At 39.1% G+C, this 57671-nt stretch carries 54 protein-coding genes (1 of these 54 cut by a window edge); 19 read left to right on the top strand and 35 right to left on the bottom strand.

Features of this window, described 5'->3' with window-relative positions:
• Positions 1-105: 105 nt before the first annotated feature.
• The gene (locus AAKU52_RS04575) at positions 106-525 is read right to left on the bottom strand and encodes an IPExxxVDY family protein (protein WP_354330705.1); all 420 of its coding nucleotides are present in this window, start codon (positions 523-525) and stop codon (positions 106-108) included.
• Between the two features lie 157 nt (positions 526-682).
• On the opposite strand from AAKU52_RS04575, the gene AAKU52_RS04570 reads away from it, so the two are divergent.
• From AAKU52_RS04570 to rnc, 3 genes are read left to right on the top strand one after another with little or no spacing between them, the layout of a single operon-like run.
• On the top strand, positions 683-919 hold the full coding sequence (locus tag AAKU52_RS04570) for an acyl carrier protein (protein ID WP_031266521.1): 237 nt from the start codon (positions 683-685) through the stop codon (positions 917-919).
• Positions 920-947: 28 nt separating this feature from the next.
• Complete coding sequence (gene fabF, locus AAKU52_RS04565; protein ID WP_354330701.1) at positions 948-2201, top strand: beta-ketoacyl-ACP synthase II; 1254 nt, start codon at positions 948-950, stop codon at positions 2199-2201.
• A 27-nt stretch (positions 2202-2228) separates the two neighbouring features.
• On the top strand, positions 2229-2957 hold the full coding sequence (rnc, locus tag AAKU52_RS04560) for a ribonuclease III (RefSeq protein WP_354330698.1): 729 nt from the start codon (positions 2229-2231) through the stop codon (positions 2955-2957).
• A gap of 2 nt (positions 2958-2959) precedes the next feature.
• On the opposite strand, the gene AAKU52_RS04555 is transcribed toward rnc, so the two are convergent.
• The gene (locus AAKU52_RS04555; RefSeq protein WP_354330697.1) at positions 2960-3679 is read right to left on the bottom strand and encodes a hypothetical protein; all 720 of its coding nucleotides are present in this window, start codon (positions 3677-3679) and stop codon (positions 2960-2962) included.
• A 197-nt stretch (positions 3680-3876) separates the two neighbouring features.
• On the opposite strand from AAKU52_RS04555, the gene AAKU52_RS04550 reads away from it, so the two are divergent.
• The 3 genes from AAKU52_RS04550 to nadD are packed head-to-tail and all read left to right on the top strand — an operon-like array spanning position 3877 to position 5905.
• Positions 3877-4740 carry a YicC/YloC family endoribonuclease gene (locus tag AAKU52_RS04550; protein ID WP_354330739.1) on the top strand — a complete coding sequence of 288 codons (864 nt, stop codon included), beginning with the start codon at positions 3877-3879 and terminating at the stop codon, positions 4738-4740.
• 16 nt (positions 4741-4756) lie between these two features.
• A complete protein-coding gene (gene gmk, locus AAKU52_RS04545; RefSeq protein WP_354330737.1) occupies positions 4757-5326 on the top strand; it encodes a guanylate kinase in 570 nt (189 codons plus the stop codon).
• A 6-nt stretch (positions 5327-5332) separates the two neighbouring features.
• Positions 5333-5905, top strand: a complete 573-nt coding sequence (nadD, locus tag AAKU52_RS04540; protein WP_354330695.1) for a nicotinate (nicotinamide) nucleotide adenylyltransferase — start codon at positions 5333-5335, stop codon at positions 5903-5905.
• 11 nt (positions 5906-5916) lie between these two features.
• Here the strand turns inward: nadD and AAKU52_RS04535 are convergent, their stop codons facing one another.
• Entirely contained in the window at positions 5917-6633 is a 717-nt protein-coding gene (locus AAKU52_RS04535) for an SAM-dependent methyltransferase (RefSeq protein ID WP_354330693.1), read from the bottom strand.
• 305 nt (positions 6634-6938) lie between these two features.
• On the opposite strand from AAKU52_RS04535, the gene AAKU52_RS04530 reads away from it, so the two are divergent.
• Complete coding sequence (locus AAKU52_RS04530) at positions 6939-8423, top strand: DUF6600 domain-containing protein (RefSeq protein WP_354330690.1); 1485 nt, start codon at positions 6939-6941, stop codon at positions 8421-8423.
• Positions 8424-8528: 105 nt separating this feature from the next.
• Positions 8529-10109 (top strand): peptide chain release factor 3, encoded by a 1581-nt coding sequence (locus tag AAKU52_RS04525; protein WP_354330688.1) that lies wholly within the window; start codon positions 8529-8531, stop codon positions 10107-10109.
• A 316-nt stretch (positions 10110-10425) separates the two neighbouring features.
• Here AAKU52_RS04525 and AAKU52_RS04520 read toward each other — a convergent pair whose 3' ends face one another.
• The 10 genes from AAKU52_RS04520 to AAKU52_RS04475 all read right to left on the bottom strand — a co-directional run bounded on the left by AAKU52_RS04520 (position 10426) and on the right by AAKU52_RS04475 (position 20982).
• Positions 10426-11679 (bottom strand): pyridoxal phosphate-dependent aminotransferase, encoded by a 1254-nt coding sequence (locus AAKU52_RS04520; protein WP_354330686.1) that lies wholly within the window; start codon positions 11677-11679, stop codon positions 10426-10428.
• 25 nt (positions 11680-11704) lie between these two features.
• Positions 11705-13036, bottom strand: coding sequence for an argininosuccinate lyase (gene argH, locus AAKU52_RS04515; protein ID WP_354330684.1), 1332 nt, complete (start codon positions 13034-13036; stop codon positions 11705-11707).
• A gap of 171 nt (positions 13037-13207) precedes the next feature.
• Positions 13208-14275: a M20 family metallo-hydrolase gene (locus AAKU52_RS04510; protein WP_354330682.1), complete on the bottom strand. Its 1068-nt coding sequence runs from the start codon at positions 14273-14275 to the stop codon at positions 13208-13210.
• A 1-nt stretch (position 14276) separates the two neighbouring features.
• Positions 14277-15095, bottom strand: a complete 819-nt coding sequence (gene proC, locus AAKU52_RS04505) for a pyrroline-5-carboxylate reductase (protein WP_354330680.1) — start codon at positions 15093-15095, stop codon at positions 14277-14279.
• A gap of 2 nt (positions 15096-15097) precedes the next feature.
• The gene (gene argB, locus AAKU52_RS04500; RefSeq protein ID WP_354330677.1) at positions 15098-15886 is read right to left on the bottom strand and encodes an acetylglutamate kinase; all 789 of its coding nucleotides are present in this window, start codon (positions 15884-15886) and stop codon (positions 15098-15100) included.
• Between the two features lie 17 nt (positions 15887-15903).
• The gene (locus tag AAKU52_RS04495; RefSeq protein ID WP_354330675.1) at positions 15904-16869 is read right to left on the bottom strand and encodes a Rossmann-fold NAD(P)-binding domain-containing protein; all 966 of its coding nucleotides are present in this window, start codon (positions 16867-16869) and stop codon (positions 15904-15906) included.
• Positions 16866-17999, bottom strand: coding sequence for an aspartate aminotransferase family protein (locus tag AAKU52_RS04490; protein WP_354330673.1), 1134 nt, complete (start codon positions 17997-17999; stop codon positions 16866-16868). Before AAKU52_RS04490 ends, AAKU52_RS04495 begins: the two co-directional genes overlap by 4 nt.
• An 85-nt stretch (positions 18000-18084) precedes the next feature.
• Positions 18085-19056: an N-acetyl-gamma-glutamyl-phosphate reductase gene (gene argC / locus AAKU52_RS04485; protein ID WP_354330671.1), complete on the bottom strand. Its 972-nt coding sequence runs from the start codon at positions 19054-19056 to the stop codon at positions 18085-18087.
• Entirely contained in the window at positions 19046-20239 is a 1194-nt protein-coding gene (gene argG, locus AAKU52_RS04480; protein WP_354330669.1) for an argininosuccinate synthase, read from the bottom strand. Before argG ends, argC begins: the two co-directional genes overlap by 11 nt.
• A gap of 95 nt (positions 20240-20334) precedes the next feature.
• On the bottom strand, positions 20335-20982 hold the full coding sequence (locus tag AAKU52_RS04475) for a GNAT family N-acetyltransferase (protein WP_354330667.1): 648 nt from the start codon (positions 20980-20982) through the stop codon (positions 20335-20337).
• Positions 20983-21470: 488 nt separating this feature from the next.
• On the opposite strand from AAKU52_RS04475, the gene namA reads away from it, so the two are divergent.
• The 3 genes from namA to AAKU52_RS04460 all read left to right on the top strand — a co-directional run bounded on the left by namA (position 21471) and on the right by AAKU52_RS04460 (position 23650).
• Positions 21471-22547 carry an NADPH dehydrogenase NamA gene (namA, locus tag AAKU52_RS04470; RefSeq protein WP_354330665.1) on the top strand — a complete coding sequence of 359 codons (1077 nt, stop codon included), beginning with the start codon at positions 21471-21473 and terminating at the stop codon, positions 22545-22547.
• Positions 22548-22657: 110 nt separating this feature from the next.
• Complete coding sequence (locus tag AAKU52_RS04465; RefSeq protein WP_354330663.1) at positions 22658-22963, top strand: YbaB/EbfC family nucleoid-associated protein; 306 nt, start codon at positions 22658-22660, stop codon at positions 22961-22963.
• A 9-nt stretch (positions 22964-22972) separates the two neighbouring features.
• On the top strand, positions 22973-23650 hold the full coding sequence (locus AAKU52_RS04460; protein WP_354330662.1) for a metal-dependent hydrolase: 678 nt from the start codon (positions 22973-22975) through the stop codon (positions 23648-23650).
• An 84-nt stretch (positions 23651-23734) separates the two neighbouring features.
• On the opposite strand, the gene polA is transcribed toward AAKU52_RS04460, so the two are convergent.
• Complete coding sequence (gene polA, locus AAKU52_RS04455) at positions 23735-26545, bottom strand: DNA polymerase I (RefSeq protein ID WP_354330660.1); 2811 nt, start codon at positions 26543-26545, stop codon at positions 23735-23737.
• A 190-nt stretch (positions 26546-26735) separates the two neighbouring features.
• On the opposite strand from polA, the gene AAKU52_RS04450 reads away from it, so the two are divergent.
• Positions 26736-27416 carry a hypothetical protein gene (locus AAKU52_RS04450; protein WP_354330658.1) on the top strand — a complete coding sequence of 227 codons (681 nt, stop codon included), beginning with the start codon at positions 26736-26738 and terminating at the stop codon, positions 27414-27416.
• Positions 27417-27418: 2 nt separating this feature from the next.
• Here the strand turns inward: AAKU52_RS04450 and AAKU52_RS04445 are convergent, their stop codons facing one another.
• The 4 genes from AAKU52_RS04445 to trmB are packed head-to-tail and all read right to left on the bottom strand — an operon-like array spanning position 27419 to position 29358.
• Entirely contained in the window at positions 27419-27982 is a 564-nt protein-coding gene (locus AAKU52_RS04445) for a DNA-3-methyladenine glycosylase I (RefSeq protein WP_354330656.1), read from the bottom strand.
• Positions 27983-27986: 4 nt separating this feature from the next.
• Positions 27987-28328 (bottom strand): carboxymuconolactone decarboxylase family protein, encoded by a 342-nt coding sequence (locus tag AAKU52_RS04440; protein ID WP_354330654.1) that lies wholly within the window; start codon positions 28326-28328, stop codon positions 27987-27989.
• Between the two features lie 37 nt (positions 28329-28365).
• Positions 28366-28692, bottom strand: a complete 327-nt coding sequence (locus AAKU52_RS04435) for an MGMT family protein (protein ID WP_354330652.1) — start codon at positions 28690-28692, stop codon at positions 28366-28368.
• Positions 28693-28707: 15 nt separating this feature from the next.
• A complete protein-coding gene (gene trmB / locus AAKU52_RS04430) occupies positions 28708-29358 on the bottom strand; it encodes a tRNA (guanosine(46)-N7)-methyltransferase TrmB (RefSeq protein ID WP_354330650.1) in 651 nt (216 codons plus the stop codon).
• Positions 29359-29451: 93 nt separating this feature from the next.
• Here trmB and fcl point away from each other — a divergent pair, with 93 nt between their 5' ends.
• From fcl to AAKU52_RS04415, 3 genes are read left to right on the top strand one after another with little or no spacing between them, the layout of a single operon-like run.
• The gene (fcl, locus tag AAKU52_RS04425; protein ID WP_354330648.1) at positions 29452-30384 is read left to right on the top strand and encodes a GDP-L-fucose synthase; all 933 of its coding nucleotides are present in this window, start codon (positions 29452-29454) and stop codon (positions 30382-30384) included.
• A gap of 4 nt (positions 30385-30388) precedes the next feature.
• Positions 30389-31321 (top strand): hydrogen peroxide-inducible genes activator, encoded by a 933-nt coding sequence (locus AAKU52_RS04420; protein WP_354330646.1) that lies wholly within the window; start codon positions 30389-30391, stop codon positions 31319-31321.
• A gap of 59 nt (positions 31322-31380) precedes the next feature.
• The gene (locus tag AAKU52_RS04415; RefSeq protein WP_354330644.1) at positions 31381-32667 is read left to right on the top strand and encodes a DUF5690 family protein; all 1287 of its coding nucleotides are present in this window, start codon (positions 31381-31383) and stop codon (positions 32665-32667) included.
• A gap of 73 nt (positions 32668-32740) precedes the next feature.
• On the opposite strand, the gene AAKU52_RS04410 is transcribed toward AAKU52_RS04415, so the two are convergent.
• Together AAKU52_RS04410 and AAKU52_RS04405 are read right to left on the bottom strand one after the other, a co-directional pair.
• Positions 32741-33352, bottom strand: a complete 612-nt coding sequence (locus AAKU52_RS04410; protein WP_354330642.1) for a superoxide dismutase — start codon at positions 33350-33352, stop codon at positions 32741-32743.
• Between the two features lie 81 nt (positions 33353-33433).
• Complete coding sequence (locus tag AAKU52_RS04405) at positions 33434-33904, bottom strand: nucleoside deaminase (RefSeq protein WP_354330640.1); 471 nt, start codon at positions 33902-33904, stop codon at positions 33434-33436.
• 129 nt (positions 33905-34033) lie between these two features.
• Here AAKU52_RS04405 and AAKU52_RS04400 point away from each other — a divergent pair, with 129 nt between their 5' ends.
• Positions 34034-35221: a class I SAM-dependent rRNA methyltransferase gene (locus AAKU52_RS04400; protein WP_354330637.1), complete on the top strand. Its 1188-nt coding sequence runs from the start codon at positions 34034-34036 to the stop codon at positions 35219-35221.
• 12 nt (positions 35222-35233) lie between these two features.
• Here the strand turns inward: AAKU52_RS04400 and AAKU52_RS04395 are convergent, their stop codons facing one another.
• From AAKU52_RS04395 to AAKU52_RS04380, 4 genes are all read right to left on the bottom strand, one after another.
• Positions 35234-35479, bottom strand: coding sequence for a DUF6814 family protein (locus AAKU52_RS04395; RefSeq protein WP_354330635.1), 246 nt, complete (start codon positions 35477-35479; stop codon positions 35234-35236).
• Positions 35476-37029, bottom strand: a complete 1554-nt coding sequence (locus AAKU52_RS04390; RefSeq protein WP_354330633.1) for an MFS transporter — start codon at positions 37027-37029, stop codon at positions 35476-35478. The genes AAKU52_RS04395 and AAKU52_RS04390 overlap by 4 nt, the downstream gene beginning before the upstream one ends.
• Before the next feature lie 53 nt (positions 37030-37082).
• The gene (locus tag AAKU52_RS04385; RefSeq protein ID WP_354330631.1) at positions 37083-38138 is read right to left on the bottom strand and encodes a nucleoid-associated protein; all 1056 of its coding nucleotides are present in this window, start codon (positions 38136-38138) and stop codon (positions 37083-37085) included.
• Positions 38139-38202: 64 nt separating this feature from the next.
• Complete coding sequence (locus AAKU52_RS04380) at positions 38203-38991, bottom strand: TerC family protein (RefSeq protein WP_354330629.1); 789 nt, start codon at positions 38989-38991, stop codon at positions 38203-38205.
• 106 nt (positions 38992-39097) lie between these two features.
• On the opposite strand from AAKU52_RS04380, the gene aspS reads away from it, so the two are divergent.
• Positions 39098-40843: an aspartate--tRNA ligase gene (aspS, locus tag AAKU52_RS04375; protein ID WP_354330628.1), complete on the top strand. Its 1746-nt coding sequence runs from the start codon at positions 39098-39100 to the stop codon at positions 40841-40843.
• Positions 40844-40930: 87 nt separating this feature from the next.
• Here the strand turns inward: aspS and AAKU52_RS04370 are convergent, their stop codons facing one another.
• From AAKU52_RS04370 to AAKU52_RS04355, 4 genes are all read right to left on the bottom strand, one after another.
• On the bottom strand, positions 40931-42364 hold the full coding sequence (locus AAKU52_RS04370) for an arabinose isomerase (RefSeq protein ID WP_354330626.1): 1434 nt from the start codon (positions 42362-42364) through the stop codon (positions 40931-40933).
• Between the two features lie 5 nt (positions 42365-42369).
• Entirely contained in the window at positions 42370-45399 is a 3030-nt protein-coding gene (locus AAKU52_RS04365; protein WP_354330624.1) for a glycosyl hydrolase, read from the bottom strand.
• A gap of 64 nt (positions 45400-45463) precedes the next feature.
• Positions 45464-46972 (bottom strand): RagB/SusD family nutrient uptake outer membrane protein, encoded by a 1509-nt coding sequence (locus AAKU52_RS04360; protein WP_354330621.1) that lies wholly within the window; start codon positions 46970-46972, stop codon positions 45464-45466.
• Between the two features lie 38 nt (positions 46973-47010).
• Positions 47011-50103 (bottom strand): SusC/RagA family TonB-linked outer membrane protein, encoded by a 3093-nt coding sequence (locus AAKU52_RS04355; protein WP_354330619.1) that lies wholly within the window; start codon positions 50101-50103, stop codon positions 47011-47013.
• A 453-nt stretch (positions 50104-50556) separates the two neighbouring features.
• On the opposite strand from AAKU52_RS04355, the gene AAKU52_RS04350 reads away from it, so the two are divergent.
• Complete coding sequence (locus AAKU52_RS04350; RefSeq protein ID WP_354330617.1) at positions 50557-51450, top strand: AraC family transcriptional regulator; 894 nt, start codon at positions 50557-50559, stop codon at positions 51448-51450.
• A gap of 79 nt (positions 51451-51529) precedes the next feature.
• On the opposite strand, the gene AAKU52_RS04345 is transcribed toward AAKU52_RS04350, so the two are convergent.
• The 7 genes from AAKU52_RS04345 to AAKU52_RS04315 all read right to left on the bottom strand — a co-directional run bounded on the left by AAKU52_RS04345 (position 51530) and on the right by AAKU52_RS04315 (position 56464).
• Positions 51530-51970 carry a hypothetical protein gene (locus AAKU52_RS04345; protein ID WP_354330615.1) on the bottom strand — a complete coding sequence of 147 codons (441 nt, stop codon included), beginning with the start codon at positions 51968-51970 and terminating at the stop codon, positions 51530-51532.
• Positions 51954-52331, bottom strand: coding sequence for a phage holin family protein (locus AAKU52_RS04340; protein ID WP_354330613.1), 378 nt, complete (start codon positions 52329-52331; stop codon positions 51954-51956). Before AAKU52_RS04340 ends, AAKU52_RS04345 begins: the two co-directional genes overlap by 17 nt.
• A 24-nt stretch (positions 52332-52355) precedes the next feature.
• Positions 52356-52619: a YtxH domain-containing protein gene (locus AAKU52_RS04335; RefSeq protein WP_354330611.1), complete on the bottom strand. Its 264-nt coding sequence runs from the start codon at positions 52617-52619 to the stop codon at positions 52356-52358.
• Between the two features lie 62 nt (positions 52620-52681).
• The gene (locus tag AAKU52_RS04330; protein ID WP_354330609.1) at positions 52682-53734 is read right to left on the bottom strand and encodes an AI-2E family transporter; all 1053 of its coding nucleotides are present in this window, start codon (positions 53732-53734) and stop codon (positions 52682-52684) included.
• An 11-nt stretch (positions 53735-53745) separates the two neighbouring features.
• Positions 53746-55140, bottom strand: a complete 1395-nt coding sequence (locus AAKU52_RS04325) for a sigma-54-dependent transcriptional regulator (RefSeq protein WP_354330607.1) — start codon at positions 55138-55140, stop codon at positions 53746-53748.
• 118 nt (positions 55141-55258) lie between these two features.
• Positions 55259-56041, bottom strand: coding sequence for an enoyl-CoA hydratase/isomerase family protein (locus tag AAKU52_RS04320; RefSeq protein ID WP_354330605.1), 783 nt, complete (start codon positions 56039-56041; stop codon positions 55259-55261).
• A 3-nt stretch (positions 56042-56044) separates the two neighbouring features.
• Complete coding sequence (locus AAKU52_RS04315; RefSeq protein ID WP_354330603.1) at positions 56045-56464, bottom strand: cobalamin B12-binding domain-containing protein; 420 nt, start codon at positions 56462-56464, stop codon at positions 56045-56047.
• A gap of 79 nt (positions 56465-56543) precedes the next feature.
• Between AAKU52_RS04315 and AAKU52_RS04310 the strand changes: the two genes are divergently transcribed.
• Positions 56544-57671 carry the 5' portion of a glutamine--tRNA ligase/YqeY domain fusion protein gene (locus AAKU52_RS04310; protein ID WP_354330601.1) on the top strand. 534 nt of this gene lie beyond the right edge of the window, so 1128 of the gene's 1662 nt are visible here — the first part of the coding sequence; its start codon is at positions 56544-56546; the stop codon falls past the right edge of the window.

The following is a 57671-nucleotide window of genomic DNA, read 5'->3' as shown; positions in this document are numbered from 1 at the left end:
GAATTTTTAAGAATAATTTCTATCCTAGGATAATCAGTTAATTTTGTTATTAAAAAATATTATAAAACCAAATATAGTGTATTTAATACACCTACAATGTAAAAATTATATAATCAAATTCTCCCTCGACTTCAATTTGATGGGATCAACTCTTACAGCCGCCTGAATATCAGTTAGTTTCCTTAACCCTGTCAAAATATAATTAAGGTCTTCATTATCCAAATATTGATGAATCACCATAAAAAAATCCACCTTATTCATCTCAGGAATCAAAAACCCTTCTGGATTTCTGTTGTTTATGATAAAATACTCATTATCGCCTTCTTCTAAATAAAAAAAATATTTGGAAAAAGAGAGCGGTGGTTCGTCAATATTGAAATAAACCTGGTGATCAGCGACTTTTTCAAAATTAAAATTAAGCCTGGTATTTATGTGGTGACAAAGCACATAATCCTTTAAGGATGCGGTGATTGCGAGTAAAATAAAATCAAAATTTAAGGAAAGTTTGAGGTAAGTTTTGTTCAAAACAGTTTCTTTATTTTAAGATACGAAATTATAAAAGTAATTTTACATTACAGTTCAAAAAAAATCATTAAAATTGATAGTGAAATAAAACATTTGAATTGTGTTAGAATTTATTTTTCTTTGCACTGAATTATTTACTTATTAAAATTATAACATTATGTCTGATATTGCTTCAAGAGTTAAGGCTATTATCGTTGAAAAATTAGGTGTTGATGAGAGCGAGGTTACCCCCGAAGCTTCATTTACAAACGACTTAGGTGCGGATTCTTTGGATACCGTGGAACTTATCATGGAATTCGAAAAAGAATTCAATGTTGCAATTCCAGATGATCAAGCTGAGACCATCGGTACAGTAGGTCAAGCAGTTGCTTATCTAGAGAAAAACGTAAAGTAAACATACGGTCTCCGTATAATCCGTATAAATGGAATTAAAAAGAGTAGTAGTTACAGGTTTAGGTGCGCTCACTCCTATTGGCAATACCGTCCCAGAGTTTTGGGACGGTTTACTAAACGGTGTGAGCGGCGCTGCGCCTATTACAAGTTTTGACGTCACAAAGTTCAAAACCAAGTTTGCATGTGAGTTGAAGAATTTCAATCCTGAAGATTTCATGGATAGAAAAGAAGCCCGCAAACTAGATCAATTTGTTCAATATGCTATAGCGTCTACAGCTGAGGCTGTTAAAGATGGCAATTTCGATTTTACCCAATTGGATACCAATCGTATTGGTGTGATCTGGGGCTCGGGTATTGGTGGCATAAAGACCTTTATGGAAGAAATGAGGAATTTTTTCTCTGGCGATGGTACGCCAAGATTTAACCCATTCTTTATTCCAAAATTGATTATTGATATTGTTTCAGGACATATCTCCATCAAATATGGCTTAAGAGGCCCTAATTTTGCTACCGTTTCTGCCTGTGCTTCTTCAACGAATGCTATGATCGATGCTTATAATTACATTCGTCTTAATATGGCAGATGTTATTATCAGCGGCGGATCTGAAGCCATCATCAATGAAGCTGGTATTGGCGGTTTCAATGCCATGCATGCCCTTTCTACGCGTAATGATGACCCAGCTACTGCTTCCAGACCTTTCGATAAAGACCGTGATGGTTTTGTTGCTGGTGAAGGTGCAGGTACCATCATTTTTGAAGAACTGGAACATGCTAAAAAGCGTGGTGCCAAAATCTATGCGGAAATTGTTGGTGGCGGAATGAGTGCTGATGCAAATCACATTACAGCTCCTCATCCTCAAGGGTTAGGTGCTAAAATGGTGATGACAAATGCCTTGAATGATGCGAAAATGTCTGCTGCAGATATTGATTACATCAATGTTCACGGTACTTCAACTCCATTAGGTGATGTATCTGAAACTCAAGCAATCGTAGATCTTTTCGGTGTAGATGCTTATAAGTTAAACATCAGTTCTACAAAATCTATGACAGGACACTTATTGGGTGCTGCAGGTGCAGTAGAAGCAATAGCTTCCATTCTTGCTATTAAAAACGATATTATTCCTCCAACAATCAATCACTTTACAGACGATCCTCAATTTGATCCTAAATTGAATTTCACTTTTAATAAAGCTGAAAAACGAATTGTCCGTGCTGCATTGAGTAATACTTTTGGTTTTGGTGGACATAATGCATCTGTGATTTTCAAAAAGTACGAGGAATAGAAAAAGAAAAGTGATGTTTGAATTTTAATGCCATTATTTAAATTATATAAGCTCCATTTATCACCAGATAGGGAGTTTATAAAAAAGCTAAAAAACATTTTAGGCTTTGTGCCAGGTAATGCCGTTTTATATAAAATGGCATTCAGGCATCGGTCTGTAGCAAAACTGCTGAAAAATGGCAGTAAAAGTAGTAACGAAAGACTTGAATTTCTTGGCGATGCCATATTAGGCTCCGTTATTGCAGAATTGCTTTTTAAAAGTTATCCCTACAAGGATGAAGGTTTCCTCACCGAAATGCGTTCTAAAATTGTTAACAGGGCTAATTTAAATCAACTTGCCCGTAAAATGGGCTTCGACCAGCTTATTGTTTTTGACCAAAAAATGGTCAATGCCCAAACTAAACATCACTCCATGCTTGGTGATGCTTTTGAAGCCCTTATTGGTGCCGTTTACCTCGATAAAGGTTATAATTTCACTAAAGATTTCCTCCTAAAACGGATTGTTAAGCCTTATATTGACATCCATACACTAGAATTGACAGAAACCAATTTCAAAAGCAAGTTAATTGAATGGTGTCAAAGACAGGGAAAAGACATCACTTTTGAAATTATTGAAAATAGTGAAGGCGACAGTCCTAAACTCTTCACCATCCAGGCAGTTATTGATGGCGAAAGCTTCGGAATAGGAAAAGATTACAATAAAAAGAACGCTGAAAAGATAGCTGCAGAAAAAACCTGCGAAGCACTTTCTATATAAAATTACTTTTTAAGCGTGCTCATTTTGTACTTTTCATAAGAATCCTTGATGTATTTAATGGCGTCGTATTCATTCCATTTTTTCACCACTTCGTAATCAGGACGGTAGTTTAACATAAATTCTTCCAGCTCTTTATCCTTTAAATCAGTATGCTTCTGAATCTTTGACTCATTAAAAAAGCCATCTATTTCAGTTTGTCGAAGCTCTGAAGTGTAATATTTCCCAAATCGTCTTGCATTTTTAGGCGTACGGCCAAATAACTCATAAATGGCTGTCAAGGGAGTGAAAACATAGGAAAGCAAGGGTGGCTTACCTGCATAATATGATCCTTTATTTCTAAATTCCTGTTTAATGTCATTCATTTCCTGCTTTTTAGTTTGGCCATAAATATTAACCTGGCTAAGGGTCGTACTACCTTTAATTAAATGAACTAAAATATCCTTTTCTGATACTACCACCACCTGTACATCTAAATAATCCTGCTTAAAAATCTGCAGCGTATCTCCGATTACTGCCCTGATCTGAAACAAACCAAAGTCATTGCTATTCACACTAATAATGGTGGTTTTATTAAAAACAACAGCATTAGTAATCCGTGTAGGTGTTCCTTTTTCCATCACGACCCCCTTTATGATCCCATTTTCTTGAGCAGAAGCCCCGAAAAAACAGGTCATTAGACACAACAAGTGCAGGATAAAAATATATTTAAGCTTTAATTTCATTGGTTTTAATTTAGGGGTATTGAACTTTGCATCAATACACGATTCAAAGTTCAAAAATTATTTTTCACAAATTTAGTCATTGTTATTAAGGCTGCGTGTTAAAAAAAGTTAATTGGCTTAAGGATGTTAAAACTATTTAATACCCATAGTTTTCAACCATTAAACAATATATTATATCTTTGCACATGATAAAATCAATGACAGGCTTTGGCCTGGCTTCTACAGATCATGAAAATGTTAAATTTTCAGTAGAGATCAAATCTTTAAACAGTAAGTTCTTGGAACTGAATTTAAAGCTTCCCAGAGCGTACAGCGACAAGGAGTTATTTTTACGAAACCTGTGCAGTAAAGATATTGAACGCGGAAAAGTAGGCGTAACCATTAACATGGAACGTACCGATGAGCAGCAAAAAGGTGCACAAATTAACGCAGAACTTTTAAAAAAATATTACAATCAGCTAGCTGTAATAAATGAAGAGCTCGGTGCAAATTCAAGCAACCTATTGCAAACTGCCTTAAATTTTCCTGACGTAATTAGTTATACTGAAGAGGATAGCAATGAAAATGACTGGATAGTTTTACACCAAACGTTTTTAAATGCTTTAGGAAACTTTAACCAGTTTAGGTTAACCGAAGGCAATGTTTTAAATGAAGACCTGGAATTGCGCATTAAAAACATCCTTAAATTATTTGCCAAGGTGGAGGTTTTAGCACCTTTAAGAATCCCTCAGGTAAAAGCAAGGCTAAATCAATTTTTAGAAGAAAACCTAGTTAAAATCAATATTGATCAAAATCGTCTTGAACAAGAATTGATCTATTATATCGACAAATTAGATATTACTGAAGAACGGATCCGGTTAAAAAGTCATTGCGATTATTTCATGGAAACCCTTAAAGGTAAAGATGCCAACGGTAAAAAATTAGGTTTTATTTCTCAGGAAATAGGCAGAGAAATCAATACCATGGGTGCAAAAGCAAATGATGCACAAATACAACAGTTGGTGGTTGGCATGAAAGAAGAACTAGAAAAAATTAAAGAACAACTGCTAAACGTTTTATAGCAGTATGGATACAACAATGAAACAAGGTAAACTCATTATATTTTCGGCACCATCTGGAGCCGGAAAAACAACAATAGTAAAACATTTACTTCAAAAATATCCTTTTTTGAGTTTCTCCATCTCGGCCACTACACGCGAAGCAAGAGGTGATGAAGAACATGAAAAAGATTACTATTTTATTTCTAAAGAGGCTTTCCTTCATAAAGTTGCCCGTCAGGAATTTGTAGAATTTGAAGAAGTATACAATGGAACTTTCTATGGAACTCTGCGTTCAGAAATTCAGCGTATCTGGAATGAAGGTAAGCATGTTATTTTTGACATCGATGTAGAAGGCGGTCTTCGTTTAAAAAGAAAATACGAAGAAAATGCCTTGGCAATATTTGTTCAGCCGCCCTCTTTAGAAGTTTTAAAAGAACGCTTAACTGGTCGTGGTACTGATAGCTTGGCCAAATTAAAAGAACGCTTTATTAAAGCAGAAAAAGAACTACAATACGCAGATAAGTTTGATGTGATCTTGAAAAATTATGACCTTGATGTTGCATGCCAGGAAGCTGAGCGATTGATCGATAACTTTATTAAAGAATAACCAAGCATGAAAACAGGGCTGTTTTTTGGTTCTTTCAATCCCATACACCTGGGGCACCTCATCATAGCCAATTATATGGCAAACTATACTGAACTAGATGAAGTTTGGATGGTCGTGTCGCCACACAATCCTTTTAAAAACAAAAAAGGTTTATCAAATAGTTATGACCGACTGGAAATGGTTAGGCTTGCAACGGAGAATTCGTTACAACTTAAAGTGAGCGACATTGAATTTAGCCTGCCACAGCCCTCTTATACCATTGATACCCTTACTTTTTTAGAAGAGAAATATCCAAATAAGGAGTTTGCCATCATTATGGGGGCAGATAACCTTGCTTCCTTTAAGAAATGGAAAAATTATGAGGTGATTTTAAAAAACTACGAAATTTATGTCTACCCAAGGCCGGGTATAAGTGTAGAGGAATGGAAAAACCATACCTCTATTATCTTGACAGAAACGCCTCAAATGGACATCTCTTCTACTTTTATCCGTAAATCCATTAAGGATAAAAAGAATATCCAATATTTTGTTCCCGATCACGTTATTGCTTTCATCGAAGGAAAAAGCATGTACCGCTGATCGGGATCATACTATTGAAACAAGCGGTATAAAAGAAAAATAGCTGGTTTTTTATGTAGATCTAACCTTTCCTCGCGCCATTGTGCAACAGAAAGAGTTTTTACATATTCATCTGCCGAAGTAAGGTTACAAGCAATACACAACAATGTTTGTGGCGCCGCATTCTTCAATACATCTTCTAAAAGAGAATTATTTCTGAAAGGTGTTTCCATAAACATTTGCGTTTGTTTATTCTTTTCCGCTAATTGTTCGAGTTCTTTAATGCGTTTGCCACGTTCTACTTTATCTATTGGCAGGTAACCGTGAAAAGTAAAACTTTGTCCGTTAAAACCTGAAGCCATTAAAGCCAGAATAATTGAATTTGGCCCTACCATTGGCACAACAGTAATTCCACGGCGATGCGCTTCTGCAACAATATCTGCTCCTGGATCTGCAATACCCGGACAACCGGCCTCGCTCATTAAACCAACATTTTTACCGCTCATTAACTCTTTGAAAAACGGAACCAATGAGGCTGTACGTTTATGTTTGCCATAATCATGAATAACCAATTCACTTTGTGGCAGTTTTAAACCTGCTTCTTTTAAAAATTTACGTGCTGTTTTTTCGTTTTCTACAATATAGGTGTCAATAGCATTAATGGTTTCCACCAAATAAGGGGTAAAAGTTTTTGTGGCCGCATTTTCTGCTAAAGGAACTGGAACTAAATATAAGGTGCCTTTTTTCATTAGTATATTTATGTTTTTTAACGGTGATGAAGCTTTTATTGATTGCTTGTTTTTTGTAAGCTGATGCTTTCACGATACAAAAGAAGATAATAATAATGGGTAAAAAGAAGGCTGTTTGTTTTTTATTCCATTATTCCCCAAATTGTATTTTAATGTATACAAATATTTACCTGCCGATAAAAGCTTCCAGAGAATATAATTAGGCCTTTTTATTGTTTTGAAATGTAATATTTCAGCTGTAAATTAAACCATTGTTTATTTTGGAACTCTTATTGAATATAAATGATTAGGTTATACACACAGCTATGAAAAAATTGTTCAAACTCCCGGTATTCATGTTAGGACTTATACTCCTCCTGACCGGATCAGCACTTAAAGTACAAGCGCAAGATGATGACATCTCGCTACAAACCTTTTACGATGAACTCTCTCCTTACGGTACCTGGATAAATGATTCTCAATATGGATATGTATGGCGACCTGATGTAGATCAGCAAGATTTCAGACCATATTATAATGATGGCAGATGGGTGATGACCGAATACGGTAACACTTGGGTTTCTGATTATGATTGGGGATGGGCACCTTTCCACTATGGCAGATGGGTTAACAACCGCTATAATGATTGGGTTTGGATTCCTGATACTACCTGGGGCCCTGCATGGGTAAGCTGGAGAAGTGGTGGTGGTTATTACGGCTGGGCACCTTTAGGTCCAGGCATTAACATCAACATTAACTTGGGGGGTGGTTATCGCATTCCAAACTCTTGGTGGGTATTTGTGCCCCAAAGAAATATTTATTATGATAGGTTCCCAAGCTACCGCAGCTACAGAAATGTAACGATCATCAATAACACGACCATTATTAATTACACAGGCCAACGCAATAGAAATACTTATTTTACTGGTCCTAGACGTGATGATATCAGACGTGCCACTAACCGTGATGTGAATGTTTATCAATTAAACCGCACAGACAGGTCTGGAAGGTCTACTATTTCTAATAATACCGTAAATATTTACAACCCAAGATCGAACCGAAATAAGGATAACAGAAATGCTGCACCAAGAAAGGTTAGTTCTGAAAGTGAATATACTGCAAGCCGTAACAACCGGACGAATAACAGCAGTAATAACCAGAGCCGTTCCGCCAGAGGGGATGTTTCAGCACCCGCCAACCAGACCGGTAGAACAAGTGAACGCAGCAGCAATACACAGCGTAACAATGTGGAAAGTAACAGGGCCACAGGCGTAACCTCTAGTAGAACAACCCGTCAGGATGGTTCTACTGCAACTCCATCTCAAAGAAGCGAAGCACAGCGTACACAACGCGAACAGGCACAGGTACAACAACAGGAACGTGCGCAGAGTCAAGAGCGACAAGCTCAACAAAGACCGGCGCAGGGCCGCCAGCAACAAGCACAGGCTCAACAACAAGAGCGTGTAGAGAGCCAACAACGACAAGCACAACAACAAGAGCAATCAAACGCTCGTCAACAACAACAGCGTTCACAAAATGAATCCCGTCAACAACAACAAGCCCAAGCACAGCAACAAGCCCAGGCTCAACAACAAGAGCGTGCAGAGAGCCAACAACGACAAGCACCACAACAACAAGAGCAATCAAACGCTCGTCAACAACAGCAGCGGTCACAAAATGAATCCCGTCAGCAACAACAACAACAAAGACAGGAGCGGGTACAACAAAGTGCCCCTTCAAGAAGCAATGAAAGCCGCGGAAATAGTCAACCACAAAGCAGCAGCAGAACCTCGAGAGACGGCAGAGGATAACTAGAGCATTATTTAAAAGAAAAACCGGTCGTAAATGGCCGGTTTTTCTTTTGTATTTTATATTTATCTTTGCAGCTTCATTCAAGCACATACGCTTAAATCTTTATGATCCACCCAGAAATAGAAAAAAGAAAAACATTTGCCATTATAAGTCACCCGGATGCTGGTAAAACCACACTAACTGAAAAGTTCTTACTTTTTGGTGGTGCCATTAATACCGCAGGTGCGGTAAAACGGAATAAAGCTAATCAAAGTAATACTTCAGATTTTATGGAGATTGAGAAGCAGCGTGGTATATCTGTTGCAACTTCGGTAATGGGCTTTGAATACAATGGCAAGCGTATTAATATATTGGATACCCCTGGTCACAAGGATTTTGCCGAAGATACCTACAGAACTTTATCTGCAGTGGATAGTGTTATCCTGGTGGTCGACTGTGTAAAAGGTGTAGAGGAACAGACTGAAAAACTGATGGCTGTTTGTCGCATGCGCAATACTCCGGTCATTATTTTCATCAACAAAATGGACCGGGAAGGTAAGGATGCTTTCGACTTACTGGATGAAATTGAACAGAAATTAAACATCAGTCTCTGCCCATTATCCTGGCCTATTGGTCAAGGGCATACATTTAAGGGCGTATACAGCATTTATAACAAACACTTAAACCTGTTTGAGCCTGATAAGACTAAAATCAGCGCCAACGTAATTGAGGTTAATGACCTGAACGATAAAAACCTGGAGAAATTTTTAAAGGTAAAAGAACTCGAAGAACTTAAAGGAGACCTGGAGTTGGTAAATGGCGTTTATGGCGATTTAGATCAAAGTATGTATACCGAAGGTTTGTTGGCTCCAGTATTTTTTGGTAGCGCCATAAATAACTTTGGTATAAAAGAATTGCTAGATACCTTTATTAAAATTGCCCCAAGCCCTAGAAGCCGTGAAGCGGAGCAAAGAGAAATATTAGTTGGGGAGAAAGCCTTTACAGGCTTTGTATTTAAAATACATGCCAATTTAGACCCCAAGCACCGAGATAGAATTGCCTTTTTAAGGGTTTGTTCTGGCAAATTTGAACGCAATAAGTTTTACTTCCATACCCGCCAGAATAAAAAACTGAAATTTTCCAACCCAATGGATTTTATGGCCAATGAAAAAAGTATTGTCGAAGAAGCATGGCCTGGTGATGTTGTCGGTTTATACGATAGTGGGAACTTTAAAATCGGCGACACACTAACTGAAGGCGAGATGTTAAAGTTTAAAGGCATTCCAAGCTTCTCTCCTGAGATATTTAAGGAAGTTGAGAATAGAGACCCTCTAAAAACGAAACAACTGGAGAAAGGTATACAGCAGCTTACAGAGGAAGGCGTTGCCCAGCTATTTACGCAGCAACCAGGAAACAGAAAGATAATTGGTGCGGTTGGTGAACTTCAGTTTGAAGTTATTGCTTTTAGATTAGAGCATGAATATGGTGCTAAAGCATTTTTTAGAACGCTAAGCTATACCAGATCAAACTGGGTTACTTCAAAAGACAAGAAAAAACTGGAAGAGTTTGTGAAACGTAAACAATTACATGTAGGCCAAGATAAAGATGGTCATCCTGTTTTTCTGGCAGATAATGAGTTTATGATCAACATGACACAACGTGATTATCCGGAAATTGAATTCCATAAAACATCAGAATTCAAATAAGAAAGTAATGATAACAAAGGCCGCGAAAACTTCTTCATTTATGAATTTATTTCAAAAAAGACTTAGCTGTATTTAACAAACAGTAAGGGCTGTAAATATATGATTTACAGCCCTTACTGTTTGTTCACAGCATCCAGTCAGGCTTTCATAAACCACAACTAAACTTTCAATAACCATTGCCCTTTACCTCACCCTCCTTTCATCCGCACCTCCGCCGCACCTCGTACCGAATTTCCGCAACGAGGTCCGAATCAGGTCGCTACCAGGTCGCAAGTAGGTAGCCACTAAACATTAGCCAAACTAAAGTTAATAACGACTATTTCAACTGACTTAAAGCCATTTTAATTCTTGGCATCATTGCTTTAATATCTGCTAAAGTACAAGCTCCCACAGAAGCCCTGAACCAAGCCATATTGTCATCATTACCAAAAGCAGAGAAAGGAACCAATGCAGCACCTGCCGCTTTAATAAGGTAAAAATTCACATCAGCACTATCTTTCAGCAAATCACCATCAGGAGTGGTTTTACCGATATAGTCAATTTTTAAAGTCAGGTAGATTGCACCCATGGGCTCAATAGCATCCACCGCAAAACCTTCCTTTTTTAAATTCTGGAAACCATTATAAATCTCATTCAGACTTAACTGGATCTGATTTTTAAAACGGCTCAAAAATTCGTCAACCTGCTTAGAGTTCTTGAAGTATTTAGCTACCGCTACCTGTTCTGCTCTTGGAGCCCAGGCACCCATGTGGCCTAAAATAGCTTTCATTTTGCTCATAACAGCATCTGGCCCAAAGCCCCAGCCTACCCTTACCCCTGTTGCAGCAACACATTTAGATATCCCATCAATAAAGATCACATAATCTTTTAACGCTGGCCTTAAGCTCACCGGATTGATGTGTTCTTTACCGAAAGTTAATAAAGAGTAAATCTGATCGTACATGATGTACAAAGGCTTCTCTCCCGCAGGTCTGGATTTGTTTTCTTCTAACACTAAATCGCAGATTTCTGCCAGTTGCTCTTCAGAAAACATAGTCCCTGTGGGGTTCAACGGCGAACAAAGTGCCAATAAAGTCGCTCCTTTAAGATGTGGTTTAATTTGCGATGCCACCGGCATGAAGTTGTTTTCCTCTAGGCTTTCAATGGTTATTCCCACTGCGGAAGTTAAATGACAGTAGTGGTTATTGTTCCATGAAGGTGCAGGAAAAATAACTTTATCCCCTGGATCAATAAGCGCCAGGAATGTAGAATAAATTAAAGGACGGGAACCCGCAGAGATTAAAATTTCTTTTGGCGTGTAGCTTAAATTAAAACGATCTTTTAACAGGTCAGACACCACTTCGCGCAAATGTAAAATACCATCTGCAGGCGGATAATTAGTCTGGTGATCATTATAAGCAGCAATAATTTCAGTCTTTAATTCTTCTGGTATGGGGAAAATGGCAGGATTAAAATCACCTATAGTCAGGTTTGCAATTTCTGCACCCTTACTTTTTAACTCGTTCACCTCATTACCTATTTTAATGATTTCAGAGCCAATAATCGCGCTTGCTAATACGGATACATTCATTTTATTAATTTATATGGTAAAAAATTTAAGCCAGCAATTTATCTATGGCTTCATTAGTCTTTTCAAATTTAAACTGCACCAATACTTCGTTCATCATTTGGGCAATCTCTTCATTGCATAAATTACCAATACTGCCCTCATGAGTATGGTTAACTTGCGTATTTGGTTGAAAGGTACCATTTTCAATGGTCTGTCCAACTATTTTATAAGCCTCCCTAAAAGGAACGCCTTTAAGCGCTAAATCGTTCACCACTTCTACACTAAACAAATAAGCATATTTTTTATCGCTTAAGATATCAGCTTTGATGCTGATGTTTTGCAGCATAAAAGTAGCCATGGTTAAACATTCATTCAGGGAATTGATAGCCGGAAAAAGGTTTTCCTTTAATAGCTGCAGGTCTCGGTGGTAGCCTGATGGCAAATTGGTGGTCATCATGGCAATTTCATTAGGCAATGCCTGTATTTTATTACAGCGGGAGCGAATGAGCTCAAACACGTCAGGGTTCTTTTTATGGGGCATAATGCTCGATCCTGTTGTAAGCTCATCTGGGAAACTGATAAATGCAAAGTTCTGGTTGATGAACAAGCAAACATCCATGGCCATTTTAGCCAGTGAAGCCGCAATGGAAGACATAGCCTGTGCCAAAATGCGTTCTGTTTTACCTCTTCCCATTTGTGCATAGACCACATTGTAATTTAAAGCTTCAAAACCCAATAAATTGGTGGTCATTGTTCTGTTTAATGGAAATGAAGAGCCATAACCCGCAGCAGAGCCTAAAGGGTTTTTGTTACAAATCTTCCAGGCAGCCAGCATAACTTCCATGTCATCTACTAAACTTTCTGCATAAGCGCCAAACCACAAGCCAAAAGAAGAAGGCATGGCAATTTGCAAATGGGTATAACCGGGTAACAATTTGTCCTTATGGGTTTCGCTTAGGGTTTGTAACTCCTGGAATAATACGTTGGTATTGCCCACCATTTCTTCAATGCGGTGTCTAAAAAATAATTTCAGGTCTACCAGTACCTGGTCATTCCGCGAACGGCCACTATGGATTTTTTTTCCCGCTTCGCCGATTCTTTTTGTTAACAGCCATTCTATCTGCGAGTGAACATCCTCTACGGTACTTTCGATCACAAATTTACCGGCTTCTATTTCGGAATAAATATTTTTAAGTTCTTTTTGTATGCTTAAAAGTTCGGCTGTGGTAAGTAAACCAATACTTTCCAGCATTTCTGCATGCGCAAGGGAACCTAATACATCAAAAGAAGCCATTTCTAAATCCAGCTCCCTGTCTTTACCTACAGTAAAAGTTTCAATGTCTTTATTTACGTCTATATTTTTTTGCCAGATTTTCATTAGATGTTATTGTTTTTTAACGGTCATGAAGCTTGTACCTAACCGTTTATTCTTATTTATTAGTAAGATATAATAATTTATAAATAAGCTGATGAAGCTTATACCTCAAAATTACTTTTAGGCATTTATTGTAAAAATAAGTATAAATCCCGAGAGGGTAATTAAGCAGGATTATTTGCCTTGAATAACAGGTTTCAACATTTCGATATAAAGCTGTATGCCTTCGCCAATTTCATCAACAAAAACATATTCATCTGCCATGTGCGAACGTGCAGAATCACCAGGGCCTATTTTGACTGATGGGATGCTAAGTAAAGCCTGATCTGACGTTGTTGGAGAACCATAAGTACTCCTTCCAAGCGCGATGCCAGACTGCACAAAAGGGTGTGCTTTATCAATGGAAGAAGGCTTTAACCTTGTTGAACGCGGTTTCACATCGCAATCAACATTGGTCTTGATAATCCTTAAAACCTCTTCATTGGAATAAGCATCAGTTACCCGCACATCAACAGTAAACGTACAAACAGCTGGCACTACATTATGTTGAGAGCCAGCGTTAATGATCGTCACCGACATTTTAAGCGGTCCAAAGACCTCAGACACCTTAGAAAAACGGTAATTACGGAACCATTCCATATCCTTCAATGCCTTATAAATGGCATTATCCCCTTCTTCTCTAGCCGCATGTCCGGCTTTACCATGTACGGTACAATCCAAAACCAATAAACCACGTTCTGCAATAGCAAGGTTCATTAAGGTAGGTTCGCCAACAATGGCAAACTCCAGTTCACCAAGATCGGGCAATATACATTCCAGGCCATTCACACCAGAGATTTCCTCTTCTGCCGTTGCCGCCAAACAAAGGTTATAACTTAAACCCTCCTGTTCATAAAAGTATAGAAAAGTAGCGATCAACGACACCAGGCACCCGCCGGCATCATTACTACCCAGGCCAAATAACTTGCCGACTTCAATTTCCGGGGCATAAGGATTACGGGTATAACCTGGATTTGGTTTTACCGTATCGTGATGAGAATTGAGCAGTATGGTTGGTTTTAACGGATCAAAATGTAAATTATAAGCCCAAACATTGTTATGTTTCCGATGGGTTTTAACCTTTCTGTCCTGTAAAAATTGCACAATCGCAGCAGCAGTTTTTGTTTCTTCCTTACTAAAAGATTGTATGCTGATGAGTTGTTGTAACAAGGCTAAGCTAGCCTCTTGCAGTTGTGCGGTCATACTATTCTTTAGTATATAAGTTTCCTGCTTTTTGTGCAGATAATTTAATGCCTTTAATTAATGAAGAACTGAAGCCATTGTGCTCCATTTCGTTTAATCCGGCAATGGTACATCCCTTTGGGGAAGTTACTTTATCAATTTCCTGTTCAGGATGAGATTGCATTTGCAGCAGTAAATCTGCAGCACCTTTAGCGGTTTGAACAGCCATTTTCAAGGCTTCGTCGGCATGGAAGCCTATTTCAACACCACCTTGCGAAGCCGCACGGATTGCTCTTAAAAAGAAAGCGATACCACAGGCGCATAAAGCGGTAGCTGCAGTCATCAGGTCTTCATTAATTTTAACCACAGCACCCACCGTTTCAAACATCCGGGTAACTTCTTTAACCTGCCCCTCGCTGCCATTATCGGTAGCGACACAAGTCATTGATTGTCCGATGGCAATAGCGGTATTCGGCATAGCCCTCACTACATGCACCTGTTCTGTTAAACGGGAACGGATATCCTGACAGGTAACTCCAGAAGCAACCGAAATGAGGAGGTGTTTTTGGGGGTCAATAAAACTGCTGATCTGATCTAAGAGCTGGTTGAGTTGTTGGGGTAAAACGGCCAAAACAATAATATCTGCACCAGCTACAGCGGCAGCATTGTCGGCAGAAACAATAAAGCCTTGGGTCGCAAAAGGCTCCAGAAGAGCTATATTGCGCCTTGTTAAGCAAATTTGTGCTGCTTGTATATAATTGGCTTTTACTAAGCCTTTCGCCAAAGAGAGGCCGATATTTCCACTACCTAAGATAGCGATTTTACCTTGATACTTTTCCATGATCAGGAGATTAAACGCGTTCCAAAATTTTGTTCATTGATGAGGGACAACTCATCTGCTTTACCGATATATACGGTGTTGACCCCAGCTTTTATGGCCTCAAAGGCATTGTGCAGCTTCGGGATCATCCCTCCAGAAACGATGCCTGCTTCTTTTAACCCTTCAAATTCATTGCTCCTGATTACCTTTACCAGTGAAGTTTCATCTTCCACATCCTTCAACACCCCTTTTTTCTCAAAGCAGTAAACCAGGCTGGTATCATAAAAAGCAGACATGGCCACGGCTACTGCCGAGGCAATCGTATCTGCATTGGTATTCAATAGCTGCCCTTCTCCATCGTGGGTAATGGCACAAAAAACAGGGGTCAAGTTTGCCTGTAAAAGGCTGCTGAGGGTACTGGAGTTAACGGAAGTTTCTTGTAGATCGCCCACAAAACCGTAGTCGATGGTTACCACCGGGCGCTTTACTGCTTGGATAATGTTGCCATCTGCACCACTTAAACCTATGGCATTGCAACCTTTAGCCTGCAACTGTGCCACCATATTTTTATTGATTAAACCAGCATATATCATGGTTACCACTTTTAGCGTTTCAATGTCAGTGATGCGCCTGCCTTCTACCAGTTTTGCTTCCACACCGAGGGAAACCCCTAAATCTGTGGCTACCTTTCCACCTCCGTGCACTAATATTTTTTTACCGGGCAGGGCTGTGAACGCTAATAAGAAACGGTGTAGGTTTGCAGAATCATCAATTACATTTCCACCAATTTTTACGACGGTAAGTTGCTCCATTTCTTTCAATTAATAGACTAAGTTAAATCTTGTAAAAGGTCTTTCAAAACCGCTTGCGCAGCCCATAAGCGGTTTCCAGCTTCGTGGATCACTAAAGAATGAGGTCCGTCTAATACTTCGGCCGACAACTCCAGGTTTCTTCTAACAGGTAAGCAATGCATTACTTTAGCGTTATTGGTATTTTTCAAATGATCATTGGTCAGCATCCATCCTTCCGGGAAAGGTAAAACCTTTCCATACTCCTCATAACTGGACCAGTTTTTTACATAAACGTAATCTGCGCCGTTTAAAGCTTCTTCTAGGTTATGGGTAATTGTTGCTCCCGGGGTAAAATCCTCCATCAACTCAAAACCTGCAGGGTGTGCAATGGTAAAATCTACCATGCCTTCTTGCTGTGCTTTACACATCCATTCTGAGAAGGAGTTCGGTACAGCTTGTGGCAATGCTTTAACATGCGGCGCCCAGGTTAAAACAACTTTCGGTTTTGCTGCACCTTTCCAGGTTTCTTTAATGGTCACTAAATCTGCCAGACTTTGTAAAGGATGACGGGTAGCACTTTCTAAACTTACCACGGGTACGCCGCAGTAGGCAATAAATTTATTGAAGAAATCTTCGTTATAATCTTCTTCCCTATTGATTAGCTTAGGGAAAGAACGCAGGCCCAGAATATCGCAATATTGACCCATAACGGCTGCAGCTTCGCGGATATGCTCTACAGTAGTTCCGTTCATCACTATGCCATCCTGGGTCTCCAGGGCCCAGCCTTCTTTATCCATGTTCATCACTATTACAGACATGCCTAAATTGATGGCCGCTTTCTGCGTGCTTAACCTGGTACGTAAGCTTGGGTTTAAGAAAATAAGTCCCAATGTTTTATTTTTTCCCAATTGCTGGTCTGCATAGGGGTTATTTTTTAAAGCTAAGGCTGCATCTACCAATTGCTTGATATCGGCAACATCTGCTACTGAGGTAAATTGTTTCATCCTTTTAAAGCGATTTTAAAGTTTTCTAAAAATTGATTGGCCTGCTCCATTGTTAAATTCAATGCTGGCAATAACCTAATCACATTAGGCTTAGCTTCTCCCGTAAAAATATGTTGTTTAAATAACAGGTTCTTTTTCACGTCAGGTTTATCTGCAGGTAATTCAATACCAATCATTAAACCACGACCACGGATTTCAACAATGCCTTCAATTTTCTTCAGCTCTTCAACCAGGAAGTTTCCAACAGCTTGTGCGTTTTCCATCAGTTGATCTTGTTCCATCACTTCCAATACGGCAAGTGCTGCTGCACAAGCCAGGTGGTTTCCACCAAAAGTGGTACCTAGCATACCATGCCATGGTTTAAATTTTGGAGCGATAGCAATTCCACCAATTGGAAAACCATTGCCCATGCCTTTAGCCATGCTATAAATATCAGCATTTACACCAGCGATATCATGCGCGTAAAACTGACCCGTTCTGCCATAACCACACTGTACACTATCGGCAATATAAACTGCATTATTTTCATCACACAAACGACGAATGGCTTGTAAGAAAGGAATAGAGGCTTCTTTTATACCGCCAACACCTTGTATGCCTTCAATAATAACGGCGGCAATTTCATGACCGAAATCCCTAAATGCATTTTCCAATGCCGCTACATCATTGTATGGAAGAAAAACAACATTTTCAGTTTCATTTACCGGGGCAATAATTCTTGTATTATCTGTTACGGCAACCGCCAGAGAAGTTCTACCATGGAAAGCTCCTTTAAAAGCAATGACCTTTTTCCTTCCATTATAGAAAGATGCAAGTTTTAGAGCATTTTCATTAGCTTCGGCACCGGAGTTACATAAAAAAAGCTGGTAATCCGTTTTGCCGGAAACCTGGCCTAATTTCTCTGCCAGCACATTTTGAATAGGTATTTTAACCGAGTTAGAGTAAAAGCCAAGGTCATGCAGCTGATCGGTAATTCTTTTAACGTAGTGTGGGTGGGTATGACCGATAGAAATAACGGCATGACCGCCATACATATCTAGGTATTCTTGTCCTTCGGCATCCCAAACGGTGCTTCCGGCGGCTTTAACAATTTCTATATTATGGAGTGGATAAACATCAAATAAATTCATTTTAATTTCATTTTAGGCGTTTTTCATCGCAATAAAATTGTTTTTAGGAGCGATGAATTTGTAAGTAGATGATTTTTTATTAATTCTAGAAGGCCGTTGCTTTAAGTGCCAGACCCTGCCGCTCAGGTAAGCCAAACATTAAATTCATATTCTGAACCGCTTGTCCGCTTGCTCCCTTTAATAAATTATCAATAATACTAACGATAAAAACTTTAGAACCATGCTTTTCTACATGAACCAAAGCTTTATTGGTATTAACCACTTGCTTTAAGTCGACGTTTTTCTTGCTCACGTGAGTAAATTCCTGGTCAGCATAAAAGTCTTCATATAGTTTCTGAAGTTCCTCTGCAGAAAGGTCAGATTCAGTATACATGGACGCAAGAATTCCACGTGAAAAATCTCCACGCTGGGGTATAAAGTTTAAACTACCGTTAAAATCAGCATCAAGTTGCAATAAGCTTTCCCCAATTTCATTTAAATGCTGGTGATCAAATGGTTTATATACAGAAAGATTATTGTTTCTCCAGCTAAAGTGGGTGGTGGGCGACAAACTTTGTCCGGCACCAGTTGACCCTGTGGTTGCATTGATGTGTACTTCTTCTTTCAGCAAGCCTGCAGCAGCTAATGGAAGCAGCCCCAATTGAATACAGGTAGCAAAACAACCTGGGTTGGCTATATTTTTTGCCGTTTTTATTGCTTCACGGTTTAATTCCGGCAAGCCGTAAACCCATGAATCCCCTGCATTGGCCTTTAACCTGAAATCCTGACTTAAATCAATAATTTTAATGGATGGATTGATGAGGTTGGCTGCTAGATACTTTTTAGCATCACCATGGCCAACACAAAGGAACAATACATCAATATCCTGTAACAGCTGACCAGAAAAGGAAAGGTCGGTATCGCCAATAAGGTCGGTATGCACAGCAGAAACAGGGTTTCCCTCATTGCTGTTGCTCAATACAAAGGCTATTTCTACTGAAGGATGGTTGATTAACAGGCGTATCATTTCGCCGCCAGTATAACCTGCACCACCAACAATGCCTGCTTTAATCTTCATGATTGTTTACTTTATGCCAGATCATTACCTGGTTGCCAAATATTTTAGAGAAGCCTTTTACGTCCTCGCCACTCCATGAATTGTTCATCTCACCATAACTACCGAATTTATTACTCATTAAATCGTGTGCTGATTCAATGCCTATAATTTGAAAACGGTAAGGCAGTAGTTCAACAAAGACCTTTCCACTAACGGTTTTCTGGGTATCTGCTAAAAAGGCTTCTATATTGCGCATTACCGGGTCATGAAATTGACCTTCGTGCAACCAGTTTCCATAAAAAGAACCTAGTTGTTCTTTCCAGGAAAGCTGCCATTTGGTTAAAGTATGTTTTTCTAAGGTATGGTGGGCTTTAATGATAACCATTGGTGCTGCAGCTTCAAAACCAACACGACCTTTAATGCCGATGATGGTGTCGCCAACATGGATATCACGACCTATACCATAAGGCTGTGCAATAGCCTGTAGTTTCTGTATGGCATTTACGGGTTCCATAGTTTCTCCATCAATGGCCACCAACTCCCCTTTGTCAAAAGTGAGCTCAATTTTACGTGCTTCGGTTGCTGTTACTTGTGTTGGCCAAGCTTCTTCAGGTAAGGTTTCGTTAGAGGTTAAAGTTTCTTTACCGCCAACAGAAGTTCCCCAAAGCCCTTTATTGATAGAGTATCTTGCTTTTTCAGCACTATAACTTACACCATGATTTTCAAGGTACTCAATTTCCGCCTCACGGGATAATTTTAAATCCCTGATAGGGGTAATAATTTCAACATTAGGAATGATGATGTTAAAGATCATATCAAAACGAACCTGGTCGTTACCCGCACCAGTACTGCCATGGGCAACATAATCTGCCCCTATTTTTTTTACATAATTAGCAATAGCAGTGGCCTGACTTACACGTTCCGCACTTACTGAAAGCGGATAAGTAGCATTTTTCAATACATTACCAAATACCAGGTATTTAACACAGCTGTCGTAATAATTGGCTGTTTCATCAACTACAACATGAGAAGTAACCCCTAAAGCATAAGCCCGAGCTTCAATTTCCTGTAATTCTTTTTCTGAGAAACCACCCGTGTTAACAACAACCGAGTGAACTTCCAAACCGCGATCCTGAGCAAGATAAATGCAACAAAATGAGGTATCTAGACCTCCGCTAAAAGCTAAAACAACTTTTTTTTTCATTGGTATATAATTAGTTTTTCAAAGGTGATGAAGCAGCCATAAAGGCATGTTTCATCATGGAATATAGGTATTTAGAATTTAATCAAGTTTTGTGTTCAAGTTTTCTTGATCACTAACATTTGTTTAATGCGCATAAAACGTTCGTAAAGCTTTGGTTTTTTCTCCAATTGTTCGGCAAACTTTTTAGCGACTTCATGTTTTTGTGTTGCCGGATCGTATAGCATAGCGGTGCACATGCAGTTTTTACGGTCCTTACTTTTCAGGATCTCAAAGTTGACGCAACTTTGGCAGCCCTTCCAGAATTCTTCATCCTGGGTCAACTCTGAATAAGTAACCGGCTCGTAACCAAGGTCAGAGTTAATTTTCATGACGGCAAGACCCGTTGTTAGACCAAATATTTTGGCTTTCGGATACTTGATAGTCGACAATTCAAATATTTTATGTTTAATAGCATGTGCCAACCCTACCTTTCGGAATGCTGGATTAACGATCAAACCAGAATTGGCAACAAACATACCATGGCTCCAGGTCTCGATATAACAAAAACCAGCCCAGCTGCCATCTTTATGAAAAGCAATAACAGCTTTACCATCCAAAATTTTACCTGCAACATAATCTGCAGAACGCTTGGCTATCCCCGTACCACGGGCTTTAGCTGATTCGGCCATTTCTTCGCAGATTTCTTCTGCAAAAACACGATGTTCAGGAAGTGCAACCTGCACTACAAAATCGTTTATATTCATTAATAGGATAACGAAAAAAGATAAAAAATCAGATTAATTGGATTTGAAGAGGAACAGTACCTCTAAGGATTTGAATCCAGAATGAAACTCAAATTCGGGGTGTATAATTTTGCCGGTGGGTAGTCACAAAAAACACGGGCTGCAAGCGTTCAATAAACAAACTTCTGGACGCAATATTTTTTGCTTCCAGGATGGATAGTTTATGCGTATTTTGCTTGCTCATTTTCTGTGTGGTTCCCTCTTTAAATTACTTGAGGTGCAAAGGTTTAAATAAATATTGAGTTGTGCAATATTTATTTAATTTTTTACAATTTATTCATATTCGCAATTGAAAATAAAACCCGGTATTTTTAGCTGGTTAAATTACTGCTTTTTAGCTTTTTTCTTTTCATGGTACAGAAGCCTTCATCAATAAAAATGAAACTGCGGTTACATCCATGTCTAAACAAAACACTACTGTTGCTGTTTATTAATTAAACAAAATATTCATGTCTTTACTCTTTTCCCCCTTTAAAATAAAAACAATTAACCTAAAAAACAGAATTGTAGTCTCCCCAATGTGCCAGTATTCCTCAGAAGATGGCTTTGCAAGCGACTGGCACCTGGTACACCTAGGCAGTCGTGCAATTGGCGGCGCGGCCTTGATTATTCAAGAAGCCAGTGCGGTATCACCCGAAGGAAGAATCTCTGCCGGCGATCTAGGAATCTGGAAGGATGAGCATATCAGCTATTTACAAAAAATTACAGCATTTATTCATGAACATGGTTCCATTGCAGGAATACAATTGGCACATGCTGGAAGAAAAGCAAGTTGCAGTCCGCCATGGGAAGGTGCAAAACAATTGCCCACCAATGCAGGCCGCTGGGAAACGTTTGCACCAAGTGCTATTCCATTCCATAAAGCTGATGTCACTCCTGAAGCACTGGACATCGAAGGTATCAAAAAAGTAATAGCTGATTTTAAAGCGGCGACCATTCGTTCCCTAACTGCAGGTTATAAAGTTATCGAAATACATGCTGCTCATGGTTATTTAATTCACCAATTTCTCTCGCCATTGAGTAACCTGAGGACTGATAATTATGGGGGAAGTTTTGAAAACCGTATCCGGTTATTGCTGGAGATTTTGGAAAGTGTACAGGAAGTGTGGCCAGCAGAAAACCCATTATTTGTGCGCATTTCTGCAACAGATTGGGCCGATGGCGGCTGGAATGCTGATGAAGCTGTACAGCTTACCGCTCTGTTGAAAAACAAGGGGGTCGATTTAATTGATTGTTCATCGGGTGGATTGACAGAGCAACAGCAAATACCACTGTTTCCGGGTTACCAGGTGCAGTTTGCAGAACGCATCAAGATAGAAACAGGTATTTCAACCGGTGCTGTAGGGCTAATTACTGAAGCCGCACAAGCAGAAGAAATTTTAGAAAAAGGACAAGCAGACCTGATATTCCTGGCGCGTGAACTTTTGAGGGATCCTTATTTTGCTTTAAATGCTGCACAAGAATTAGGTGACGACGTGAAATGGCCTGCGCAATATGAAAGAGCTAAACCAAGAAAACTAGTTTAACTGATACTCGTTTTATAGCTACTTGTATCAAGAGAACTGTTACATTAAGTTGCTTTTAAAAAAAATAAACTAATTTCCTCTAATTTCGTTTTAAATAAAAAACACAAGATATGTTTGATAAAATAATGGCCGCGCAACAAAAAGCGGAAGAGATAAAAAAAAGATTAGATACCGTTTTTGTTTACGGTGAAGTAGAAGGTGGTGCCATAAAAATTACTGCTACCGCAAATAAGGTAATTACGGCGGTGGAAATTGAAGAAGGTTTCTATAAACAGGCAGATAAAGAAGAACTGGAAGAATTGCTGCTTACGGCAATTAACAAAGCACTGGTACAAGCAGAGCAAGTGAGTGCTACAGAAATGCAATCAGCAACTAAAGATATGCTGGGTGGACTCGGTGGAATGTTTGGTGCTTAATTCATCATTATGAAATATACTTATTATGGGCATTCTTGCTTCCTTTTAGAGGCTGATGGCATCAAGTTTTTGATTGATCCTTTTATTACCCCCAACCCATTAGCTAAGTACGTCAATATAGAAGCCATTGAGGCTGATTATATTTTGGTGAGCCACGGGCATGGAGATCATGTTGCTGACCTGGTTACTTTGGCTGCTCAGACTAGAGCAAAGGTTATTGGAATGGTGGAAGTTTTGGAATGGGCAGAAAAACAAGGTGTCACCAATACCCATGCCATGAATTTTGGTAAGCAAAAGTTTGATTTTGGAACTCTGCGACTGGTATGGGCTACACATTCAAGTTCTATGCCTGATGGCAGTTATGGTGGCAATCCTGCTGGTTTTGTAATAGAAACTGGAGGTAAAACTATTTATTACGCTGGTGATACTTCTTTGAATGCTGACATGAAGTTGCTGACCGATCTGTACAAGATCGATTATGCTATTTTACCTATCGGAGGAAACTTTACCATGGATGTGGATGATGCGCTGGTTGCTACCGACTATATCAATTGCAATCAGGTGATCGGTGTTCACTACAATACTTTTCCAGTTATTGAAATCGACACTAATGAAGCTATTAAGAAATTTAAACGAGAAAATAAACAACTGTTTTTACCGGTAATAGGTGAAACGATTGAGTTGTAATCTTATCTATCTGAAAAAGGAGGCTGTCGTGATTTTTACGACAGCCTCCTTTTGTTTAAAAGTCTTTCCGAAAAGCAATAAATTTTAATGTGCTTCCAGCCAATTTTCTCCTTCGCCAATTTCCACTTCAATAGGTACTGTGGTTTTAATGGCTGTTTTCATTCGGTGAGCAATAATTTCCTTCATTTCTGCAACCTCTGTCCGCAGCACATCAAACACAAGCTCATCATGCACCTGCATAGTCATTTTAGATTGAAGGCCCCTGCTTTGAATATCGCGATGAATGTTAATCATGGCGACTTTAATCATATCCGCTGCTGAACCCTGTATCGGTGCATTGATTGCATTTCGCTCAGCAAAACCTCTTACCGTTTGATTGGCAGAATTGATATCGCGCAAATACCTTCTTCTACCAAGAATGGTTTCTACAAAACCATTCTCACGGGCAAAGTTCATGGTATCGGTCATATATCTTTTAATACCAGGATATTGCTCAAAATATTGTTCAATAATGGTAGCAGCCTCTTTACGTGGAATACCCAGGTTCTGAGACAAGCCAAAAGCGGATTGCCCATATATGATACCAAAGTTTACAGCCTTAGCATTCCTACGCTGGTCTGCACTTACTTCTTCAATAGAAACGCCATAAACTTTTGCCGCTGTAGCCGTATGGATATCAATACCACGATTAAAGGCATCCAGCATATTCTCTTCTTTACTGATTTCAGCAATGATGCGCAGCTCGATCTGCGAATAATCTGCAGAAAGTAATACATGGTTTTCATCCCTCGGAATAAAAGCTTTACGTACTTCCCTGCCCCGTTCTGTGCGGATTGGAATATTCTGCAAGTTTGGGTTATTAGAACTTAACCTTCCTGTAGCTGCAACAGCCTGGTTAAAACTCGTGTGCACCCTTCCGGTTTTAGGGTTTACCAATAATGGCAATGCATCCACGTAGGTTGACTTCAATTTTTGCAGCTGGCGGAAATCAAGGATATCTTTTACAACATCACTTTTACTGGCCAGTGCCAATAAAACATCTTCACCAGTTTGATACTGACCTGTTTTTGTTTTCTTAGCCTTAGGGTCTAATTGCAATTTATCAAATAGTACCTCCCCCAATTGCTTTGGTGAGGCCAGGTTAAAAGTTACACCACATTTTTCAAATACCGATTTTTCAAACCTTCGGATGTCTATCTCCAACTCTTTAGAATAATTTTGCAGCGTTTCGGCATCAATTTTAACCCCTTCTTTTTCGATGTCTGCCAACACATAAATCAATGGGTTTTCTACTTCAACAGCAAGCTGATAGGCATTTAAGTCTTTCAACATGGGCTCAAATAATTGGGCAAGCTGTAAAGTCACATCTGCATCTTCTGAAGCGTAATCCACAACTTGGGCTACTGGCACATCCCTCATGGTGCCCTGGTTTTTACCTTTGGCACCTATTAAGGTAGTAATAGAAATAGGGCGATAATTTAAATAGTTCTCCGATAAAAGATCCATGTTATGGCGCGTATCGGGATCAATCAGGTAATGCGCCAGCATGGTATCAAACAACCGGCCCTTAAGATGAACACCGTACCATTTCATGACCAGAATATCGTATTTAATATTTTGCCCTGTTTTAGCGATATTTTCGTTCTCCAACACCGGCCTGAATTCATCAACCAGCAGTTGTGCTTCATGTTGGTCGGCGGGTAAAGGAACATAATAGCCTGTTCCTGTTTGGATACAAAAAGATAAACCAACCAATTCGGCTATGTTTGCGTCTGTACCTGTAGTTTCCGTATCAAAAGAAATGCTTTCCTGTTGAAGTAACAGGGCGATAAGAACCTGCCTTTTTTCGGCAGTATCAACAAGTTGATAGTCGTGCTCAACATCCAGTATTGTTTTAGCAGTAGGCTGTTCAAATAAAGATGGAGGCGCAACAAACACCTTCAATTTACTGCCTTCATCTTCCATAACCTGGCCAAAAAGATCAGTTTGTAAAGAAAAATTATTTTCAGTGCTGCCAATAGTAAAGTTTTCCCCAAAAACGCGCTTGCCCAGGGTTCTGAATTCGAGCTCTGCAAATAAGGGCTCAAGCAGTTCTCTGCTGGGTTCTTCCAGTATTAAGGATTTTTCATCAAATTCCACAGGCACATCCAGTATAATCGTAGCCAGTTTTTTAGAGATCATTCCCTGTTCTGCAAACATGATTACATTTTCGCGTTGTTTGCCTTTTAACTCATGTGCATGGGCAATGATATTTTCTACCGAACCATATTGTTTGATGAGTAGTTTAGCATTTTTCTCCCCTATACCAGGGATGCCTGGAATATTATCTACGGCATCTCCCCATAAACCTAAAATATCTATAACTTGTTTAACGTCTACAATTTCCCATTTGGCTAGAACTTCTTTTACACCAATGATTTCCATGCCATTACCCATTCGGGCAGGCTTATAAATATGTATATTTTCTGATACCAACTGTGCAAAATCCTTATCAGGTGTCATGCAATACACCGTAAATCCTGCTTTCTCTGCTTCCTTGGCTAAAGTACCGATAATGTCATCGGCTTCGAAACCATCTTTGGTGATCACAGGAATTTTAAAGCCTTCTATCAGTTTAAACACATAAGGTAAAGCTGCTGAAAGATCTTCGGGCATTGCCTGGCGATGTGCTTTATAGGCTTCAAAATCTGTATGGCGCTCGGTAGGTGCTTCGGTATCAAAAACAACAGCAATATGTGTAGGATTTTCTTTCCGTAATACCTCCATTAAGGTATTTGCAAAACCCATAACGGCAGAGGTATTGATACCGGTAGAGGTAAACCTTGGGCTTTTACTTAGGGCAAAATGCGCCCTATAAATAAGCGCCATACCATCAAGAAGAAAAAGTTTTTTCATTAGTATATTTATGTTTTTAATTTGGTGAAGCTATCTTAAGCATTTATTCGTTGTTATTTCTAAGCTTATATTAGTTTCATTTTAAACCGGGATTTTATCAAAGTTAGTAATAGCGATTAAAACTGGCCTTATTATCTTTATTTTTGTTCAACTAATGAATGCTAAGTCACACGCTTTAAACTTGTCTACCATGAAATTATATCAACGAGCCTTAATATTTGTATTTTCAATGCTGCTTGGCAATAGTGCTATTGCGCAGGATGCCGTGATCATTGCTGATGGCAACTTTGTAAGGGGCACTATACAAGGTACAGATTTCACTACCGTAAACTTGCTGGCAGACAATAAAATGATTGCTTATCAGGCGAAAGACATCAAGGAGTTTTTATGGAATGGAAATACTTTTGTAAGCAAACCAATTGTTGTAAAAAAGCGTATGGAATATCGTTTTTTCAAATTGGAGGAGCATGGTGTGGTTAATTTATATGCTATGGGAAATATTGTTATGAAAGGGCCTCCAGAACAGCGGGCTAGGGTAATGCCTTCTTTTGGCGTCGGAATTGGATCGGGAGGTTATGGTGGTGTTGGAATTGGCGGCGGCATTTCAATAGGTGGCGGTGGCAGAAATAGCAGGAAACAAAAAGGCGCTAACCGCAACGCCGTTTATTATATTGAAAAATTAGGAACAGGGCCGCTCCAGGAAATTCCTTTAGATGGAAATACAGGGAATGAAACCGAACTAGTGAAAACGATTTTGCTGCAGAAATTAAGTGGTGACGCAGACCTTGCGGAAAGAATAAAAGCCACTGATAGCTTTGATGCAAAAAACATCGAAGCCTTTGTGAGTGCTTATAATGCACTACAGAAATAGGCTTACCTGCTGATGCAATCGGCAAAATGATCGTTCACCATTCCTGTTGCTTGCATGTGTGCATAACAAATGATGGTTCCAAAAAACTTAAAGCCTCGTTTCTTCATGTCTTTGCTAATGGCATCAGACAAAACCGAACTTGCTGGAACACCTTCAGGACCTGTAACATCATTTAAAACAGGTTTTTTACCAGGCAAAAAGGCCCATATGTAATTGGCGAAAGAACCAAATTCTTGCTGAAGGGTTATAAAAAGTTTAGCATTGCTAATGGCGCTCTTTATTTTTAACCTGTTCCTGATGATACCGGGGTCATTCATTAAGCGTTCCACATCTTCGTCGGTGAAGGCTGCAACTTTTTGGACCTCAAAATCAGCAAAGGCATTGCGGTACCCCTCCCTGCGGCGCAAAATTGTGATCCAGCTTAAGCCTGCTTGTGCCCCTTCCAGAATCAAAAACTCAAAGAGCACTTTGTCATCATAAATAGGTTTACCCCATTCCTCATCATGGTATTTCACATATAATGGGTCAGTTCCACACCAAGAACAACGTCTAGGTTCTACAGCCATGCTATTATAAACTTAATTCATCCCAGTATTCTACCGCACGGCGATAATGAGGTATAACGATGGAGCCACCCACAAGGTTGGCAATCATAAATACTTCATTGATCTCTATCTGACTCACCCCTTCATTATAGCATTTTTCTAAATGATATTTTATACAATCGTCGCAACGCAACACCATGGAAGCTACCAAACCCAACATTTCCTTAGTTTTCACATTCAACGCTCCTTCAGCATAAGTGGTGGTATCTAAAGCAAAAAACCTTTTAATATTGGTGTTGGAGGTTTCCATAATTCTATCGTTCATTTTTGTGCGATAGTCGTTAAATTCTTCTACTAATTTACCCATCTTTTAAAGGCTTCTATTTAATAAATATTCTGATTAATTATATTTCTGTGAGCGGATTCCAAAAATGAGTTGTAAAGTTTTGTACTTTATCATTTTTTATAATAATCCCTTCGTTTTCCAACAATGCTGCCATAAGCGTTGGCGGATTAAAATGAAATTTGCCAGTCAATAAACCCACACTGTTAACTACCCGATGTGCTGGTAATGGTGGATGGACGCTACCTGCGTAACGCATGGCATGACCCACCATACGCGAAGAACCCCCAGCACCCAGGCTTTTTGCTATCGCCCCATAACTTGTAACCCTACCCTTTGGAATAAGTTTTACCACTTCGAAAACCTGCTCATAAAATGTCTGTTCCATTTGCCAGCCAAGTAATTAAACTAATGAAAACTGGATATAATTGATGTTTTTATCATGCTTCAGGTAAATCCTTTCATAATGGGTTTTAATAGAAAGCACTTCATCATCATATTCCGACAGGTATAAATGTGCTGTTTTCTTATGACAAGTTAATCCTAATTCTATTACTTTTTCGACGGTATAATTATATAAACCATCGTTATCAGTTTTTAAATTAATCTTAGCGCCAGGTTTTAAAAACCCTTTATATTTATGGAGGAAACCGGGAAAAGTTAAGCGTTTTTTTTCTCTGCTTTCCTGTGGCTGTGGGTCAGGAAAAGTGATCCAAATTTCATCTATTTCATTTTCTCCAAAATATTCCACAATATCTTCTATCTGTATCCTTAAAAAAGCGAGGTTGGCAATACCCTCATCCACTCCAGTGCGTGCACCACGCCAGATTCTGTTTCCCTTGAGGTCTATACCAATAAAGTTTTTCTGCGGAAATAACTTGGCCAAACCAACAGAATATTCGCCTTTACCACAAGCAAGCTCCAATACTATGGGATGGTCGTTTTTAAAATGTAGTTCAGCCCATTTCCCCCGTAGGACCTTCCCCTCTTCCAATTGATAAACATTAGCAAAAGTATCTATCTCCGTAAACTTTCTTAATTTGTCCTTACCCACTATTTATTCTTTTTTTCTGCAAAAATACAATTAAATCTGTTCATCGACAGGTTCGTTTCTAATTCGTACTTTTGTTTACAAAATAGCTATATATTGGAAAGACATTCAAAAATTTACGTGGCGGGTCACCGAGGAATGGTAGGCTCAGCAATTTACCGGAAATTACAACAAGAAGGCTATACCAATCTGGTTACCAGAACGTCTTCGGAACTTGATTTAAAAGATCAACTGGCAGTGACGGCTTTCTTTACAGCAGAAAAACCGGAATATGTATTTTTAGCTGCAGCTAAAGTTGGTGGTATCATTGCCAACAATACTTACCGTGCAGATTTCCTGTATGAAAACCTATGTATTCAAAACAATGTTATTCATCAGTCTTACTTAAACGGCGTAAAGAAACTAATGTTCCTGGGCTCTAGCTGCATTTATCCAAAATTAGCTCCCCAGCCCCTAAAAGAGGAATACCTATTAACTGGTTTATTGGAAGAAACAAATGAACCTTACGCCATTGCTAAAATTGCAGGTATTAAGTTGTGTGATGCTTACCGGGCACAATACAACTGTAATTTCATTTCAGTAATGCCAACCAATTTATATGGCTACAATGACAATTACCACCCGCAAAACGCACATGTATTACCTGCCTTGATCCGTAAATTTCATGAAGCAAAATTAAATGGCAGTGCAGCGGTTATTGTTTGGGGATCTGGTTCGCCAATGCGTGAATTTTTATTTGCTGATGACCTGGCAGATGCCTGTTATTTTTTAATGGAAAATTACAATGAGAATAACCTGATTAATATTGGTACTGGCGAAGATTTAACGATCAAAGACCTGGCCTTAATGATCAAAAAAATTATTGGATTTAAAGGTGAGCTGACATTCGATAGCAGTAAACCAGATGGTACACCCCGCAAGCTGATGGACGTTTCTAAACTTCACAACCTGGGATGGAAACATAAAGTAGAGCTGGAAGAAGGAATTTCCCTCGCTTATCAGGACTTTTTAAATAAAATTAAACCCTAAATTTATGACGCTGGTTCAACTGGAATACATTGTGGCTGTAGATACCTACAGAAGTTTTGTTGGTGCTGCAGAAAAGTGCTTTGTAACTCAGCCTACCTTAAGTATGCAAGTGCAGAAGCTCGAAGAAATGCTCAACGTTAAGCTATTTGACCGCAGCCGACAACCAGTGACCCCTACAGAAATTGGTGCCCAAATTATAGAACAAGCCAGGATCGTCCTGCAGGAAAGTCAGAAAATTAAAGAACTCATCAATAACCAACAACAGGATATAGCTGGCGAACTTCGGGTTGGCATTATTCCTACCCTCGCACCATACCTCTTGCCACAGGTGATTGCCTCTATGATGGAAAAGTATCCTGCACTGAAATTGTTAATTTGGGAATATACTACTGATGACATTATTCACCACCTTAAAACGGGTGTGCTGGATTGCGGATTACTGGCCACGCCACTTGCAGAGGAGTCTATTATCGAGGATCCACTTTTCTATGAGAATTTCGTGACCTATATCAGCAAAAACAGCAAACTAATTAAAAAGAAAAACATAGACCCCGAAGACTTGGAATCAGAGAATATTTGGTTGCTCAATGAAAGACATTGCATGCGCGCTCAGGTACTCAATATTTGTAGGTCAACACAAGAAAACAGGCTCCAAGGACTAACCTACAATACCGGAAGTGTTGAAACACTAATTAAAATGGTTGATTTAAACAACGGTGCTACGATTATTCCGGAACTTGCTTTAGCAGAACTCAGCAACAAACAACTTAGTAAAATCAGGCCTTTTAAATCTCCTGAACCTGTTCGGGAAATCAGCTTAGTTACACATAAAAACTTCATCAAAAAGCGAATGTTAAATGCTTTCAAAGAAGAAATTATGGAGGTAGTTCCAAAAACCATGAAAAACAAAAAGAAAAAAGATGTAATCGGATTATAAGGTCTAATAAGCTTAATCCTATTAAATTATTATCTTGCTTCCTCTATATACATAAGTTTATGCTCTTTTTTAAGCCGAAACCAATAACCGGAAGCAGGTTAAAAATAAATATTTACGCTGCGATTGTTGTCTTTCTCGCCTATACTATGATCTTCGGCTTCCGTAAATCCTTTACCGTTGCTACATTCGACGGCATAATGGTTGCAGGATATAGCTATAAAACAATGCTGGTCATTAGTCAGGTATTGGGTTATATGCTGGCTAAATTCTATGGAATAAAATATATTTCTGAATTAAAACGAACCGGAAGAGGAACAATTATCCTCGTGCTTACAGCCATTTCCTGGTTAAGCTGGCTGTGTTTTGCGCTAGTACCTGTACCCTACAATATTGCCTTTCTCTTTATCAACGGCTTCCCTCTGGGTATGTTATGGGGCGTTGTGTTCTCTTATATCGAAGGGCGGAGGGGTACGGATTTTATTGGCGCTACACTTGCCGTCAGCTTTATTTTTGCCTCAGGTTTTGTCCGTACTGCAGGTGGATGGTTGATGCTCGAGTTTCAGTTATCTGAATTTTGGGTTCCATTTTATACTGGACTCTTATTCGCTGTACCGCTGCTCCTTTTTGTTTACCTGATGGAGAAGATTCCCCCTCCCGAAGTACAAGATATTTCAGAACGAATGGAGCGTACGCCGATGAGCGCTGCACAGCGAAATACTTTTTTAAAGACCTTCCTACCAGGTTTAATTGCCTGTATTCTTATCTATACTTTTGCTACAATTTTTAGGGATATCCGCGATAACTTCGGTGCAGAGATGTGGAAGGAAATGGGCTATTTTAATCAGCCAGCCATTTTTACAAAAACTGAAACGCCTATCACACTGATCATATTAGTACTTATTGGTAGTATGGTCATGATCCGCAATAGTTTTAAAGCGCTTATGGTCGCACATGGGTTTATTGGTCTTGGATTCCTGTTAGCAGGTTTATCAACCATCGCTTTTATAAATAACCATTCTTCCCCTTTATGTTGGATGACTACCGTAGGACTTGGCCTGTATATGGTTTACATCCCTTTTAATGCGGTGTTTTTTGAAAGGCTGATTGCGACATTCAGGTATTCTGGAAACGTTGGGTTCCTCATCTACCTCGCCGACTCTTTTGGTTATATCGGCAGTGTGGGTGTATTGTTCTCTAAGGAAATCTTGAGGGTACAAATGAATTGGGTCTCCTTCTTTTCGAACAGTGTAATCGTGCTGTCTGTAATTGGCCTTCTGCTAACTGTGTTTTCTGCACTTTATTTCAAAATGAAATATAAGCAGGTTGATTTAAATGAAATAGTATAACGGAAAAAGCCTGTTCTCTACATTAAAGAAAACAGGCTTTTTTGATCAGCTTTAAAATAAAGCCTTATAAAAATTATGCAGTTGCTTTTTGGAAACGTTCTGCAACAGCATCCCAATTAACTACATTCCAAAATGCAGCAATGTATTCAGGGCGTCTGTTTTGATATTTTAAATAATAAGCATGCTCCCAAACATCCATCCCTAAAATTGGCGTTCCTTTAACCTCGGCAATATTCATTAGAGGGCTATCCTGGTTTGGTGTAGAAGAAACAACCAGTTTTTTGTCAGCACCAACACTTAGCCATGCCCATCCTGAACCAAAACGGGTTGTACCAGCTTCAGAAAACTTAGTTTTGAAGTCTGCGAAAGTACCGAAAGTTGCTTTAATAGCTTCTGCCAATTCTCCAGTAGGTTCGCCACCTTTGTTTGGCGCAATTACTTCCCAGAATAAAGAGTGGTTGAAGTGACCACCACCATTATTTCTAACTGCAACAGGGAATTTATCTATATTCTTAATAATATCGTCCAAACTATGTGTTGCCTCAGGCTTACCTTCTAATGCTTTGTTAAGATTGGTAACATAAGCCTGGTGGTGTTTATCATGGTGGATTTCCATGGTTAATTTATCGATATGCGGTTCTAGTGCATCTGTTGCGTAAGGTAACGCAGGTAATTCAAAAGCCATAATAGAATGATTTAAGTTTTAAATAATTAATAAACAAATATAACAATCGCAAGTTAACATTTGTTCTATGTAAATGTAAGTTTAACCGCGTTTGTTTACGAAAAACTGTGTCATAAGTGCAGCACATTCTTTGGCAAGCACGCCCTGCTTTAAAACTGTTTTAGGATGCAACAAATGTATTCCCTTACTGATGAAACCTCTTTTTTCTTCCCTTGCGCCAAATACAATTCGACCAATTTGCATCCAGTAACTGGCCCCTGCACACATCACACAGGGCTCAATGGTGACATAAATTGTACAATCTTTAAGGTATTTGCCCCCTAAAGTTTGATTCGCTGAAGTAAAAGCTTGCATTTCAGCATGAGCGGTTACATCATTTAATTGCTCGGTTAAATTATAACCCCTTCCCACAATTCTTCCTTTGCAAACCACGATGGCGCCAATGGGAATTTCATCCGCATCAAAAGCCTTTTCTGCCTCCTGTAAAGCCAGACGCATGTAATGCTCATCCTCCTGTGCGGGATCATTTTCTCCTGTAAAATTAAAATACATTTAACACCATTTACTGCCCTTAGACATTATTATTATTTCTTTCAATTCCTGTAAAAATACTGCTCTTAAGTCTTACATCCTAATTTCAATAAGCAGATGAGTTGACCTGGTTTTTTTTACCTTTACCCCATGATTGATGTAATACTCAAAAAAGGTAAGGAAAAAGCAGCATTGCAACGCCACCCCTGGATATTTTCAGGCGCTATTGACAAAGTTAAAGGAAGTCCTTTAAATGGCGAGGTGGTTATTGTAAAGGCGGCCGACAATGAATTCTTAGCCTATGGCTATTACAATGGGCAATCAAGGGTTGCTGTTAGGTTATTAGAATGGGATGAAAATAAGACCATTGATAAAGCCTGGTACCAGCTAAAGCTACAAAATGCTATTGCTGCCCGCCAGCACGTTTTACAGGATAAACAAACCAATACTTGCCGACTGGTATTCAGTGAGGCTGATTTTCTTCCCGGATTAATTGTTGATCAATATGCTGATTTTTTATCCCTTCAGATTTTAAGTGCTGGCATGGAAAACATCAAGCAGGACATCATTGCTATCTTAAAAGAAGAATTACAACCTAAAGGTATTTTTGATAAAAGCGACTCTAATGCCCGCACACATGAGAACCTGGAAATTGCACAAGGCTTGCTTTGGGGAGAAATGCCGCCAGAATTTATCGAAGTCAAAGAAAATGGTATCCTTTACCATATCAATATTGCGGAAGGTCAAAAATCAGGCTTTTATTGCGATCAACGCGACAACAGACGGATTTTAGCGGAATATGCATCAGGTAAGAATGTATTGGATTGCTTTAGTTATAGCGGAGGATTTTCCTTAAATTGTTTAAGAAAGGGCGCCAGTCATATAACCAGTATTGACAGTTCTGCTCTGGCCATGGAAACATTAAAACATAACATTGCCTTAAACGGATATAATGAAGAGCAGCAAACTAGTATACAATCTGATGTAAACAAGCAATTGCGTATTTTTAAAGAAGAAGGTAAGAAGTTTGACATCATTATTCTTGATCCGCCAAAATATGCACCCTCGCGGTCTGCTTTAGATCGTGCCGCACGTGCTTATAAAGACCTGAACCGTCTGGCTATGCACTTATTGGAAAGCGGAGGTTTACTGGCCACTTTCTCTTGCTCAGGAGCAGTAGACATAGAGACCTTTAAACAAATTATTGCATGGGCAGCTTTAGATGCAGGCAAAGAAGTCCAAATCATTAAGCAGTTTTCTCAGCCAGAAGACCACCCTGTCCGAATTTCCTTCTCTGAAGGTGAATATTTAAAAGGATTATTGCTTAGGGTACTTTAAAACCCTAAGCACTTATTCATCCACTCCGGGGAGTTGATCATACTCCCCTTTAAAAGCATAATAGCCAAAAATAACCAGTCCTGCGCTGATAGGGATAAAGATGAATAAGATGATGCCCCATTGTAAGGCTGTATTTGTTCTTTCTACTCCTGCCGCTGCCAGCCCAACCTTTTCAAAAGCTTGCATAAACAGGAAGATTATCGATGAAGGACCAAGAAGCATCCAAAATATACCGAGTGTCTTTTTTAATTTGTTCATGATGCTTTAATTTGATCCTGATCTTCTTCACCGTGGTCAGGTTTTTTGTTGGATAAATAAATTGCTCCGATCAGAAACCCTAAAGCAGCAATGCCAATAGGATACCATAAACCGGATAAAGGATTAGAGCCTGCAAAGCTGGCTATCAATGTAGCAATGAAAGGCACTAAGCCCCCAAATACACCATTACCAACATGGTAAGGTAAAGACATGGAAGTATACCTGATTTTTGTTGGAAACAACTCTACTAAAAATGCAGCTATTGGTCCATAAACCATCGTCACTAATAATATTTGAAAGAAGATTAAGCCAACGAATTTCCAAAACACCCCGGCACTCAATATCTTATCTTTATAAGTATCAGGAGCTACAACATTACCTTTTGCGGGGTCAGCATATTTGGTATGCGACTGTACTTTGGTAAAAGCAGCGCCACTTAATAACGTTACCCTAGATGTTGTGGTAATCAGGCTATCGGCAGTGTTATTGATCAAACTACGAACAACAATAGGATGGCTAACCTCCATTATATCTTGCTGGGTAACTTTCGTTACATCAGTATCATCTAAAAAAATCTGGTAAATAGGCCTGTAGAAAATAACCCCCAGTAACATACCAGCTAACATGATCCATTTTCGACCCACCCGATCGCTCCAGGCACCAAAAATTACAAAGAAAGGTGTGGCAAAAGCTATACCCCATAAAAGAATGTAACGGGAATCGTTAAAATCAACTTTACAAGTGTTTTCCAGGAAAGACTGTGCATAGAATTGGCCGGTATACCAAATTACCCCCTGACCCATAGTAGCTCCAAATAAAGCAAGGAGTACCATTTTAAAGTTGCGTTTATTACTAAAACTTTCTTTCAATGGATTTTTAGAAACTTTACCTTCTGACTTTAATTTTTCAAACATTGGTGACTCGTGCATTTTCATCCGGATGTAGATGGAAACGCCAACTAACAAGATTGACAACAAGAAAGGTATTCTCCAACCCCATGAAGCAAAATCTTCTGTACCTAAAAGATTTTTGGTTAGCACAATAACACCAAGAGAAAGAAACAATCCACCGGTTGCAGTTGTCTGTATCCAGCTGGTAAAGAAACCGCGTTTATTTGCCGGAGCATGTTCTGCTACATAAGTTGCAGCACCACCATATTCACCTCCCAAGGCCAACCCCTGCACTAAACGCAGAATTAAAACCAATAGAGGCGCTGCATAACCAATACTAGAATAAGATGGAATTAGGCCTATTAAAAACGTAGAGCCGCCCATAAGTACCAATGTCAATAAAAAAGTATGTTTCCTTCCAATCAGGTCGCCCAGGCGACCAAAGAACAAGGCTCCGAAAGGCCGCACAATAAAACCTGCGGCAAAAATAGCCAACGTGTTAATCAATGCGGATGCCCCTGCATCTGCAGGAAACAATTGCGACCCTATAATGGCTGCTAGGCTGCCGAAGATATAAAAATCATACCATTCTATTAATGTACCCAGGGAGGAGGCACCAATAACTTTAAAAATGTTGTTGCTCTTTGGTTCGGGACTCATCAATTGTTAGAAATATTTGGTTTATAAAAATAAATCTACAATTAATTATGAGTTTACAACTCTTCCTTGAAATAAACTTTATAATAATTCATAGATTTATCTTCGTCAAACCCCTTTTCTATTAACTCTTTGTTGCCGTGAATATAAATATGAAAATTTTTATCTAGCTTAATGATACGCTTAAAAGACTTGCTCTGTTTTTTAACAGCCGCCTCAGAAATCTCAAAGCTATCCGCAATATTGGTGTCAAATTCTTCTTCGTAATTCTTTTTGAAGTTTTTAAAAGATTCAATCCCCTCTGCATTAGCAATTACTTCGTTAGAAAACTCCTCTAGGTCGAAACTTTCTTTCTCCTTAAAGTACTTCATCGACTTATTTAATAAGTCAATTTTATCGGCCTTAGAAATTTCAAAATCTTCATCAAGCTTTTGGGTCACGAAGTTCTTATAAACGCCTAAAACATTGTTAGTCTGGTTATAATTATCATTCCTGACTTTAAGTTTCAGGAATTCATCTTTCCAATAAACAGCATCCGAACTACGGTTAGTCTGGTCAATGATGGCCACTTTATAGCCTTCCTCTTTTTCTGTATTGATAATTAAACAACCTTTATCAAGCTTACTAATATTAATGGCCTCTTGCTCATAACTCAGGTTAAAACCACTATTCTCTGGATAAACCTTTAAATAGGTTTCTTTCGTTTCAGATTTAAAGATTCCTATGGCATCGTGAACCTCGCCCTCAATTTGTACATTTTCAAAATAGGCGACATACAACTCACCTGATTTAATTTTAGGATGGCTGGAAATTTCATAAAGATATTTTGCCAGCTGCTGACTGTTTTGATGGAAATTACTTCCTTTTTCAAAGATGGCTTCAGCAAAATGATAAACTTCATTTAAGTTCAAATCATCATTTGGATGAAAAAAACGATAAATTTCATTCACCTTTAAATAAGGGCTTAAGAAATATTCTAACAGGAGTTCCTTTAGTTGTTCGTCTTGAATAACAAGGGATTGATCAGAGAGCACATAAAACTCATCTTCAGCTTTATTGCCGATTCTATGTATGGAAAGTTCAGCCAGTGAGGCCTCAAAAAATGAAATCATAAAAAGTACTTTTGCCGTTAGGAGAAGGCAAAAGTACTTTTACTAATTGAATAGCAGCAATAAATTAATCGATATTTTCTCTTGGTGTATCTCTTAATTCAATTGGCTCTTTCGTGTTCTTTTTCATTTTCAGGTTCAGCATTTCAACTAAAATAGAGAATGCCATAGCAAAATAAATATAACCTTTTGGAATATGCTGGTCAAAACCTTCAGCTAGCAGAGAAACTCCAATCAGCAATAAAAACGATAAGGCAAGCATTTTAACTGTTGGATGATTGTTTACAAAATTGCTGATGGCATTTGCCGAAACCATCATGATCAGAACGGCAATAACTACTGCAGCAATCATAATCTCCACATGTTCTGCCATACCTACAGCTGTAATAACCGAGTCTAATGAAAATACAATATCAAGCAACAAAATCTGTGTAATTACCCCACTAAAGGTCTGCACCTTTGGTTTTCCACCACTATCTTCTTCACCCTCTAACTTTAAATGGATTTCATGTGTACTTTTATAGATAAGAAACAGACCTCCTGTAATCAAAATAATGTCTCTTCCAGAAATGGCCAGTTTTGTCATTAAGTCTGAATCACTCAAATTAAACCAGGAGCCTACATTAAACAAATCAGCTGTTAAGCTCATCACCCAACTCAAAGAAAGCAACAATAAAACCCTGGTAATCATGGCGAGTGCCAATCCTAGTTTTCTTGCTTTGGCCTGTTGTTCTAATGGTAATTTAGAAGATAATATAGAAATGAAAATAATGTTATCAATACCCAGTACAATCTCCAACAAGGTTAGAGTAACTAAAGATATCCAAGCAGCAGGGTCACTTAATAATTCGATCATGTTTTATTTATAAAGCGGTAAATATATAAAAAGGAGAGCAAACTTTTGAGCGCTTGCATGGATATGAGAAATAAATGAATATTTTTGCGACTTAATTACTACAATAATGCTAAGAACAACAACTTGCGGTGCTTTAACCACGAAGAATCTTGGAGAAAATGTGATTCTCTGCGGCTGGGTACAAAAATCCAGAGACCTGGGCGGAATGACTTTTATTGATATTCGTGATCGATACGGAATTACGCAGTTAGTTTTTAATATGGATGACAACCAGGGTTTGTGCGAAGCCGCACGGAAATTGGGTCGTGAATTTGTAATTAAGGCAAGCGGTATCGTAGTGGAACGCTCAAATAAAAACGCAAAAATGCCTACGGGGGATGTGGAAATAAAAATCACGGCCCTGGAAATATTGAATGCAGCGAAAATACCCCCTTTTTTAATTGAGGATGAAACTGATGGTGGTGATGACTTGCGCATGAAGTACCGTTACCTTGATTTACGTCGTACACCGGTTAGGAATAATATGATCCTGCGCCATCGCATGGCACAAGCAGTTCGACGGTACCTTGATGGTTTAGACTTCATAGAAGTAGAAACTCCTGTATTGATTAAATCAACTCCCGAAGGTGCCAGAGATTTTGTTGTGCCCAGCAGAATGAATGCCGGCGAATTTTATGCCTTACCTCAATCGCCACAAACATTTAAACAGTTATTAATGGTTTCGGGATTTGACCGTTACTTTCAAATTGTAAAATGTTTTAGAGATGAAGATTTACGTGCCGACAGGCAACCTGAATTTACACAGATAGATTGCGAAATGTCTTTTATTGAGCAAGAAGATATCCTAAACACTTTTGAAGGACTTATCCGTACTTTATTTAAAGAAATTAAAGGTATAGACCTGCCAGAAGTCCCTAGAATGCAATACGCAGATGCCATGCGTTTATATGGATCTGACAAGCCTGATACCCGTTTTGAAATGCAGTTTGTGGAACTTAGCGACCTGGTAAAAGGTCATGACTTCCCTGTTTTTGACCATGCAGAATTAGTAATCGGCATCAATGCTAAGGGCTGCTCTCACTATACGCGTAAACAAATGGACGAATTAACTGATTTCATTAAACGTCCGCAGATAGGTGCAACAGGATTAATTTATTGCAGACACAATGGTGATGGTACGCTAAAATCATCTGTAGATAAGTTTTACAACGAAGAAGAACTCGCTAAATGGTCTGCTGCCTTAAATTCTCAACCTGGAGATTTAATACTCCTCATGGCAGGCACAACTGATAAAGTTCGCAAACAATTAAGTGAACTTCGTTTAGAGATGGGTAACAGATTAGGTTTACGCGATAAAAATACATTTAGTGCCCTTTGGGTTCTGGATTTCCCGCTATTAGAGTGGGATGAAGAATCAGAACGCTACCATGCCATGCACCATCCTTTTACATCGCCTAAACCAGAAGATATTGCTTTACTTGACACCCATCCGGGAGAGGTAAGAGCAAATGCCTATGATATGGTGGTTAATGGAACAGAAATCGGTGGAGGATCTATCCGTATTCACGAAAGAAATTTACAAGCTTTAATGTTTAAGCATTTGGGCTTTTCGGCGGAAGATGCACAAAAACAATTCGGCTTTCTAATGGATGCCTTTGAATTTGGAGCACCACCACATGGCGGGATAGCCTTTGGATTTGACCGCTTGTGTTCTATTTTTGCAGGCTTAGACAGTATTAGAGACGTTATTGCCTTCCCTAAAAACAATTCGGGCAGAGACGTAATGATTGACAGTCCATCTACTATTGATGATAAACAATTAAAAGAGCTGAAAATAAAATCTACGGTTTAGCTGTTGCAAATCAACTAAAAAGGCCGTATTCTTTAAAGGAAAACGGCCTTTTTAGGATGATCTAGTGTTGTAAATTCGGGAAAAACATCAGCAAACCTGTATAGTCTTTACCTTTAATACCTCTCCTAGTTTTTTAATTTTGGAAGCAAGGTTCCCCTTGCCGATAGCACAGTGATGTGCCGGCCCCTGCTTATTCCAGGCCTCAACAAAGTTTCTCGATCCTATAGAAAATCTATACCGGCTATTGGTATTACCTATTTCCAAGATACTACCTGGTACAGATTCTCCTTCTGCTACAAGGAATTTAAGCGTGCCATCACCAGTTTCGACAACAGAAAGTAAGGTAACAGCACCATGACTTACAGACATTTCAACGGATAAGCCGTTTCCTACTTTACCATGATAAACCTCCAGCGGTCTTACTTTAACTTTACCTTCTGCTATCCGGGGATGACATGGCCCGTCATGTCCCATCAGAACGACATCATCATTGAAATCCATTGCATAATATTCTGTGAAAGAACCACCTGCACCAAAACTATCAATGATCTTCATGGCTTGTACATTTTTTATTTCATACTCACCTGCAACCGGAATATTTCTGCCCGTTAAAAGTGAATTTCCAAGGATCACTGAAGTTATGGTATTTTCATTGATAGCATTGCCGCTTCCTTTATGATAATAAGCAAGAGAACCCAGCTGATGTTTGACGACCAGCTTGTCCAAGGCTACCGCGGTCTGTGCAGCTCTATGTAGCTCCTGAGGCAGACAATTGTCCTGAACGTCAAAAACTGCATGAATTTCCAGGAGTTTAGCTTCGATCTCTACATCGGTTACCTGTGCGCTTAAGCCAGACAGTTCATCGACTTCAATTACCTCCATGTGCCCCCCAAAAGTAGCATACTGGAGGGTAAGGTCGGTGTAGATATCCATCATACCACTATAATAATTACCCATAATGCCAAGCCGATTATGATACATAATCCTTGCAACGTTTGCTGCCTCTATCCATTCCAGAACCTCTTTCCAGACATGAGGATCGTTATAGAGCATACCAGTTACCTGAAAAAATGGAATTTTACAACGGTTAAAAACATTAGCAATTTCCGGAACTGCACAAGATGAACAATGTGCCAGCCACTCTCCTGTCATGACTGTTCTGTCTGATAACCTGTTAAAGCTTTCGTAATCAATACTTGCCTGTGGTGAAAGATTTAGTACAATAACCGGCACATTTGCTTTTCTAACCACAGGCAACACCGTAGAAGACAATGCATAAGTAGAAACATAAAGAAAAATAATATCAACATCTGCTGTTTTAAATGTAGCACCCGCTTCAAAAGCTTTCTCTGGTGTATCAATTAATCCAAGGTTTACAATTTCGGCATCAAATTTTCCCATCTCCACTGCGACCTGATCAACATACCCCATCAGCCGCTCTTTTAATCCTTCGAACTGATTCCAATAAGCCTGCAGACCTATACCGAAAAGGCCAGCTTTCACTTTTGTTTGTGTATACATGTATTTTATTTTATTTCTCTGATTATTTCCTGAACGATAGTTACCGGCCCTAACAAGCCCGACTCGAATAAAGGCGTGTTTGCTTTATAAGGTTGAGAAGTTGTAAAAGTGTACCTCCCACTGGTACGCGGCTGATTCTTAAGCAACCACTCCGGCCATTGGTCATTAACCACACCATCATAAGGTTTTAGTTCATCACCGATGAGCCTGTTTGGCCAAAGGTTAACCACTTCAATGGTCAGCTGATTATTCTTTTGTTTTAAAGCACCTGAAATATCTACGCTATAGGGAGCAGTCCATACCACCCCCAGATCTTTTCCATTTAGTTTTACCCTGGCCATATTTTTAACATTACCTAGATCAAGATAAACGGGTGATCCTTTTTCCAATTTTGAAGCAGCTAAATCAAATTTCTGATGATAGGATGCAATACCTGAATAGTATCTGATGACTTCATTTTTATTTTTGGACCAGTCAGACAAAGTATCAAAGACCGTATGCGCGGGGCCTCCCCATTTCGGATCAAAGTTGACATCCCATGAACCATTAAGCCTCATTAGCTGATCCCGCGTATTCTCCTTTTTTTTGGCGGAAGCTGCCCATTTGTGCTCTGCGGAAAACAGTACAAATATGCTTTCATAGGCATCCAGCTGTAAAGGCATCACTGTTTTTTCCTGTCCTGCAACAAACTGATCAACCTTACTGATCTTTCCTGTAACTGCATTCCATAATTCAGGAGAACCCTTAACCGATCTGAAATGAGCAGTCAGACTAATGGGTTTATCTGTTGTATTGGAAACAAAATAAAGATCCCAGCCTTCATCGGTCCGGTGTGTATATCTTACCGGTCCATCAGACTGAAAATCTTCAATCAGGCTTAAAGAATTTAATATTTTAGCGGTCACATCATACCGTGGATACAAATTATCTGGGTGTTCACTTAAAGCTCCTCCCCATATCAGTTTGCCTTTTCCGTAATTACGGTACATTTCCTGAGTAGGCTTACTAACTGTACCCCAGATTTTCAAACACAGTGATTGAACTTCGGTATCGCCATGTGGAAAGTTTACCAGGCTCGGGGACCTTAATGGCGGGCTGCCCACAACTGTTGCACCTTGGCTGGCCAGTTCGCCAATTTTGGTCAGTAATGCAGGGGTCATAGATTCATAGACCGGTAAAACCAGAATGCGGTAGCTGGCACCTCCAGGAAAAACAACCTGGTTATGCTTTACCGATGCCTTCATCAGTTGTGCCGGAGAACAGCCATCAAAATTATAGCCTTTCCTGTCGCCTATTGTATCACCAACCATAGCTGATGCAGGTGGAACAAACACCAGGGGGGATCCTTCAGGAGTGAGGTATAAGATGTCGGCTACAGTACGCCCTTGCTGTAAAAGATACTGTGACCTGGTTACGTAATCATGATAAGCACCAACCATTGGCCACCAGGTCTGACTTCTGTCCCAATGCACACCATAAGGCCCCATCGTTGCTCCCGGTTTCAGCGAATCTGGCAGGAACTGATTTTGAAAAGTATGGTAAACAAAGCGGTTAATTCCGGCTGCAAAAGCCCAGTCTCCCTGGTTTTTCATTGAGCCCGGATGCTGTTGCCAGCCTTCCCCGCCTTGAGCTGTAAACGCTTCAGCAGGAATTAAAGACTTACCCATAACATGACCAATAGAAGTAGCCTCAATTACACTATAAGTGGAATTGAAACCAAAACCCTTACTCCAGAATTCTGCCATTGGTACATCTGCTACACTACCTAAATCCAGATCCGATGTCGGGTTCATATCATAGGGTTCAATAGATAATTCAAGGTTATGGCGTCGGGCATATTTCTTTACATGTTCTGCATGGTTTTCCAGCACCAACTCTTGTGAAGTTTGTCTCAGATCCCAAAGAAACCTTTCGCTTTCTTCCAGGCTTCCGACAATGCTGCCAGCATAGGCCGGATAGTACTTCAGTGGGTCATATCCTCTTCTTTTCAGAAACTCTTTCCTAAAATTTGCTGTCCAATTTTGTGCCCCCATCTCCCAGCTGTCCATGTGCAGGCGCTTTAACCCACCGGCACGCCCTTTTTCAATTTTCCCTATCTTTTTCAGCAGGCTGCCTACATAAACATCAAGGTGTGCATTGATTGCAATAGTATCGAATTTATCTGCTTCAAAGCCTAAGCCTGGAAAAGATGCGGGACGGGTTATAGCACCATTATTCCGGCTCACAAAACGCATCACTATCCATTTACCAGTAGCTGGAAACCAATTCAATGTGCCATCAGGCTGCATTTTATCTGTAAGATCTATAATTTTGTCTTTTTGAATGGCTGCTTTTTCATCACCTATCAACCCAGATGGTGATGGCATAAGGGGTTTTACCACTCCAGAACTGTATGGAGCTCTGTAAAAGAGTGCCTTTTCTTCATAATCAGCTATCCGACTCCCTTGTTCTACATATGGAAAAGCAAGCACAGCAACATCTTCATAATACCGCATCCAGTCCACTTTAAAAGCATCGGTCAGATTATTCTCTCCAAAAAATGGTTTTTTAGGAAGTGGCAGGGGCAAAACAATTTTCTTCCGGTCAGCAGCAGATATAATAACCTGGCTGGATACCAGATGTTTCATGGATTGTTCCGGCTTAACCCATGGACCACCACTTCCTGTCCAGCCAGGCCCGATACCTAAAGTAATTTCTATACCCAATCTTCTGGCTTCTTTTTCTGCATGTACAAAAAGTGATTTCCAGACATCACTTAGAAAATCGACCTTCCCTCTTGGAACACCTACATTTACTTCCAGAAAGATCAGGTTGCCTATCCCTGCTTTTTTCATTGATTCCAAATCTTTGGTAATGGATTCTGCAGACATATTTCCATCCATAAAGTACCAGTAAACACCTGGCTTATACACATCAGGCGGATTCATAAAATTAACTTTCAAGCTTTTAACCTGTACTTGTGCATTGGAACTGAATGGGCACAGCAACAAAAGGACAAGAGAAACTCGTAGCAGAAAAAGCAATCGTAAATTCATAACTGTTTTGATTTCGTAAATATTAAAAAGGATGATACGTATAATTATTGAAAGTTCATTAAAACTAATACCCAGGGTTTTGTATTAAATTCTTATTCAGGAACAACTGTCTGTTCGGAATCGGGAACAGAGCTTCGTAAGCATCAAATTTATAGTCATTCGGCGAAAAGGACACGCCACCCCTGTCTACTGTTGGTCGTGCTTTTTCAGCCTGTCCATGTGCGTTCATTAATGCTGTTAACTGCGCAATGGTCAGTGATCGTTTCAGATCAAACCATCTATCGTTTTCAAAAGCAAGCTCTACACGACGCTCATGCCTAATAGCGGCACGAAAATCTTCCTTCCCCAAAGCATTCAGGCTTTCAAGGCCTGCTCTTGTCCTTACCTGATTAATATATTGATATGCATTTCCAGGACCTGCTTGTTCATTAATCACCTCAGCCAGCATCAGAAGTACATCAGCATACCTGAGTACAGGCCAGTTATCGTCCGTTCTTCCATCTATGGTATGTGGATGGTTATACTTATTAACGAAAGGAATTCCTATGAATTCTTCTTTGGAATTTGTATAGCCCTCTTTCAGGGAAACTGCCTTACGCAGGTCACCTGGCTCGAATTCATCAATGATACTCCTGGTAGGAACATTCCATCCTTGCGGACGGCTGGTTGAAAACCCCGTAACCGCACCTTCAGAGCCACGCGGTGCAAAAGCATAAACAAAACTGCTCCATTCTCCCAGGTTATTACCCCCTTGATACTGCACTTCAAATAAAGATTCACTATTGTTCTTTCTGGCTGGATCAAACAAGGCACTATAATCACTTATTAAGGAATAACCCAGTGTTAGCACCTCTTTGAGGGTGCTTTCTGCTTTCGGATAATCTTTCACTGTCAGGTAAACTTTACCTAATAATCCTAACGCAGCACCTTTTGAAGCCCGTCCATTTTCGGCAGTAGCATATTCGCTTTTTGCAGGTAGCTTGGTAGCAGCATCAGTCAGGTCACTAATAATCTGGCTATAAATTACCTCTTCTTTGCTGCGTATGGTCTTAAACGCATCCGAAGAATTTGCAAGTGGTTCTGTCATTAAGACAACAGGACCGAAATAGCGCACCAGATTGAAATAATAATAAGCTCTTATAAACTGTAGCTCGCCCTGAAACTGTTTTTTTTTCTTTTCGCTGATGCCTGGAACATCCTGTAATTTCAGCAAAGCAAAATTAATATTGTATAATGCATTATAACTCTGATTGTAGAGATCTGCAATGTTTACATTGGTGGAAGTAACATTCCAGAACTCGAAAGCTTCTACCCGATCTGTTTGTCCCCTATCAGAAGGATTAAGTTGTATGCTTGTATTATCAGAAGTCATTTCAGCAAATATATACTGGCTATTTACATGGTCCTGTAGAGAGCTATAAGCCCCATTTACAGCCTGCTCAACTTCTTGTTCGTTTTTATAAAATTTATCTGCAGACTTTTTAGTTGGATCAGAAAGTTCAAGAAAAGATTTTTCACAAGATGTGACTGCCAGCAGACAGCAGACAAATGCTAATTTATATAGATATTTCATCGGTATATCGTTTAAGTTTTAAGGTTTAGCGTTTTGATTTAAAAGTTAACCCTCGCACCAATAGAGATCGTTCTTGGTACAGGATAAGCTTCCATGTCTCTTCCCGGACTAATCACATCATTTCCATTATTAGCCCTTGCCCCGTTTACTTCAGGGTTATTGCCCGGATAGTTAGTGAACAAGAAGGCATTGTCTACACTAACAAAGATTTTCGCATCAAAGAGGTTCCTTACCCTGGGGATAGTATACCCCAGGGTCATATTCTTTACCCAGGCATAAGTTCCGTCATACACATACCTGGAGTTGGACTCTCTTGTAAAATAATAAGTATTTGATCCGGCCTGTTTACCAGCCCCAGGATTTTGTTCAGATCTCCAGCGGTTTTGTACTTCTGAAAGCACATTAAATACGCCATCAATATTGGCCAGGTTCATTTCAATTGCCCTATAAATATCGCCACCATACGATCCATTAAGTAACACACTCAGATCAAAGCGCTTAAAACCAATATTCCAATTCCAGCCCCAGGTAAATTTCGGATTAGGATTACCGATGACCACCATATCTTCCATATCATAAGAAATAACGCCATCGCCATTACCATCCAAATACTGGTATGTTCCCGGAATATGGTTCGGATTATGCGGACTGTCATCAATCTCTGCTTGATTTTGATAAATACCGAGAACTTTGTAGCCATAGAAAAGGCCAACTGGTTTACCTACCTGTGTAATATTATATCCATCATAGAATGCCCCTGTTAACAACGAGTTGCGGTCACCGTCAATGGAAAGGACTTTATTCCTGTTAAAGGAGATATTAAAACCTGTACTAAAAGTAACCTGGTTAAACCTGTCTCTATAATTTACACCAAGTTCTACCCCCTTATTCTGCAACTTGCCAATATTGGTAATGATATTACTGAAACCTGCAACAGCCGGAACTTCTACATTCAGCAACATATTGGTAGTTAATTTTCGGTAGTATTCTGCTGTAATGCTGATTTTGTTCTTCAACAAGCTCAGATCCATGCCAATATCCAATTGTCTGGATTGCTCCCAACCTAAATACTCATTTGGAAAGGAACCAATTGTAGCACCAGGAACAACTGCACTTCCAAAGACATAATTAGAGTTATTGATATTGGCCTGTGGTGTATAATTACCAATATTATTGTTCCCGGTAATACCATAACTGGCCCTCAATTTCATATCATCAACCCAGTTCAGCTTTGGAAAGAAGTTTTCCTGCGACAAGCGCCAGCCAACAGATGCTGAAGGAAAACTGCCCCAGCGGTTTTTACTGCCGAAGCGGGAACTTGCCTCTCTGTTAAATGCAGCAGTAATGAGATATTTCCCTTTGTAGGAATAGTTTACCCTGGATAAATAGCTTTCAATTGTAAAGGCAGCCATTCCTGAACTACCATCACGTTGATTTGCGGCCGAAACATATTCAACCAGATCATCAGGAAAATTCGTTCCAGATGCATTTCCTGTATTGACGGTATTCTTCTGAAAAACATGCCCTACGGTCATTTCCAGCTTATGATCTCTGAATTTAGGCGCGTAAGTTAACAGGTTATCCATTCCATAATTGAGGTAATTATAAAACGCTTCGTTTCCGCTTGCCATACGTGGTGGTGCATTGTTAAAACCGGCAATTCCTGATGGAGTAAAATCATGATTCCGGATATTTTCCATTTTACCATTCAGGTTGGTTCTGAAAGAAAGATCCTTAAATGGTGTGATTTCTATATAACTGTTAGCCATCAGGCTACCTTTATACTGTTTATGCTGCTCTTCATAAAGCCGCTGGACAGGATTAGGGAATCCAAAAATATTATCATGACCACCAATATAATTATTATAAGAGCCGTCTTCATTGTAAACAGGCTCTCTTGGATCCATTAACAAGGCTTGATCTACAATATTATTACCATAGGAGCCTGCAATAGCATCACTGTTCTTTGCCCAGGAATAGGCACCGGAAAGCATCATCCCAAGCTTAATATAATCATTAGGCTTACCATCAATATTAGCCCTGGTAGTAACACGGTTAAAACCCGTGTTTTTTAAAGCCCCCAGCTGACTAAGATAACCCATAGACAAATAGGAACTTGTCTTTTCAGATCCATTACTTAAAGAAATATTATAATCACTGAAAGGCGCATTTTTATTTAGAATTTCTTCAAACCAGTCCGTAGAAACCTTGGTTTCTTCAGGATTTCTGAAATCTCCGGGAATCTCCGAGAGCAACGGCTCCCTTTTTTGAAAATACCTGATCTTATCAGAAAATATCTCCTTCTGAAATTTTGCAAACTGTGGTCCATCTAACATTTTAACCCGCCTGGAGTCTGGCACATTTGCAAAACCATTGTTGGAACTTACTGTCAATTTTGCCCCTTCCTTTTTACCGCTTTTGGTGGTTATTAATACAACACCATTGGCTCCTCTAGATCCATATACTGAAGTGGACGCTGCATCTTTCAGCACTGTAATACTCTCAATATCATTTGAATTCAAAGCCGTACCTACACTTGTTCCTACTGGGAAACCATCTACCACATACAAAGGATCACTTGTTGCACCCAGAGAACTGTTACCCCTAATTTCAACTTGTAACTCCTGGCCTGGTTCTCCGGTTGTTTGTTTAGCTACTACGCCAGGTGCCTGCCCCTGCAAAAGCCTGCCCACATTAGAAGCCGGAATGCCCTGGGACTTAGACAGGTCAATTTCTGAAACTGCTGCAGTAATATCACCTTTACGTTGTGATCCGTAAGCGAGTACAACAACTTCCTGCAACGCCTGTTCGGAAGCTGCAAGCTGTACACTGATTTTGTTCTGATCTCCTACTACAATACGTTTTTCTGTATAGCCAATAAAACGGAATAAAAGCGTAGCTCCTTTAGTCGCGCTGATTGAAAACTGGCCTTTTCCATCAGTTTGTGTTACAAGATTGGAACCCACAACCAATACTGAGGCCCCTATAAGAGGAGCTGAATTGTTAGCATCTGTCAGTGTTCCAGAAATAGTGCCTGATGGTTGTGCAAAGCTGTGCAAGTAGAATAACAATGCAAAGGCCATTGTTACGACTTTTTTGCCCGTCACAACTGGTAAAATTCTTTTTCCCATAATTAATTAAGGTTTAAAATTATCAGATATAATATTTGGTTTCAGTATTACTCCTCATAAGGCAACTAAAAAATTGATCATTATAAAACTGATCATTAAACTTTTACAGCCAAAGCCTGTTCACACTGGTATCCAAAAGTATCGTAATAGTTATATCGTATAAATAGCCATTTTGATAAATGAACCACAGTTTTTGATTTTTGTAAATGTTGGCTTTTTGGATGCTCAAAGCCATTAATAGGTTTTGAAACGTGCATTTAATCAGAAAATTCGGCAAGAGAATTAAGAATCTGATAATTCATATATAATTTTTGATATAAACACCAGTTTTTTTATACAGATGATTAGTTTTATCTTCATTAAACAGATAATAATAACCAAATTAAATCCGGGAATTTTAGACAGGCACCGCTAATAGCGCTACTGAAAGATTTCACTAAAGATGTGATAGCAATGATTAATTTTTACAAATACCTTCCAGTAAGTAAAGAAGATGAAAATTGGGGTCTAACAGTGCTGAATACCGGCTGTACACATATAGAGGCCACAAATAGCTATCCTTTAAAAAACCATCCTGCACATCACAATTTCGATTGGAGCAGCTGGAGGATACTACAGGAATACCAGATTATTTATATCACAAACGGCCAGGGAACCTTTGAATCTGCAAGTTTTAAACAGACTCAGGTAAAGGCCGGCACTATAATCGTATTGTTTCCTAATGAAAGGCATCGTTATAAGCCTGATAACAATACCGGTTGGGATGAATTTTGGGTCGGTTTGAAAGGAGATATAATTGATAACCTGGTCCTTTCATCTTACCTAAACCCTAAAAAGCCTTGTCTGTTTATTGGTTTCAATGAAAGTATTTTTAATCTTTACAACTCTATCATTGAAACAACAAAAAAAGAAAAACCCGGCTATCAGCCCCTGGTTTCTGGTGCAGTTCTGCACCTAATCGGAGCCTGTCATGCCATTATGAAACAAAGCACCACTGAAAATAAAAAGGAAGAAACAATTATAGATCAATCCAAACTGTTATTCCGCTCGAACATTAATAATACTTATTCGCCACAGCAGGCTGCACAGGAGTTGAATGTCGGCTATTCCTGGTTCCGTAAGTCATTTAAGGATTTTACGGGGTTGTCACCTGGTCAATACTACCTGCAACTTAAAATAGAAAAAGCAAAGGAAATGTTATGCTCCAGCAATGCACCCATTAAAGAAATATTTATAGAACTGAATTTTGACTCCAGTTTTTATTTCTCTAAAATATTTAAGGAAAAAACTGGCCTAAAACCGACCGATTACAGAAAAAGAAGTCAGATTTCCAACTATCCTCTCTAACTCAACATTAAAGAAAAATGCATTTAAACAAAAAAACCTGCAATCATGATGATACAGGCTTTTTTCTATTTATTGAAATTTAATAAGTTTCACTATCCGGCGGTATGCCATAATCAATTTGCATTCCTTTTTTAGTAGGCTCCTTTGGTTTATTAAACCAGGATTTTACTGAATTAAAAATTGCAGAAAGATGCTCTGCATCCAGCGTTTTCCCCATTTTACTGGTGGCTAAACCAATCAGTGCCTTAGTCATGAAACCAGAACCCCTAAAAATGGTACTGTTCATCAGCAATGGCAACACAAGAGACATCAGTTTACTGCTAATATTAAGTTTATCATCTATCTTTAAAAAAGCAGATGGTGTAGCGTATTTTTTAATCAGGCTTCCTATAGTAAATTGCTTTATATAGCCTTTAACATTAACTTTTAATTGGTCGCCTTGCACCACATAATCAGATTTCAGCACGAGAATCTGTGCATGAAGATCTTCCATATTTTGAATGTTATATCTTTTCTTCATCTTCTTTATCTGCTAGTTTATCGAAATATTTCCTTATAGCCATATTAACAATGGCCTTTTCGATATATTTATCTTTAGTTAAATAAACCACAATAGCGAAGATCAAATAAATTAAAGACACACACCCAAAGCCCCTGGAAAAACTTCCCAAAACATCAGATAAAAACAACGCAAGGGTAACTGATCCAAATAAAAAAGCCAACATAAAACAGATCATAACTGTTGCACTGGTTAACAAATCAGCAAATATTTTTGATGCTTTTTCAACCATACTAAGCCGGGCATATTCAATACGCGTTTCTATATAATCTTTGGCATCTGAAAGGATGTCTTCAATGTTTTTTTCTTTATTGTCTTGCATTGTAGTTGAGGTTAGGCTTGTATATTAAGCATGTTCAGTTTCATCTATATATTCTTCTTCATGGCTCATTTTACTTTTAACTGAACTTACAACCTTGTCTTTTAAGTTGGCGAGGTTATTGATTTCATCGGCAGCTTTATCTTTTAAAGAATCACTAAGGTCTTTTATAGATTGACTTAACCTGTCACGGGTGTCCGTTCCTTTTTCTGGTGCGAACAACAAACCTAACGCCGCGCCAGCAGCTAAACCGGCCAATAGCCCAATTAAAACTTTCGAATTATCATTCATAACATTTAAATTTTTAATAAAACATTAAAATAAAAGAGATTAAAACAATGCCTTCCCTGTAACTAAAACTCTTCTCCAGTAGGAATTGTTTTAATTCTTTCTAATCTTTCCGAAGCCATTGCACTCGTTTCATATATTTTGATCAATAAAATGAAATAAGACAAGAGCAACGGGCCAAAAACTAAGCCTAATATTCCAAATAATGGTATACCAATAACTACGCCAATTACAGTAATTATAGGATGAATATTACCAACTTTTTTGGCAATCATAAAACGCAATACATTGTCTATATTTATAATCACTACAAAACCTACAGCCAGCATGGCCCAGCCTGCAAAAGCTTGTCCATTGGCAATTTGAAGCAGTGCTGCCGGTATAAATATTATTGGAGGACCTAAAACTGGTACAAAGCTAATAAAAGCGGTAATTACACCCCAAAAAAGTGGATCATTGTAGCCCAGTGCAAAAAATGATAGGCTAAGTAATGCCCCTTGTACCAAAGAAATTAACCCCTGACCTACCACATTGGCATAAGTGGTGTTCCGCATTTCTTCGGCAAACCGATAAGCATTTTGTTCCCGTAAAGGCACATATTTAACCAACGCTTTCTCCAGTGTTTCATTTTCTACCAACATAAAGTATAATAAAAAATACATTAGCATAAGGCCAAAAACAATGTTGAAAGCACCGGAAATTAACGATGGGAATAGTTCCGTTACCCATACCCCCATTTTACTCAGCCCTTCCTCTATCAACCGTTGTACATCAGAGCCCACAGGTACCAGGTGTTTTAATTTAAATAAAATATTTTTATAATAAATATGGTCATTTTGCAACTCATCAATTTTAGTGAGTACCATACTGCTCAAACCATAGAAAGGCAATACAATAAGCACAATGGAGGTTAATAACAATAATATTGCAGTCACCTTCCGGTTCCAATGCTTCACCTCTACTAAATAGAGATAGCTGGGCCTCAAGATAGTGTAGAGCACCAGGGTACTTAATATCGAGCCGAAAATACCATGTAAAGAATATGCAATCAAACAGCCCAGTGCAACAATAATAATCAGGTTGATATTGTTGCGTTGCTTGTAAGATAATAGAGACATGATGAATTTAATTAAGTGTCTAAATTAACTGCTTTCATTTTATTGTAAAGCGTTTTTCTATCGATGTTCAAAATTTTTGCAGCTTTAGTTTTATTATAATTAACCTCTTGCAACACCTTTATAATAGCTTCATATTCAGCATCCATAGCTGTATTCTTTAAATCTCTAGGTTTTTGCTGGCGTTGTTCTGAAAAATCCAATACTGATTTTTTGGCATAGGTTGAAATCTCAAGTGGCAAAGCCTTTAATTGTATAACCTGACCTTCAGTAAGCAGTGTAGCCCGTCTCACCACGTTCTTCAACTCACGAACGTTTCCAGGCCAGTTATAAGTTAAAAAGCAAGCTTCTACCTCCTTCGAAAAACCCTGTATATTTTTATTCAGCTCTGCATTAGCTAAATTAAGAAATGTCATTGCAAAAACCATGATATCTTCACCGCGTGCACTGAGGGAAGGTAAATTGATGGAAAACTCATTAAAGCGGTGATATAAATCCTCCCTGAACCTGCCATTTTGCATCGCAATAACCAGGTTTTCGTTTGTAGCCACAATAATTCTAACATCCAGAACAATCTCTTTGGTACTACCAAGCCTTTTCACTTTACGCTCCTGAACGGTACGTAAAAGCGCTGCCTGTATTTCATAAGATAAATTTCCTACTTCATCCAGAAATAAGGTTCCACCATTTGCTAGCTCAAAATGACCTATTTTAGTATACATAGCCCCCGTAAAAGCCCCTTTTTCATGCCCGAAGAACTCTGTTCCTGCAAGTTCCTTTGTTAACGACCCACAGTCCATGGCAACGAAAGGATGGTCTTTTCTCGGACTGTTCAAATGTATAGCCTTTGCAACAGATTCTTTTCCCGTTCCACTTTCTCCCGTAAGAATTACACTGTAATTTGTAGGTGCAACCAGCATGATTTGCTTTAACAAATCTTTAGATGCAATACTCTCACCGATGATGAAATTATTGTCGGCAATATAAACCAGATTGTTTGTATTGTCTTTCTGGTGAACTACACTTGTATGGTTATCATTTAAGACATTTTGGATTTCAATAGCCTTATTAATAGTATTTAATATTTCATCAGGATAAAGTGGTTTGGTAATGTAATCATGAGCACCCAATTTGATGAGTTCTACCGCCAGTTTAATATCTGAATAGCCAGTGATAATAATCACACCCGTTTTTGGATAGTTTTCCCTTATCTTAATCAAAATCTCTTTTCCATCAGTATCCTCTAACCTATAATCACATAAAACGAGGTCAAAAAATTCTTTCGATAAGCAATCTATCGCTTTAACGCCGGTGGTTACCGTTTTTACTTTGTAACCATTCTTCGTTAAAAATTTGGACAGTAAAAGACCAATATTCAACTCATCATCAACAATTAGTATATTTTTCATACAACAACCCTAATCAATATCTTTTCTACCGGAAGTTAAATATAGAAATAATATTTAATTGGGAAATATTTTCTACAACTTAACCTGCATTTCAGGCCCTTTACCGCCTGCTATTTGTTTATTTGCCTGTAAAAACAGGTTTTCTCTTTTCCAAAAATGCCGAAACACCTTCTTTAAAGTCCGATGTATTAAAACATTTCCCAAACTCCTTTACTTCTACTTCAAAACCATTAACTTTTGAATCTAAGGCAGAATTTACGGCAACAATTGCGCTTGCAACAGCAAGTGGAGCCCTTAATTTTATTTTATTTAAAATTTCAAGTGCTTTAGCCGATAAATCTGCAGCCGCTACAACATGATTAACCAGCCCAATTTCTTTAGCTCTTTCCGCAGAAATCATGTCTGCTGTAACAATCAATTCAAACGCATGCCCTTTGCCAACCAGGCGGGTAAGCCTCTGAGTTCCGCCATAACCAGGAATCAACCCTAAAGAAACCTCAGGTAAGCCAAGTCTGGCGTTAACAGATGCCACACGGATATGGCAAGCCATCGCCAATTCCAATCCTCCACCTAGTGCAAAACCATTAATGGCAGCCACAACAGGTTTAGGACAATTTTCCAATGCATCAAAGACTGTTGTTTGTCCATTCTGCGCCAGATTTTCACCTTGTTCGGCATTAAAGCTGGAAAATTCAGAAATGTCAGCTCCTGCTACAAAAGCTTTTTCTCCAGCCCCGGTTAACAAAATACCGCGTACATCAGCATTGGTACTTGCAAAACTGATGGCATCAGCTAATTCTGCCAATAAAGCTTTATTCAACGCATTTAATTTTTGCTCCCGGTTTATGGTCAAATGTAATATCTGGTCTTTTACTTCGAATATGATATGATTATAAGTCATTCTTTAAAAATTTCTATGGTTAATACTCCAATTTTTTATATAATCCACAATAGTAATCATGGTGGTTCCTGGAGCAAATAATTCACCAACCCCTATTTCCTTCAATTTTACAATGTCTCCATCAGGAATAATGCCACCACCGGTTAACAACACATTACTTAAGCCCTTTTGTTTCATGATTTCAATGATTTTTGGAAACACAGTCATGTGGGCTCCCGATAAAATGGAGATCCCAATGGCATCAACATCTTCCTGTAACGCAGTGTTGACAACCATTTCTGGCGTTTGTCGTAAGCCGGTATAAATCACTTCCATGCCAGCATCCCTTAAAGAAGTAGCTATAACTTTTGCCCCCCGGTCATGTCCATCAAGTCCTACCTTGGCCACTAAAACACGTATAGGCCGGTTAAATGTATTGCTCATAAATATGGTAATTGTAATCAGTAAAAGTAAGTAAATTAGCGGTTTTATGTTAACTTTGACGACTAAATTTACAGTTTTTATGAGTGAGGAAAGATCATTGAACTTTATTGAGGAGATCATTGAAAACGATTTAAACAGCGGAAAATATAAAACTTTAATTACACGTTTTCCACCCGAACCCAACGGCTACCTGCATATTGGCCATGCAAAGGCTATATGCCTGAACTTTGGGCTAACTCAAAAATATGGTGGTTATACCAACCTGAGATTTGATGATACTAACCCGGTAACCGAGAAAACTGAATACGTTGACAGTCAACAGGCTGACATCAAATGGCTTGGTTTTGAATGGAAACATGAGTTATATACCTCTGATTATTTTGACACTCTTTTTGATTTTGCTATAACGCTAATCAATAAAGGCCTGGCCTATGTTGACCACAGCACAGCCGAAGAAATTGCGGCACTGAAAGGAACACCAACAGAACCAGGAAAAGACAGCCCTTTCCGCTCGCGTACTATAGCAGAAAACCTGGATCTTTTTAACCGCATGAAAAATGGCGAATTTGAAGACGGTGACTGCATTTTGCGTGCAAAAGCAGATATGGACAGTCCGAACATGATTATGCGCGATCCAATTATTTACAGGATTAAGCATGCCGAACATCACCGCACAGGAAATAAATGGTGTATTTACCCAATGTATGATTTTGCCCACGGTGAAAGCGACAGCATTGAACAAATTACACATTCCATTTGTACGTTAGAATACGTTTCTCACCGCGAATTATATAATTGGTTTATTGAGAAATTAGAAATATATCCTTCACAACAATATGAATTTGCCCGTTTAAACCTGACCTATACGGTGATGAGTAAACGTAAACTGCTGCATTTGGTAAATGAAGGAATTGTTGCATCCTGGGATGATCCACGCATGCCTACCATCAGCGGATTAAGAAGACGGGGTTACACGCCCGAAAGTATTCGTGAGTTTTGCGAAAGAATCGGTATTGCGAAAAGAGAAAACCTCATTGAACTCAGTCTTTTAGAATTTTGCGTTCGCGAGCACCTGAATAAAATTGCCAATAGGGTAATGGCAGTGCTTGATCCTATTAAAATGGTCATCACCAATTACCCTACAGGTCAAACAGAGCTGTTAATAGGAGAAAACAACCCTGAGGCCGAAGATAAAGGCGGAAGCAGG

Origin of the sequence: Pedobacter sp. CG_S7, from assembly GCF_040544395.1 — a bacterium.
GTDB lineage: Bacteria > Bacteroidota > Bacteroidia > Sphingobacteriales > Sphingobacteriaceae > Pedobacter.
This window is presented reverse-complemented; position numbering and strand designations above follow the sequence as displayed.

Bases quoted from the DNA above. Each gene is read 5' to 3' on its own strand.
- AAKU52_RS04495 (WP_354330675.1), bottom strand. From the start codon at position 16,869: ATGAAACAATTTACCTCAGTAGCAGATGTTGCCGATATCAAGCAATTG.
- gmk (WP_354330737.1), top strand. From the start codon at position 4,757: ATGAAACAAGGTAAACTCATTATATTTTCGGCACCATCTGGAGCCGGA.
- AAKU52_RS04520 (WP_354330686.1), bottom strand. From the start codon at position 11,679: ATGAATGTATCCGTATTAGCAAGCGCGATTATTGGCTCTGAAATCATT.
- AAKU52_RS04395 (WP_354330635.1), bottom strand. From the start codon at position 35,479: ATGAACAAATTAAAAAAGACACTCGGTATATTTTGGATGCTTCTTGGT.
- AAKU52_RS04335 (WP_354330611.1), bottom strand. From the start codon at position 52,619: ATGAATGATAATTCGAAAGTTTTAATTGGGCTATTGGCCGGTTTAGCT.
- AAKU52_RS04420 (WP_354330646.1), top strand. From the start codon at position 30,389: ATGACGCTGGTTCAACTGGAATACATTGTGGCTGTAGATACCTACAGA.
- AAKU52_RS04365 (WP_354330624.1), bottom strand. From the start codon at position 45,399: ATGAATTTACGATTGCTTTTTCTGCTACGAGTTTCTCTTGTCCTTTTG.
- AAKU52_RS04510 (WP_354330682.1), bottom strand. From the start codon at position 14,275: ATGACCGCACAACTGCAAGAGGCTAGCTTAGCCTTGTTACAACAACTC.
- AAKU52_RS04440 (WP_354330654.1), bottom strand. From the start codon at position 28,328: ATGGGTAAATTAGTAGAAGAATTTAACGACTATCGCACAAAAATGAAC.
- AAKU52_RS04385 (WP_354330631.1), bottom strand. From the start codon at position 38,138: ATGATTTCATTTTTTGAGGCCTCACTGGCTGAACTTTCCATACATAGA.
- nadD (WP_354330695.1), top strand. From the start codon at position 5,333: ATGAAAACAGGGCTGTTTTTTGGTTCTTTCAATCCCATACACCTGGGG.
- AAKU52_RS04490 (WP_354330673.1), bottom strand. From the start codon at position 17,999: ATGAATTTATTTGATGTTTATCCACTCCATAATATAGAAATTGTTAAA.
- AAKU52_RS04555 (WP_354330697.1), bottom strand. From the start codon at position 3,679: ATGAAATTAAAGCTTAAATATATTTTTATCCTGCACTTGTTGTGTCTA.
- AAKU52_RS04370 (WP_354330626.1), bottom strand. From the start codon at position 42,364: ATGTATACACAAACAAAAGTGAAAGCTGGCCTTTTCGGTATAGGTCTG.
- AAKU52_RS04345 (WP_354330615.1), bottom strand. From the start codon at position 51,970: ATGAAGAAAAGATATAACATTCAAAATATGGAAGATCTTCATGCACAG.
- AAKU52_RS04400 (WP_354330637.1), top strand. From the start codon at position 34,034: ATGATTGATGTAATACTCAAAAAAGGTAAGGAAAAAGCAGCATTGCAA.
- AAKU52_RS04405 (WP_354330640.1), bottom strand. From the start codon at position 33,904: ATGTATTTTAATTTTACAGGAGAAAATGATCCCGCACAGGAGGATGAG.
- AAKU52_RS04465 (WP_354330663.1), top strand. From the start codon at position 22,658: ATGTTTGATAAAATAATGGCCGCGCAACAAAAAGCGGAAGAGATAAAA.
- AAKU52_RS04570 (WP_031266521.1), top strand. From the start codon at position 683: ATGTCTGATATTGCTTCAAGAGTTAAGGCTATTATCGTTGAAAAATTA.
- AAKU52_RS04535 (WP_354330693.1), bottom strand. From the start codon at position 6,633: ATGAAAAAAGGCACCTTATATTTAGTTCCAGTTCCTTTAGCAGAAAAT.
- AAKU52_RS04360 (WP_354330621.1), bottom strand. From the start codon at position 46,972: ATGAAATATCTATATAAATTAGCATTTGTCTGCTGTCTGCTGGCAGTC.
- AAKU52_RS04320 (WP_354330605.1), bottom strand. From the start codon at position 56,041: ATGACTTATAATCATATCATATTCGAAGTAAAAGACCAGATATTACAT.
- AAKU52_RS04435 (WP_354330652.1), bottom strand. From the start codon at position 28,692: ATGGAACAGACATTTTATGAGCAGGTTTTCGAAGTGGTAAAACTTATT.
- argG (WP_354330669.1), bottom strand. From the start codon at position 20,239: ATGAAAAAAAAAGTTGTTTTAGCTTTTAGCGGAGGTCTAGATACCTCA.
- namA (WP_354330665.1), top strand. From the start codon at position 21,471: ATGTCTTTACTCTTTTCCCCCTTTAAAATAAAAACAATTAACCTAAAA.
- AAKU52_RS04450 (WP_354330658.1), top strand. From the start codon at position 26,736: ATGAAATTATATCAACGAGCCTTAATATTTGTATTTTCAATGCTGCTT.
- AAKU52_RS04380 (WP_354330629.1), bottom strand. From the start codon at position 38,991: ATGATCGAATTATTAAGTGACCCTGCTGCTTGGATATCTTTAGTTACT.
- argC (WP_354330671.1), bottom strand. From the start codon at position 19,056: ATGAAGATTAAAGCAGGCATTGTTGGTGGTGCAGGTTATACTGGCGGC.
- argH (WP_354330684.1), bottom strand. From the start codon at position 13,036: ATGAAAATCTGGCAAAAAAATATAGACGTAAATAAAGACATTGAAACT.
- fabF (WP_354330701.1), top strand. From the start codon at position 948: ATGGAATTAAAAAGAGTAGTAGTTACAGGTTTAGGTGCGCTCACTCCT.
- AAKU52_RS04415 (WP_354330644.1), top strand. From the start codon at position 31,381: ATGCTCTTTTTTAAGCCGAAACCAATAACCGGAAGCAGGTTAAAAATA.
- AAKU52_RS04330 (WP_354330609.1), bottom strand. From the start codon at position 53,734: ATGTCTCTATTATCTTACAAGCAACGCAACAATATCAACCTGATTATT.
- AAKU52_RS04350 (WP_354330617.1), top strand. From the start codon at position 50,557: ATGATTAATTTTTACAAATACCTTCCAGTAAGTAAAGAAGATGAAAAT.
- AAKU52_RS04325 (WP_354330607.1), bottom strand. From the start codon at position 55,140: ATGAAAAATATACTAATTGTTGATGATGAGTTGAATATTGGTCTTTTA.
- AAKU52_RS04460 (WP_354330662.1), top strand. From the start codon at position 22,973: ATGAAATATACTTATTATGGGCATTCTTGCTTCCTTTTAGAGGCTGAT.
- AAKU52_RS04390 (WP_354330633.1), bottom strand. From the start codon at position 37,029: ATGAGTCCCGAACCAAAGAGCAACAACATTTTTAAAGTTATTGGTGCC.
- AAKU52_RS04355 (WP_354330619.1), bottom strand. From the start codon at position 50,103: ATGGGAAAAAGAATTTTACCAGTTGTGACGGGCAAAAAAGTCGTAACA.
- AAKU52_RS04340 (WP_354330613.1), bottom strand. From the start codon at position 52,331: ATGCAAGACAATAAAGAAAAAAACATTGAAGACATCCTTTCAGATGCC.
- AAKU52_RS04550 (WP_354330739.1), top strand. From the start codon at position 3,877: ATGACAGGCTTTGGCCTGGCTTCTACAGATCATGAAAATGTTAAATTT.
- proC (WP_354330680.1), bottom strand. From the start codon at position 15,095: ATGGAAAAGTATCAAGGTAAAATCGCTATCTTAGGTAGTGGAAATATC.
- aspS (WP_354330628.1), top strand. From the start codon at position 39,098: ATGCTAAGAACAACAACTTGCGGTGCTTTAACCACGAAGAATCTTGGA.
- AAKU52_RS04475 (WP_354330667.1), bottom strand. From the start codon at position 20,982: ATGAATATAAACGATTTTGTAGTGCAGGTTGCACTTCCTGAACATCGT.
- AAKU52_RS04525 (WP_354330688.1), top strand. From the start codon at position 8,529: ATGATCCACCCAGAAATAGAAAAAAGAAAAACATTTGCCATTATAAGT.
- AAKU52_RS04315 (WP_354330603.1), bottom strand. From the start codon at position 56,464: ATGAGCAATACATTTAACCGGCCTATACGTGTTTTAGTGGCCAAGGTA.
- AAKU52_RS04410 (WP_354330642.1), bottom strand. From the start codon at position 33,352: ATGGCTTTTGAATTACCTGCGTTACCTTACGCAACAGATGCACTAGAA.
- rnc (WP_354330698.1), top strand. From the start codon at position 2,229: ATGCCATTATTTAAATTATATAAGCTCCATTTATCACCAGATAGGGAG.
- polA (WP_354330660.1), bottom strand. From the start codon at position 26,545: ATGAAAAAACTTTTTCTTCTTGATGGTATGGCGCTTATTTATAGGGCG.
- argB (WP_354330677.1), bottom strand. From the start codon at position 15,886: ATGGAGCAACTTACCGTCGTAAAAATTGGTGGAAATGTAATTGATGAT.
- AAKU52_RS04530 (WP_354330690.1), top strand. From the start codon at position 6,939: ATGAAAAAATTGTTCAAACTCCCGGTATTCATGTTAGGACTTATACTC.
- AAKU52_RS04445 (WP_354330656.1), bottom strand. From the start codon at position 27,982: ATGGCTGTAGAACCTAGACGTTGTTCTTGGTGTGGAACTGACCCATTA.